At 42.0% G+C, this 57,671-nt stretch carries 50 protein-coding genes and 5 pseudogenes (1 of these 55 only partly in view); 26 read left to right on the top strand and 29 right to left on the bottom strand.

The window, feature by feature from the left end:
- Window positions 1-7 precede the first annotated feature (7 nt).
- The 3 genes from malE to malG all read left to right on the top strand — a co-directional run bounded on the left by malE (window position 8) and on the right by malG (window position 3,927).
- Window positions 8-1,186 carry a maltose/maltodextrin ABC transporter substrate-binding protein MalE gene (gene malE, locus HC723_RS05670; RefSeq protein ID WP_190338472.1) on the top strand — a complete coding sequence of 393 codons (1,179 nt, stop codon included), beginning with the start codon at window positions 8-10 and terminating at the stop codon, window positions 1,184-1,186.
- 218 nt (window positions 1,187-1,404) lie between these two features.
- Window positions 1,405-3,024 (top strand): maltose ABC transporter permease MalF, encoded by a 1,620-nt coding sequence (malF, locus tag HC723_RS05665; RefSeq protein WP_190338471.1) that lies wholly within the window; start codon window positions 1,405-1,407, stop codon window positions 3,022-3,024.
- A gap of 12 nt (window positions 3,025-3,036) precedes the next feature.
- Entirely contained in the window at window positions 3,037-3,927 is an 891-nt protein-coding gene (gene malG / locus HC723_RS05660; RefSeq protein ID WP_153448977.1) for a maltose ABC transporter permease MalG, read from the top strand.
- A gap of 127 nt (window positions 3,928-4,054) precedes the next feature.
- On the opposite strand, the gene HC723_RS05655 is transcribed toward malG, so the two are convergent.
- The 3 genes from HC723_RS05655 to HC723_RS05650 form a co-directional block, all read right to left on the bottom strand.
- The gene (locus HC723_RS05655) at window positions 4,055-5,770 is read right to left on the bottom strand and encodes a GMC oxidoreductase (protein WP_153448976.1); all 1,716 of its coding nucleotides are present in this window, start codon (window positions 5,768-5,770) and stop codon (window positions 4,055-4,057) included.
- Window positions 5,771-5,845: 75 nt separating this feature from the next.
- The gene (locus HC723_RS17685; RefSeq protein ID WP_203218754.1) at window positions 5,846-6,247 is read right to left on the bottom strand and encodes an aldehyde dehydrogenase family protein; all 402 of its coding nucleotides are present in this window, start codon (window positions 6,245-6,247) and stop codon (window positions 5,846-5,848) included.
- 26 nt (window positions 6,248-6,273) lie between these two features.
- Window positions 6,274-7,335, bottom strand: a complete 1,062-nt coding sequence (locus HC723_RS05650; RefSeq protein ID WP_203218753.1) for an aldehyde dehydrogenase family protein — start codon at window positions 7,333-7,335, stop codon at window positions 6,274-6,276.
- Between the two features lie 291 nt (window positions 7,336-7,626).
- On the opposite strand from HC723_RS05650, the gene HC723_RS05645 reads away from it, so the two are divergent.
- A complete protein-coding gene (locus HC723_RS05645; RefSeq protein WP_178306536.1) occupies window positions 7,627-8,622 on the top strand; it encodes an AraC family transcriptional regulator in 996 nt (331 codons plus the stop codon).
- A gap of 97 nt (window positions 8,623-8,719) precedes the next feature.
- On the opposite strand, the gene HC723_RS05640 is transcribed toward HC723_RS05645, so the two are convergent.
- Window positions 8,720-9,805: an alkene reductase gene (locus HC723_RS05640; RefSeq protein ID WP_153448973.1), complete on the bottom strand. Its 1,086-nt coding sequence runs from the start codon at window positions 9,803-9,805 to the stop codon at window positions 8,720-8,722.
- A 146-nt stretch (window positions 9,806-9,951) separates the two neighbouring features.
- Between HC723_RS05640 and HC723_RS05635 the strand changes: the two genes are divergently transcribed.
- Window positions 9,952-10,839 carry a LysR family transcriptional regulator gene (locus HC723_RS05635; RefSeq protein WP_190338470.1) on the top strand — a complete coding sequence of 296 codons (888 nt, stop codon included), beginning with the start codon at window positions 9,952-9,954 and terminating at the stop codon, window positions 10,837-10,839.
- Between the two features lie 97 nt (window positions 10,840-10,936).
- Here HC723_RS05635 and malT read toward each other — a convergent pair whose 3' ends face one another.
- Complete coding sequence (malT, locus tag HC723_RS05630; protein ID WP_153448971.1) at window positions 10,937-13,654, bottom strand: HTH-type transcriptional regulator MalT; 2,718 nt, start codon at window positions 13,652-13,654, stop codon at window positions 10,937-10,939.
- Window positions 13,655-14,083: 429 nt separating this feature from the next.
- Between malT and malQ the strand changes: the two genes are divergently transcribed.
- Entirely contained in the window at window positions 14,084-16,270 is a 2,187-nt protein-coding gene (malQ, locus tag HC723_RS05625) for a 4-alpha-glucanotransferase (protein ID WP_190338469.1), read from the top strand.
- 136 nt (window positions 16,271-16,406) lie between these two features.
- Here malQ and HC723_RS05620 read toward each other — a convergent pair whose 3' ends face one another.
- A complete protein-coding gene (locus HC723_RS05620; RefSeq protein ID WP_190338468.1) occupies window positions 16,407-16,709 on the bottom strand; it encodes a hypothetical protein in 303 nt (100 codons plus the stop codon).
- A gap of 153 nt (window positions 16,710-16,862) precedes the next feature.
- Window positions 16,863-18,257 (bottom strand): annotated as a pseudogene (locus HC723_RS05615) (MATE family efflux transporter).
- Window positions 18,258-18,313: 56 nt separating this feature from the next.
- Here HC723_RS05615 and HC723_RS05610 point away from each other — a divergent pair.
- Complete coding sequence (locus tag HC723_RS05610) at window positions 18,314-19,231, top strand: AraC family transcriptional regulator (RefSeq protein ID WP_153448967.1); 918 nt, start codon at window positions 18,314-18,316, stop codon at window positions 19,229-19,231.
- Window positions 19,232-19,237: 6 nt separating this feature from the next.
- On the opposite strand, the gene HC723_RS05605 is transcribed toward HC723_RS05610, so the two are convergent.
- Window positions 19,238-19,570, bottom strand: coding sequence for a PBPRA1643 family SWIM/SEC-C metal-binding motif protein (locus HC723_RS05605; RefSeq protein WP_153448966.1), 333 nt, complete (start codon window positions 19,568-19,570; stop codon window positions 19,238-19,240).
- 299 nt (window positions 19,571-19,869) lie between these two features.
- On the opposite strand from HC723_RS05605, the gene hflX reads away from it, so the two are divergent.
- Window positions 19,870-21,216: a GTPase HflX gene (hflX, locus tag HC723_RS05600; RefSeq protein WP_190338467.1), complete on the top strand. Its 1,347-nt coding sequence runs from the start codon at window positions 19,870-19,872 to the stop codon at window positions 21,214-21,216.
- Between the two features lie 116 nt (window positions 21,217-21,332).
- Here hflX and HC723_RS05595 read toward each other — a convergent pair whose 3' ends face one another.
- On the bottom strand, window positions 21,333-21,497 hold the full coding sequence (locus HC723_RS05595) for a CCGSCS motif protein (RefSeq protein ID WP_190338466.1): 165 nt from the start codon (window positions 21,495-21,497) through the stop codon (window positions 21,333-21,335).
- Window positions 21,498-21,617: 120 nt separating this feature from the next.
- A complete protein-coding gene (yddG, locus tag HC723_RS05590; protein ID WP_153448963.1) occupies window positions 21,618-22,553 on the bottom strand; it encodes an aromatic amino acid DMT transporter YddG in 936 nt (311 codons plus the stop codon).
- 342 nt (window positions 22,554-22,895) lie between these two features.
- Between yddG and HC723_RS05585 the strand changes: the two genes are divergently transcribed.
- Window positions 22,896-23,495: a MarC family protein gene (locus HC723_RS05585; RefSeq protein WP_153448962.1), complete on the top strand. Its 600-nt coding sequence runs from the start codon at window positions 22,896-22,898 to the stop codon at window positions 23,493-23,495.
- 111 nt (window positions 23,496-23,606) lie between these two features.
- Window positions 23,607-24,167, top strand: a complete 561-nt coding sequence (locus tag HC723_RS05580; protein WP_153448961.1) for a sugar O-acetyltransferase — start codon at window positions 23,607-23,609, stop codon at window positions 24,165-24,167.
- Window positions 24,168-24,170: 3 nt separating this feature from the next.
- On the opposite strand, the gene HC723_RS05575 is transcribed toward HC723_RS05580, so the two are convergent.
- Window positions 24,171-25,874 (bottom strand): RluA family pseudouridine synthase, encoded by a 1,704-nt coding sequence (locus tag HC723_RS05575; protein ID WP_190338465.1) that lies wholly within the window; start codon window positions 25,872-25,874, stop codon window positions 24,171-24,173.
- A 129-nt stretch (window positions 25,875-26,003) separates the two neighbouring features.
- Between HC723_RS05575 and HC723_RS05570 the strand changes: the two genes are divergently transcribed.
- Window positions 26,004-26,573: a hypothetical protein gene (locus HC723_RS05570; protein WP_225874334.1), complete on the top strand. Its 570-nt coding sequence runs from the start codon at window positions 26,004-26,006 to the stop codon at window positions 26,571-26,573.
- A 21-nt stretch (window positions 26,574-26,594) separates the two neighbouring features.
- Here HC723_RS05570 and HC723_RS05565 read toward each other — a convergent pair whose 3' ends face one another.
- Window positions 26,595-27,182 carry a hypothetical protein gene (locus HC723_RS05565; RefSeq protein WP_153448959.1) on the bottom strand — a complete coding sequence of 196 codons (588 nt, stop codon included), beginning with the start codon at window positions 27,180-27,182 and terminating at the stop codon, window positions 26,595-26,597.
- 347 nt (window positions 27,183-27,529) lie between these two features.
- On the opposite strand from HC723_RS05565, the gene yiaY reads away from it, so the two are divergent.
- The 5 genes and pseudogenes from yiaY to urtE all read left to right on the top strand — a co-directional run bounded on the left by yiaY (window position 27,530) and on the right by urtE (window position 31,300).
- Window positions 27,530-28,678, top strand: coding sequence for an L-threonine dehydrogenase (yiaY, locus tag HC723_RS05560; RefSeq protein WP_190338480.1), 1,149 nt, complete (start codon window positions 27,530-27,532; stop codon window positions 28,676-28,678).
- 289 nt (window positions 28,679-28,967) lie between these two features.
- On the top strand, window positions 28,968-29,219 hold the full coding sequence (locus HC723_RS05555; protein ID WP_190338464.1) for a hypothetical protein: 252 nt from the start codon (window positions 28,968-28,970) through the stop codon (window positions 29,217-29,219).
- Window positions 29,156-29,737, top strand: a pseudogene (locus tag HC723_RS05550) (ABC transporter permease subunit); the annotation flags it as partial. The gene HC723_RS05555 and the pseudogene HC723_RS05550, both read left to right, overlap by 64 nt.
- Window positions 29,734-30,605 (top strand): annotated as a pseudogene (gene urtD / locus HC723_RS05545) (urea ABC transporter ATP-binding protein UrtD). The pseudogenes HC723_RS05550 and urtD, both read left to right, overlap by 4 nt.
- A 2-nt stretch (window positions 30,606-30,607) precedes the next feature.
- Window positions 30,608-31,300 carry an urea ABC transporter ATP-binding subunit UrtE gene (gene urtE / locus HC723_RS05540; RefSeq protein ID WP_190338463.1) on the top strand — a complete coding sequence of 231 codons (693 nt, stop codon included), beginning with the start codon at window positions 30,608-30,610 and terminating at the stop codon, window positions 31,298-31,300.
- 55 nt (window positions 31,301-31,355) lie between these two features.
- Here the strand turns inward: urtE and HC723_RS05535 are convergent, their stop codons facing one another.
- Together HC723_RS05535 and hipB are read right to left on the bottom strand one after the other, a co-directional pair.
- Window positions 31,356-32,675 carry a type II toxin-antitoxin system HipA family toxin gene (locus HC723_RS05535; RefSeq protein WP_190338462.1) on the bottom strand — a complete coding sequence of 440 codons (1,320 nt, stop codon included), beginning with the start codon at window positions 32,673-32,675 and terminating at the stop codon, window positions 31,356-31,358.
- The gene (hipB, locus tag HC723_RS05530; protein WP_190338461.1) at window positions 32,675-32,917 is read right to left on the bottom strand and encodes a type II toxin-antitoxin system antitoxin HipB; all 243 of its coding nucleotides are present in this window, start codon (window positions 32,915-32,917) and stop codon (window positions 32,675-32,677) included. The genes HC723_RS05535 and hipB overlap by 1 nt, the downstream gene beginning before the upstream one ends.
- A gap of 215 nt (window positions 32,918-33,132) precedes the next feature.
- Between hipB and HC723_RS05525 the strand changes: the two genes are divergently transcribed.
- Window positions 33,133-33,963, top strand: coding sequence for an SDR family oxidoreductase (locus tag HC723_RS05525; RefSeq protein WP_190338460.1), 831 nt, complete (start codon window positions 33,133-33,135; stop codon window positions 33,961-33,963).
- 90 nt (window positions 33,964-34,053) lie between these two features.
- Here HC723_RS05525 and HC723_RS05520 read toward each other — a convergent pair whose 3' ends face one another.
- Window positions 34,054-34,965, bottom strand: a complete 912-nt coding sequence (locus tag HC723_RS05520; protein ID WP_190338459.1) for a LysR family transcriptional regulator — start codon at window positions 34,963-34,965, stop codon at window positions 34,054-34,056.
- 130 nt (window positions 34,966-35,095) lie between these two features.
- On the opposite strand from HC723_RS05520, the gene HC723_RS05515 reads away from it, so the two are divergent.
- Window positions 35,096-35,851, top strand: coding sequence for an SDR family NAD(P)-dependent oxidoreductase (locus HC723_RS05515; RefSeq protein WP_190338458.1), 756 nt, complete (start codon window positions 35,096-35,098; stop codon window positions 35,849-35,851).
- A gap of 132 nt (window positions 35,852-35,983) precedes the next feature.
- Window positions 35,984-37,161 (top strand): IS3 family transposase gene (locus tag HC723_RS05510; RefSeq protein WP_190338457.1). Its coding sequence is split into 2 segments (ribosomal slippage): window positions 35,984-36,242 and window positions 36,242-37,161, totalling 1,179 coding nucleotides; the frame shifts between segments, so codons are not numbered across the junction.
- An 8-nt stretch (window positions 37,162-37,169) separates the two neighbouring features.
- On the opposite strand, the pseudogene HC723_RS05505 reads toward HC723_RS05510, so the two are convergent.
- Together HC723_RS05505 and HC723_RS05500 are read right to left on the bottom strand one after the other, a co-directional pair.
- Window positions 37,170-37,571 (bottom strand): annotated as a pseudogene (locus HC723_RS05505) (DEAD/DEAH box helicase); the annotation flags it as partial.
- Window positions 37,565-38,095, bottom strand: coding sequence for a hypothetical protein (locus tag HC723_RS05500; protein WP_190338456.1), 531 nt, complete (start codon window positions 38,093-38,095; stop codon window positions 37,565-37,567). The gene HC723_RS05500 and the pseudogene HC723_RS05505, both read right to left, overlap by 7 nt.
- A gap of 103 nt (window positions 38,096-38,198) precedes the next feature.
- Here HC723_RS05500 and HC723_RS05495 point away from each other — a divergent pair, with 103 nt between their 5' ends.
- The 4 genes from HC723_RS05495 (at window position 38,199) to hsdR (ending at window position 43,852) form a co-directional block, all read left to right on the top strand.
- A complete protein-coding gene (locus HC723_RS05495; protein ID WP_190338455.1) occupies window positions 38,199-38,522 on the top strand; it encodes a helix-turn-helix domain-containing protein in 324 nt (107 codons plus the stop codon).
- A gap of 88 nt (window positions 38,523-38,610) precedes the next feature.
- On the top strand, window positions 38,611-40,095 hold the full coding sequence (locus HC723_RS05490) for a class I SAM-dependent DNA methyltransferase (protein ID WP_190338454.1): 1,485 nt from the start codon (window positions 38,611-38,613) through the stop codon (window positions 40,093-40,095).
- Window positions 40,095-41,231: a restriction endonuclease subunit S gene (locus tag HC723_RS05485; protein ID WP_190338453.1), complete on the top strand. Its 1,137-nt coding sequence runs from the start codon at window positions 40,095-40,097 to the stop codon at window positions 41,229-41,231. Before HC723_RS05490 ends, HC723_RS05485 begins: the two co-directional genes overlap by 1 nt.
- A 29-nt stretch (window positions 41,232-41,260) precedes the next feature.
- Window positions 41,261-43,852: an EcoAI/FtnUII family type I restriction enzme subunit R gene (gene hsdR / locus HC723_RS05480; protein ID WP_190338452.1), complete on the top strand. Its 2,592-nt coding sequence runs from the start codon at window positions 41,261-41,263 to the stop codon at window positions 43,850-43,852.
- A 155-nt stretch (window positions 43,853-44,007) separates the two neighbouring features.
- Here the strand turns inward: hsdR and bcp (HC723_RS05475) are convergent, their stop codons facing one another.
- The 7 genes and pseudogenes from bcp (HC723_RS05475) to HC723_RS05445 form a co-directional block, all read right to left on the bottom strand.
- A complete protein-coding gene (gene bcp / locus HC723_RS05475; protein WP_190338451.1) occupies window positions 44,008-44,472 on the bottom strand; it encodes a thioredoxin-dependent thiol peroxidase in 465 nt (154 codons plus the stop codon).
- Between the two features lie 141 nt (window positions 44,473-44,613).
- Entirely contained in the window at window positions 44,614-45,117 is a 504-nt protein-coding gene (locus tag HC723_RS05470) for a bacterioferritin comigratory protein (RefSeq protein ID WP_190338450.1), read from the bottom strand.
- A complete protein-coding gene (locus tag HC723_RS05465; protein ID WP_190338449.1) occupies window positions 45,117-47,312 on the bottom strand; it encodes a tyrosine-type recombinase/integrase in 2,196 nt (731 codons plus the stop codon). Before HC723_RS05465 ends, HC723_RS05470 begins: the two co-directional genes overlap by 1 nt.
- Window positions 47,313-47,326: 14 nt before the next feature.
- A complete protein-coding gene (locus tag HC723_RS05460; RefSeq protein WP_190338448.1) occupies window positions 47,327-49,654 on the bottom strand; it encodes a hypothetical protein in 2,328 nt (775 codons plus the stop codon).
- Window positions 49,654-51,054 carry a tyrosine-type recombinase/integrase gene (locus HC723_RS05455; RefSeq protein ID WP_190338447.1) on the bottom strand — a complete coding sequence of 467 codons (1,401 nt, stop codon included), beginning with the start codon at window positions 51,052-51,054 and terminating at the stop codon, window positions 49,654-49,656. The genes HC723_RS05460 and HC723_RS05455 overlap by 1 nt, the downstream gene beginning before the upstream one ends.
- A 91-nt stretch (window positions 51,055-51,145) precedes the next feature.
- A pseudogene (bcp, locus tag HC723_RS05450) lies at window positions 51,146-51,478 on the bottom strand (thioredoxin-dependent thiol peroxidase); the annotation flags it as partial.
- 19 nt (window positions 51,479-51,497) lie between these two features.
- Window positions 51,498-52,037, bottom strand: a complete 540-nt coding sequence (locus HC723_RS05445; protein ID WP_153447495.1) for a glycine cleavage system protein R — start codon at window positions 52,035-52,037, stop codon at window positions 51,498-51,500.
- A 237-nt stretch (window positions 52,038-52,274) separates the two neighbouring features.
- Here HC723_RS05445 and dapA point away from each other — a divergent pair, with 237 nt between their 5' ends.
- Both dapA and bamC read left to right on the top strand, forming a co-directional pair.
- Window positions 52,275-53,153 carry a 4-hydroxy-tetrahydrodipicolinate synthase gene (gene dapA / locus HC723_RS05440; protein ID WP_153447494.1) on the top strand — a complete coding sequence of 293 codons (879 nt, stop codon included), beginning with the start codon at window positions 52,275-52,277 and terminating at the stop codon, window positions 53,151-53,153.
- Window positions 53,154-53,248: 95 nt separating this feature from the next.
- Window positions 53,249-54,313, top strand: a complete 1,065-nt coding sequence (gene bamC / locus HC723_RS05435; protein WP_190338445.1) for an outer membrane protein assembly factor BamC — start codon at window positions 53,249-53,251, stop codon at window positions 54,311-54,313.
- A 68-nt stretch (window positions 54,314-54,381) separates the two neighbouring features.
- On the opposite strand, the gene HC723_RS05430 is transcribed toward bamC, so the two are convergent.
- Genes HC723_RS05430 through HC723_RS05415 form a run of 4 tightly spaced genes read right to left on the bottom strand, consistent with a single transcriptional unit; the run spans window position 54,382 to window position 56,863 of the window.
- Window positions 54,382-54,615, bottom strand: a complete 234-nt coding sequence (locus HC723_RS05430; RefSeq protein WP_153447492.1) for a DUF2897 domain-containing protein — start codon at window positions 54,613-54,615, stop codon at window positions 54,382-54,384.
- A 15-nt stretch (window positions 54,616-54,630) separates the two neighbouring features.
- On the bottom strand, window positions 54,631-55,323 hold the full coding sequence (locus tag HC723_RS05425; protein WP_153447491.1) for a M15 family metallopeptidase: 693 nt from the start codon (window positions 55,321-55,323) through the stop codon (window positions 54,631-54,633).
- Window positions 55,323-56,462 carry a succinyl-diaminopimelate desuccinylase gene (dapE, locus tag HC723_RS05420; RefSeq protein ID WP_190338444.1) on the bottom strand — a complete coding sequence of 380 codons (1,140 nt, stop codon included), beginning with the start codon at window positions 56,460-56,462 and terminating at the stop codon, window positions 55,323-55,325. The genes HC723_RS05425 and dapE overlap by 1 nt, the downstream gene beginning before the upstream one ends.
- A 56-nt stretch (window positions 56,463-56,518) precedes the next feature.
- The gene (locus HC723_RS05415) at window positions 56,519-56,863 is read right to left on the bottom strand and encodes an ArsC family reductase (protein WP_238925414.1); all 345 of its coding nucleotides are present in this window, start codon (window positions 56,861-56,863) and stop codon (window positions 56,519-56,521) included.
- Between the two features lie 243 nt (window positions 56,864-57,106).
- Between HC723_RS05415 and HC723_RS05410 the strand changes: the two genes are divergently transcribed.
- The gene (locus HC723_RS05410; RefSeq protein WP_153447489.1) at window positions 57,107-57,394 is read left to right on the top strand and encodes a helix-turn-helix domain-containing protein; all 288 of its coding nucleotides are present in this window, start codon (window positions 57,107-57,109) and stop codon (window positions 57,392-57,394) included.
- Between the two features lie 16 nt (window positions 57,395-57,410).
- Here the strand turns inward: HC723_RS05410 and HC723_RS05405 are convergent, their stop codons facing one another.
- A protein-coding gene (locus HC723_RS05405; protein ID WP_407701700.1) for a DUF2956 domain-containing protein crosses the window boundary here: on the bottom strand, window positions 57,411-57,671 show its 3' portion. 30 nt of this gene lie beyond the right edge of the window; 261 of the gene's 291 nt are visible here — the last part of the coding sequence; its start codon lies beyond the right edge, outside the window — the gene reads right to left on this strand; its stop codon occupies window positions 57,411-57,413.

The raw sequence follows: 57,671 nt of genomic DNA, 5'->3' as shown, positions 1-57,671 counted from the left end.
CATGGAAATGAAAAAAGTCCTCAAAACTGCCATTTTATGTAGCTTAGCCTTAAGTGGTGTGAGTGCACATGCTGCCATACAGGAAGGTCAGCTAACAATTTGGATCAACGGCGATAAAGGCTATAACGGCCTAGCTGAAGTGGGTAAGCAATTTGAAGCGGACACTGGCATTAAAGTCACCGTTTCTCACCCTGATAAGTTAGAAGAAAAATTCCCGCAACTGGCGTCAACCGGTGATGGCCCTGATATTGTTCTTTGGGCGCACGACCGTTTCGGCGGTTACGCGAAATCTGGTCTATTGGCGGAAGTAAAACCATCGGCTGAATTCAAATCTAAATTCACTGATTTCACTTGGGATGCGGTTTCTTACGATGGTAAATACATCGGCTATCCTGTGGCGGTTGAATCTTTATCGCTTATTTACAACAAAGACTTAATTAAAACCCCACCTAAAAACTGGGAAGACATTGCTGCGCTAGATAAAAAACTGCAAAAAGACGGCAAGCACGCGATCATGTGGAACCTTTCTGAACCCTTCTTCACATGGCCAATTCTTGCCTCTGATGGCGGTTACGCATTTAAGTTTGCCGATGGTCAATACAATCCGAAAGATGTGGGCGTGAATAATGCCGGTGCGATCAATGCCATGACCTTCCTTAAAGGTCTGATTGACCAAAAAGTGATGTCACCGGATGTGGATTACACCATTGCAGAGTCTGGCTTTAACAAAGGCGAAGTGGCGATGACGATTAATGGTCCTTGGTCTTGGGCTAACATCGATAAAGCGGGCATTAACTACGGCGTAACCACATTGCCGATGTTTAATGGCAAACCATCGAAACCTTTTGTGGGAGTGTTAACAGCGGGTATTAGCTCGGCATCCCCTAACAAAGACTTGGCGGTTGAGTTTATCGAAAACTACATGCTAACCAAAAAAGGCTTGAAAGAGATCAACGATGATACCCCACTAGGCGCGGTAGCATTAACCTCATACCAAGCTGAGCTGGCGAAAGATCCACGTATAGCCGCCACAATGGCAAATGCTCAGAACGGTGAAGTTATGCCAAATATTTCTCAAATGTCAGCATTCTGGTACGCAGAAAAAGCGGCGATTGGCAATGTGGTTAATGGTCGTCAATCGGTAAAAGAAGCGCTTGATACCGTTGCGGCTCGTATGACGAAATAATCGTTCGTCTTCCACCGATTGTATAACCGGTGGCGAGAAGGAAGGGGTAAGTTTATCGCTTCCTTCTCATTTATCTCTTTGCTTTCTTATGTAACGGTAAAGCTTTGATTGAGTTTATCGATGCCTTTGAATGGAGCTTGAAGTGACTTTTCAACCTCTTTGCAGTTTCAAAAGCTGACGTGTTTTCAAAACTTTTGTTTTGATTATGCGATATGGTAATGGAATCTATTATGTCTTCAAATCTTGTGTCATCTCATCCCTCTCATATTTCAGATTCTGCTGCCCAGTCTTGGATCAAGGCGAATTGGGTAAAAACGGCAGCCTTATCGATTGTGACCTTACTTAATGGTTACGCGATCGTTTTAATGTACTCACGCGGTGAATTTGCTTTTGCACTTTTAACCTTAGTTTTAGCGTCTTTGGGTGTCTATGTTTTTGCCCGCAAGCGCACCTATGCCCACCGTTATATTTACCCAGGTGTGGCGGGAATGATCTTATTCATCATTTTCCCTCTGATTTATACCATTGGCTTAGCGTTTACCAACTATAGCGGCGCTAATCAATTAAGTTTTGAGCGCGCGCAAAGCGTGTTAATGGATCAAACCTTTCAAAGTGGCGACAGTTATTCGTTTGAATTGCGTCAACACGACGACCTTTATTCCATTGCTTTAAAACAAGGTGACACTTGGCTGGTTTCTGCGCCGCGCTCATTAACGAAAAAGTCGTTAACTAAGGCCACGGCTAATCAACCGGCTGGACACATTGCATTGTTACCGTCAGATGCATTAACCGGTAAAAAAGCACCGTTAAAAGCCGTCATTAAAAACCGTAATCTATTAAGCGAGCTTGTGGTTGAAACACCAAATGGCACTGAGCTTAAAATGTCGGGTCTGCGTAAATTTGCTCAAGTAAAGCCGCTTTATACCTTAGATAGCGACGGCGAAAGCTTGGTCAACAACAAAACTGAACAGGTATTAAAACCAAATTACGAGATTGGCTACTACCAAACGGTCGATACTGATGGCGCTTTTATTGGCAAGCCAATCACGCCAGGATTCATTGTTAATATCGGTTTTGATAACTTTACCCGCATCTTTAGTGACCCAGGCATTCAAGGACCGTTCTTTAAAATCTTTGTATGGACAGTATTGTTCTCGGCCATCACAGTGGCATTAACCCTTGCTTTTGGTGTGATCTTGGCGCAAATCGTTTCTTGGGAAGCGTTAAAAGGACGCGGCTTATACCGAGTATTATTAATCTTGCCTTATGCGGTGCCAGCCTTTATTTCCATCTTGATTTTTAAAGGCTTATTTAACCAAAGCTTTGGTGAGATCAACCAGTTACTGCAAGGACTATTTGGCTTAAGCCCGGCATGGTTTACCGACCCGACATTGGCTAAAACCATGATCATTATCGTCAATACTTGGCTCGGCTATCCGTACATGATGATCCTAGCTATGGGTATGCTTAAAGCGATCCCCGATGATTTGTATGAAGCCTCAGCAATGGATGGCGCAGGTCCAATTGATAACTTCTTTAAAATCACCTTGCCATTATTAGTAAAACCTATGGTGCCACTATTAATTGCCAGCTTTGCGTTTAACTTTAACAACTTTGTCTTAATCCAATTATTAACCAACGGTGCACCAGACATGATAGGCACCACGGTTCCGGCCGGTCACACCGATTTGCTGGTGAGTTACACCTATCGTATTGCCTTTGAAGGGGCGGGCGGTCAAGACTTTGGTCTCGCAGGCGCAATCGCAACATTGATCTTCGTATTGGTTGGCGGCTTGTCACTGCTGAACATGAAATTCACCAAGCTAGAAACAGAATAGGGAGTACTGACTATGGCTATGGTTCAACCAAAATCATTGAAATATCGTTTGTGGGCAACGCATGTCGGCATGTGGCTTTTCTTGGCGGTGATGATGTTCCCGTTATTAATGGTGATCGCAATATCTTTCCGCGAAGGTAACTACGCCGCAGGGGATTTGATCCCACGCAACCCATCACTCGAGCACTGGAAACTGGCGCTTGGATTTGATGTGGTGCATGCCGATGGCAGCGTAACCAAACCGCCGTTCCCGGTTTTATTATGGCTATGGAACTCGGTTAAAGTGGCGGGTTTAACTGCGATTGGCATCGTGACACTATCAACCACTTGTGCTTATGCTTTTGCCCGTATGAAGTTTAAAGGCAAAACCTTGATCCTTCGCTCAATGTTGATTTTCCAAATGTTCCCAGCTGTTCTTGCGCTGGTGGCTTTATACGCTTTGTTCGACCGTTTAGGCACTTATGTTCCATTCCTAGGCTTGAATACTCACGGTGGTGTGGTGTTTGCTTACATGGGCGGGATCGCACTGCATGTATGGACAATCAAAGGCTATTTTGAATCGATTGATAACTCACTAGAAGAAGCGGCCGCACTCGATGGCGCCACCCCATGGCAAGCCTTCCGCTTAGTGTTGTTGCCATTATCAGTGCCAATTCTTGCGGTGGTGTTTATCTTGTCATTCATTGCTGCCGTTACCGAAGTGCCAGTAGCCTCATTGCTATTACGCGATGTGAACTCCTACACCTTAGCGGTCGGCATGCAGCAATACCTATACCCACAAAACTATCTATGGGGCGACTTTGCCGCCGCCGCTGTGTTATCAGCCTTACCTATTACCATCGTGTTCTTAGCAGCGCAGAAGTTCTTAGTCGGCGGCTTAACCGCGGGCGGGGTGAAAGGGTAGGTTTAATAGCACTCAAAAGACATTAAGCTAAAAATAACAAACGCCACAGATGTTAAGTCTGTGGCGTTTAGGTTTCATTAGGCATTAATTGCAACCTAGTCACTATAAAATCATCTGGTTAGCCATATTATTGCGGCTTTAACATTGCGACCAGATCCCCGTTGCCAGTGAGTTCAGATACTTGTCCCTCTAATGGTTTAGAAAATAGCACTGGCTTGATGCTTGCTGCTTTATCATGATCAAATATGGCTACTTTACTCATCGCGTATTCAGCTAATGCGGTAATGGTTAATGATGGATTAACCCCAAGGTTGCCAGGGATGATTGAACCATCAATCACTCTTAAGTTTGGATAGCCAAAGACTTCACCACTTTCATCGACCACACCTTCGAGGTTATTTTTCCCCATCGAAACCCCGCCCATGATATGAGCCGTCATTGGTGCTCCGGTGATAATTTCAGTTAAAGCAGACCCAGGTTCACCTTCTAACTTCTTAGCAAAGCGTCGGGTGGCTTCCTCTGCTGCAGGAAAAGATACTTTTAGGGGGATATCATCGGCATTTTGCACAGCAGAAATATCCTTTCTAAACAAGCGATACCATTTACGACGCCATTCAAAATGTATAAAGGATTCGGATTTCTGCATCACTAAAAAGACTAATGAACCCGCAGCTTTTCCTTTAGGGCGTAATACTTTTACGGTTTTAATCGGGTGTAATAAAGTATTAAGTACGAATTTACCAATACGCGCTATACCTTCGCCAGTGACCATTGGTACGTAAGGGATAAAAAGCCAAGTACCATCAGATCCTTCACGGAAGCGATTGATCTCCATATTGGTATTTTCATCAACAGAAATAAATGAACTTATGGTGAGGCCGTCACTGACTTTTGCTTTCATATCATTAGCGGTGGTGAGCGTTTCTGAATTGGTACGAACCTGCTGGCCTAAGAGCTTAGAAATGTTTGGTAAAGTTTTAAGTTTATCGCGCATACGAAGTAGTAGTGGAACCGTACCCATCACGCCAGCCGATACCACCACACCTCGAGTGGTAATGGTGTATTCACGCCCATTGATGCTGTCTTTTACGCTAATTCGATAACCATCTTCAGGCTTATTATTATGGATAGTTTCAATTTTCAATACTTCACTATCTGGCCGGATCTCGGCACCATTTCTTTCGGCAAAATAAAGATAATTTTTCATTAAGGTGTTTTTAGCATTATGGCGACAGCCGATGACACAGCTAGCACACATTTGGCAGGTATTTCGATCAGGGCCATCGCCATTAAAGTAAGGGTCGGGTACTGGTTTACCTTGAATCCCATCTTGCTGTGGAAATAACACTCCGGTTGATACTGTCTTATAGGAATCCCCTCGGCCCATGTCTTTAGCAACTTGACGCAAAGTATCATCTGCAATGTTGGTATAAGTATTTTGAGTCGTACCTAACATACGTTGTGCAAGGCCGTAATAAGGCATGATTTGCTCTTTCCAGTCGGGACGAATTCGTGACCAAGCGGGCGACTGAAATACCGCATCTTCAGGAATAAAATGCACATTGGCATATACCTGAGAACCCCCACCTACACCCACACCATGCAATATGGTGACCTTACTGGTATAGGTTACTTGTGTAACACCTCTCCAAGCTAATTTGGGCATCCACATATAATTTTTGGCGTCTAAGTTAGTTTCTGCAAATTCAGAGTCATTGCGGCGTCTTCCTTTTTCGAGGATTAATACGCGATTGCCTTTTTCGGTTAAACGCAGCGCGCTAACAGAGCCACCAAAGCCTGAACCGATAATAATTTGATCAAAATCGTAAGTAAGTGTGCTCATCCTGCTTTCCTTGTCTGGATATATTTATTATTTTTAGACTGAGTATTGCGGTCTCTCTTTCTAGTGAAAAGTATATTAAGACTTAAATTTAGCGATAAAATGCAATGTACGAGTAGCAAATTTTCCGTATGGAGGCATTAATAATTTTAAGCTAGAAAAGCTGGCTTGATAGAAAACAGGACGCATTTTTGAAAAAGTCAGGAAGCCTTCATAACCATGATAATGCCCCATACCACTGCCCCCAATCCCACCAAATGGAAGGTCGTGTTGGCCGACATGGAATAAGGCGTCATTAACAGACACACCACCGGAAAGGACATTACTTAAATAGTGATTAACAAGCTTTTTATTATTACTAAATGGATAAAAAGCCAGTGGGCGATCGCGCTGTACAACGTAATCAATCACTTCCTCTGATTGTTGGTAAGTTTTGACCATCATTATTGGGCCAAAGGTTTCTCGCTGGCTGATGATCATGTCATCACTTGTGTCTAAGATCAGAGTCAATGGGAACTTGCGTGTTCTAGCATCGGCCTCTGTTCACTTAAGTTAATGATGGTTGCGCCACGTTGTTTAGCGTCATTCACTGTGTCCATTAATCGATTGAAGGCCGTGTCATCAATGATTGAGGTGTAATCTTTATTGTGAATATTGGGGCAATGTTTTTTGACCCATTTTTTTGTGGTTTCAAGAAAGGGGGTTAATTGTGATAGATGTACAAAAGTATAATCGACAGTGGTGCAAATTTGTCCGGCATTAAATTGCTTAACAAACATAATGCGTTCAACCGCTTTATCTAAAGGGTATTCAGGATCAATAACCGCAGGGGATTTTCCACCAAGCTCGAGGGTGACAGGCGTCAGGTTGGGCGCACAGGCTGCCATCACTTTTCTACCGGTCACTCCTGAGCCAGTAAACATCAAGTGATCAAAGGGCAGAGTTGAGAATGCCATGCCCACTTTACCGGTTTCGGTAAAAAATTCTAATTTATCTTGGCTAAAATACTTTGGACTGAGCTGTTTTAATAGCTCTGAAAAATGAATCGAATTTTCCGACATTTTCACCATAGCTCTATTACCGGCGGCAAAAGCGGCACACAAACCTGAAAAACTTAAATTAAGTGGGAAATTCCAAGGGATAATAAATCCAACTACGCCAATACCTTGTGGAATGACTCTATTTTGTGCCCCAAAATACAAGCTTTGATCGACACTGCGCTTTTGAACTTTCATCCATTTTTTTAAGTGCTTAATAGTGCTGCTGATATCGCTGACAACGGTAATGACTTCCGCTAATAAGGTTTCATGATAAGATCGATTGCCATAGTCTTTGTTTATGGCCTCAATAATAGTGTCACGATTCTCGGTGAGTAACCGCTTTAGATTTAGTAGGTGCTGCTTGCGTTCCTCATAACTTTCTTGTCCTTGAAGCGTAAAGGCTTGACGCTGGGTTTCCAGAGATAGGAGTAAGGTTTGGGTCGTATCTAAATAGTCATTCCCTTGCGATAAATAATCGCTTGTATCTAGAGTCGTTTGGTTTGTTGCTTGTTCAGTGATAAAGCCCATGATGCTTCCTTCTTAAAGTCGAGAACAAGTAGCATGCCAAAGAGTGGTTATTGATAACTTACCTGCTTGTTAATAATATGTTAATGCGGTATTGGTATTCGGCTTGATGTTTTAGGACATTGGTATGACTTTTTAAGACATTGGATTTTGAGAGGGAGAGCACGATCACGTAATTTCCGTGTTTAAGTTAGAGGCAGTGATAGTCCTCACACTTTGATTTTACCCACCTGTTAGTTTGTGTTTATTTGACTTAATTTGATATTTCAGGACATGTGGTCATCGAGGTTTATTATGAATCATTCTATTAGAGCGGCGAGTTTAGAAGGCTTTAGTGATTTGGTGAGAAGCTATCACGCTAACCCCAATCAGATTTTAAAAGAGGCGGGTATAGTGACAAGCCAGCTTCGTGATCCTGATGCGTTTATCTACTACGAGCATTTTTTAGCTGCACTAGAATTGGCGGCACAGCATTGCCAGTGTGATACTTTTGGCTTGGAATTAAGCACCAAACAAGGCGTGAATACATTAGGGTTAATTGGCGCTTACATGTCTCGCCAAGCGAACATTGTCGATGCACTGACGGTGGCGAGAAAGTATATGTATTTGCATGTTGAAGGGTTGTCTTTAGCCGTTGAAAATTCCAACAGTAAAAGTTGTGAAATACAATTTTTAAACCTTGCTCCAAATGAACTGTCCCCGCAAAAGGCTCAAGTCACTCTCGGTACTTGTTTTTGTATTTTGCGAGATTTGGTCGGTCCAACATGGCGTATAAATAAAGTGAGTTTCAGACAAGACGCACCTAAAAACCAGGAAGTATTTCGAGATTTATTCGGTTGTCAGCCTGAATTTAACAGTGCTACCGATACCATTTATTTCCAAAGCCAGTTTTTAAGCTTGAAGCCGAATATCAATAACCAATTACTGGATAAAATGCTGTTCGAAGAAATTGAATCGACAAAGCCAAATTCACAGCTAGAGCAACTGCAACGAATTGATAATGCGATTAAAACCTTATTGGCTACAGGGGATTGCACCAAAGAAAATATCGCTTTGTGTATGGGGCTTCATCCGAAAAAACTACAGCGTTTCCTAGCCGAACAAAAAACGACTTACCGCGAAATGATTGACCAAGTTCGAAAAAGGGAAGCTTTGATCTTGCTGAAAAATCATCAATTCAATTTAACGACTGTTGCGCTCAAGCTTGGTTATTGTGAACTATCGGTATTTAGTCGGCGATTTAAAATATGGTTTGGCATGTCACCAACCCAGTGGCAATCGCGCATGTAAGGTTTGCTTGATGGTGATATATGAAGAAAAGAAAGAAAAACAACAAACGCCATAGATGTTAAGTCTGTGGCGTTTGATTATTCAAGCTTTGGGGCTATTACTGATAAGTCGCATAATCTGTTAAGCCTTTTTCATCACCGCCAAACAACGTCTCTGGGTTATGAGCGGTTAATGGATACTGATGTTTGATACGACTGACGAGATCTGGGTTTGATATAAAAGGTCGACCAAAGGCCACCATATCAGCATAACCTTGCTCTAATGCAAGTTGTGCTTTTTCTGGGTTATATTTTCCAGCTAAAATGATCGTTTGATCGAAAGCTTTACGTAAGTTTTTCTTAAAGGACTCTGGAGTATCTGGTGCATCATCCCAATCGACTTCAGCAATATGAATATAAGCAATACCTTTACTGTTGAGTAATTTTGCCGCTTCAATATAAGTGGTATCAGGATCTGAATCTATGGTGCCATTTAAGCAAGTAAATGGAGCAAGGCGAACGCCAACACGATCTTTACCTACTACTGCTACTAGTTGATCAACCACTTCGCCTAAGAAGCGTAAACGATTTTCTGTGCTACCGCCGTATTCATCATCACGAAGATTGGCTTCTGAATCGATAAATTGATTGACTAAATATCCATTGGCAGCATGTAATTCAACACCATCAAAACCCGCTTCTAATGCATTTAATGCAGCTTGGTGAAATTCTGCTTTAACGTGTTCAATATCATCTTGTGTCATGGCTCGTGGTAGCACTGTATCGACAAAGTTTGGTTGATTGGCTTCATCAATAAAGACAGTCACATTTTTTGCGGCTTGTTCGCTGGATGATATTGGTTGAATACCACCAGTGTTACTTGGGTGAGTGACTCGGCCAACATGCCAAAGTTGAGCAAAAATCTTACCGCCTTTTGCATGTACGGCGTCAGTCACTAATTTCCAACCTTGTATTTGATCGGGGGTATAGATCCCAGGTGTCCATGCGTAGCCTTGGCCAAGTTGAGAAATTTGCGTACCTTCTGAAATGATAAGGCCAGCTTCAGCACGTTGAGCGTAATATTCGGCCATCATTGCATTCGCGCAACCATTTTTAGCGCGAGATCGTGTCATCGGTGGCATGACAATACGGTTATTTAAGGTTAAATCGCCCAGTTGAATGGGGCTAAAAAGATCGTTTTTCATGGGAATCCTATTTTATCTCGTGATGCGAATGACAAGTATGGTATCAGAGGTCTATATTTTCATTAATAGCAAAAGAGACAAATTACTTTTGATTAATATGCAAAAGTTATATTCTTTTATGACGGTATTTAGATGAGCATCCTTGAATGATTAAAACGGAAGATTTATTGGCTTTTTTGGCTATAGCAGAAAGTGAAAGCTTTTCGAAAGCCTCGGTGAAAGAAGGCGTGCAGATAGCGACATTATCGAGAGCGATTTCAAGGCTGGAAAAGCAATTAGATACGACTTTATTTAATCGTACAACGAGAAAACTTGTGATAACTGAAGAGGGGACGGCATTTAAAGGCTATGCGCAACAAGCTATGAATACGATTGAACAGGGGAGGCAACATTTACGTTCTCATCAAACGGAGCCGGTTGGTAAGTTAAGAATCGATGCTGCATTTGCATTTATTAGCCATCAATTGGTCGCGCTCTTACCCGAATTTAGGAAGATGTATCCAAAAGTCGAATTAGAACTCACGACCAATGATAGAGTGGTCGATTTATTAGAGAATAAAGTTGATGTCGCCATTCGTATTGGCGATTTGCAAGATTCCACCTTGCACGCCCGAGTGTTAGGTCAAAGCCCATTAATGGTGGTGGCAAGCCCTGATTATTTGCAAGCTAATGGTACACCAATGAACATTAAGCAATTATCAACACATACTCTCCTCGGCTTTTCTCAGGCATCTCACCTTAATAACTGGCATTTCAAACATGCGCATAATCCTTTAACATTTGAGCTTCATGCGAGCAGCGGTGAAATAATTAAGCAGTTGTGCGTCAATGGGATGGGAGTGACCGCGCTGTCTTATTACATGATCCACAAAGAACTTGAGGTAGGGACTTTAGTTGAAATACTACCCAACGCGATTCAACATCCCAACCGAAGAGAATCAATACAAGCGGTGTACTATAAACAAAGCGCCTTAGCGTCGAGGATTTCACTGTTCTTGGACTTTATTCAAGATAAGTTGACATTAGCGCCTTGATTTTAATTAAGAATGTAGATTATAAACAACAAACGCCACAGATTTAGATCTGTGGCGTTTTTTTGATAATCTAAGCCGTCATTATTACGCCAAAAAATTACGCCGCAAACCCCATCAAATGAATCAAATGCTCGGCGGTGCGAATCGCGTGCTGGCGGTTTTCTAATCCCATTTTTTGATACAAATTGCGAATGTGAGTTTTGATGGTGGTCGGGGCGACATCAAACTCGGATGCAATTTGATCATTACTAAAGCCAACATAAATTAAGCCTAATACTTGCCATTCTCGTTGAGTCAGCGGACTGGTACGGATCAGCTCTGGAATATCTGGATGATTAAGCAGTTTTTCGACAAACGCTTCATCAAAATGCACGGCGCGAGTGTGCTCTTTACTCGACATTAACTGAATTAAACTATGTGCTCGGTGCTGCTCAAGTTCAGCCAGTTGCTTATCTTGGCTTAAGGTTTTTAAAAGAGGCAGTACGTATTGGCGGCTACATAAAAAGTCGCCAATCATACCGGTGCTATTGGTCAGTGTTAGCGCTTCTTTTATATGCTGCATGGCTTGTGCTTTATCATCCTTTAATGTCGCTAATGCGGCTTCAAGCACTAAATTTCGGTTGCGATCGGACACTAATTTATGGGCTTGAGCTGCATGTTGTAGCTTAGATAAAACCGCGTCTGCTCGGGTTAAATCTCCGGTTGCCATACAGGCTCTGGCAATATTACGCCATTGTAACTGCTGAAAATGATTCTCCGCCTCGGTCGGCTCTTCACTGTTTTTTAACCACTGTGTAATGGCTTCATTATCTTGAGTGGCATCCCAATAGAGTAAGTTACTGTAGTCTGCATTGGCGCGCCAATCGATATGATATTGATTACTGGTTTTGAGTTGGGTACAGGTGTCTAAATAACGAGCAGCCTTGTCTAACTCACCGCGAGAAATAGCAATGCGCGCTAGCATTGAATAAGACTGTAGCGACTTGTCAATTTCGTATGGGGCGAGTACATCTAAGCTAGCATGTGCGCATTGTTCTGCTTCATCTAAGCGATTCCAGCACCATAAAATTTGCGCTTTGATTCTCAGCATAAACTCATGCAAAGGCAGTTGATGCAATTGCTGTTCTTTAATTAATAGCTCAGCTCGAGTGAGAAGTTCAAATGCCGCTTGACCGTAGCCTCGCGCCAATTGTATTTCACTTTGCTGCAGAATTGCCCACAAGGTTTGCGGGTAGACTTTTGCTTCTCGCGCCATGATCTCGGTTTGTTGCATCATTTCAAGTGCACGATCTAATTGACCAATACAGTGGTAAACTTCACCAATTACCGAGGTCGCGACAATGCAACTGAGGATGCTGGTTTTAGGTAATTGCAGCAAAGCAAATTCGGCGGTTTCTAGAGCAAATTCAGGGCGATTTTGATTGATCGCAACTTGTGCGGTCAGTGCTTTAAACTCCCCAACTTGAGCATCGGTTAATTCGATGCTTCGTGCGGCGAGCTTCTCTTCAGCTTCTAATATTAAATCGGCAACTTGGTTGTACCTATGTTGGCTCTGCGCCAACCATGCGCGAAGTAAACACAATCTCGGAGAGCTAAATAAAGCATCATCGCTTAAGGTTTGGATTGCCTTTTCAAGCGTACTCAATTCACCATGGTTAAACATCTGCCAACCATACTGATTTAATATGTCACACAATAAATCATCATTGGCCACTTTTTGCGCGTGCATTAAGGCGCTTTGTGGTTGGTTTTGTTTTAACCACGCTTTGGCGGCATTGGTGTGTAACTGATTACGTTGTTCGGGCATTTGGGAATAACGACGGTGGCGTAAAAAATCGGCGAAGAGGTGGTGGAATCGATACCAATTGTCGGCCCCTTTTAGTGGTTGGACAAATAAACCGTAACGATTAAGTGAGTCGAGCATGGCTAATGAATCGGCTCGACCGGTTAACTCTGTGACCAGTTCGGCATTGAATATATCTAATACCGAGCATTGTAATAAGAACGTTTGTAGCTCGGAGCTGAGTTGATCAAATACCTCTTCCGCTAAGTAATCCCAAATATGCTCTTGATTGAAATTGGCAATTGATACCGCTGAGTTTTCTAATGCGCCAGGGAATTGCTGTACGTGTAGCGCGATTAACTGCAGCGCCGATGCCCAACCTTCTACCTGAGTGCGCAGCGATTCTAATACTTGCGATTCATATTGATTATCGGCAATGCGTTTTTGGAAGAAGCGGGTGGTTTCTTCTTGATCAAAGGCCAGCAATGAATGGTCCACTTCAATCAGCTGATCACGCACGCGTAAATTGGCAATATTTAAGGGCGGATGAGTGCGACTGGTGACCACAATGGTAATGTTATCGGGCATGTGCTTGAGTAAAAAACGCATGCCTTCATGAATTTCATCGTTGGTGATCAAATGATAGTCATCGAGCACCACATAGCTTTGAGTGTCATTAAAACCAAACTCGGCAAATAATTCGCTAAATAAACTGGTCAAATTAGCAAATTGACGACGTTCAGCAATCGCTTGAGTGTTAGGGCAAGCTTGGTCGGTGGCTTTATTGAATGCTTGCAGAAAGTAGTTAGCAAAGCGGAAAATGTCATTATCACTGTCATCGATATTAAACCAACCCAGATTAGGGTGATTGTTCAACCATTGGGCAGCCATTGTGGTTTTGCCATAGCCTGCCGGAGAGCGAAATAATACTAATTTATAATAAGGCGCATGCGTCAGTGCTTCGAGTAAGCGTGAGCGCAAAATAGCATTGTGTAAACGGGCAGGGCGATTGAGTTTGGAAGGTATCCACATGGTAGTTTTTATTCTCTTTGGTCAGCAGCGAAAAATAGTACATTGTTTTTAGGTCGCTATTCTGTGATAGCTGATTTCACTTTAAGTGTGTGTGAGTAGCCTAGCATGTTCTGGTTAGTATTAATTTGTAATACAGCTCAAGTTTTGGTGTTTTTATTGATGAATCTACCGAGTCAGTTTCATATCAAATTATCATGTAAGTCGCGTTGTTATGTGACCTTGTTTGAATTTTGATGGTGTTTTTTGCTCTAGATCTCACTTTGTTCAGTGCTCTCCTTCTCTACGCCCCAACACTCCTCCCTTTGGCATGATTTTAAGGAGGATGTGAGTGCTCAAATTTATCGGCAAACTGGTTCTAAATGGAAAATATGATGATTGATTCGGATCTGAGTCTTTCTCGAATTCGAAATATTGCCGATGGAGCACTCAATGCAAAATTCAAACACACCGTCTCAAACGGTCTTAAAACAAGTGGCGGCGCAAGAAGGGATTGTGGATCGCTACATTAGTGCATGGGGCGATGAGGCCTATGTGTGTGACACTACAATTGATGAATTATTACAAGCATTAGGCTATAACACCGATGATGAAACACTATTATTAGCTCAGGCAGAGCAACGTAGTAAAGTGGATGTACTGCCGAGTGTGCAAGTGGTTCATCAAGGCAAAGATGTTCATATCAAATTGTATATTGCCGCGTCTGCACGAGTGAGTGAATTTTCATGGCAAGTTACTACCGAACAAGGTCAAGTCTTTGATGGGTATTTAGAATCTCAAGTAGTCGAAGATCACCGTCAACAAGAAGGGTATTTGATTTTTTCACTCTCGAATACCCTACCGCTTGGTTATCATCAATTGACATTAACGCGTAAACGACGCAACAAGCCGTTTGAAATGACATTGATCATCACACCGGCCGCGTGTTTTAAGCAACCTGAATTGGTTGAAGGTCAACGCTTATGGGGACCAAGTATTCAGCTTTATTCTGTGACTTCGGAAACTAACTGGGGAATTGGCGACTTTACCGATCTTAAATACTTAGTGGGTAACATTGCAGATGGAGGTGGCGATTTTGTTGGTTTAAATCCGATCCACTCCCTTTTTCCTGCCAACCCAGAAGGAGCAAGCCCGTATAGCCCTTCTTCTCGCCGCTGGTTGAATGTGATGTACATTGATGTTGAAGCGGTACCTGAGTTTTCTCACAGTGAGGTAGCGAATACGATGGTTGCCACGGCTGAATTCCAGCAACGCTTACAAGTCAACCGTGATAAAAAATGGGTCGATTACACTGAAGTTTCAGCCTTGAAAATGGCGGTGTTACCTGAGTTATACCGCACTTTTGTCACCCAGGAGCTGGAGCTAGATACGGAACGCGCGCAGCAATTTTTAGCCTTTATAGAGCAAGGCGGCGACAGTTTAGTGCATCAAGCGGCATTTGATGCGTTGCATGATGAGTTAAAAGCGCAGGATGATTCTGTTTGGGGATGGCCGGTTTTTGAAGAAAAATATCAACACTTTGATCATGCTGATGTACAAACGTTTATCGCAAAAAATAAAGATAAGGTGCAACTCTTTATGTACCTGCAATGGCTAGCAGATGAGCAGCTAAATCAGGTACAAACACTGGCACAAGACAAAAAAATGGTGATGGGCTTATACCGCGATTTGGCGGTGGGGGTATGTGATTCTGGCGCAGAAACCTGGGCGGATCATGAGGCGCTTTGCCAAGATGTTAGCATTGGTGCGCCGCCCGATATTTTTGGTCCACTGGGGCAAAACTGGGGCTTACCACCGTTTAACCCGTATCAACTGAAAGCTAAAGCGTACCAACCGTTTATTGATTTATTGCAAGCTAATATGCGTCACTGTGGCGCGTTGCGAATAGATCATGTGCTAGGTTTATTGCGCCTGTGGTGGATCCCAAAGGGCAAAACCGCCAAAGATGGGGCGTATATGTACTATCCCGTTGATGACCTTATGTCGATATTAGCGCTAGAAAGTCACCGTAACCAATGTACCGTTATCGGCGAAGATCTTGGCACCGTGCCGGAAGAAATTGTTGAAAAACTTAATGATGCTGGTATTCACTCATACAAGGTTTTTTTCTTTGAAACCGAAGAAAGTGGTGAGTATATCGCGCCTAATCAATACAAGTCGCAATCGATGACTGCATTGTGTACTCATGATATGCCGACCTTGCGCGGTTTTTGGAACAGTGCGGATTTAACTCTGGGTGAAGAGATTGGCTTGTATCCCGATCCTAAACAATTACAAGTACTTTTTGATGATCGAAAGACCCGTCGTAGTCATATTATTGACACATTAATTACCCATGATCGTTTGCCTGAAGTGGCGCGAGATGAGGATGGTAATGTGATGATTAATCGAGAGTTAAGCGAAGCAATGCAAATTCATATGGCCAGCGGTTCGAGCGCGTTATTGAGTTTACAGTTAGAAGACTGGCTTGAAATGGATACGCCGGTCAATATTCCTGGCACCATGGACGAATATCCAAACTGGCGCCGTAAATTGACCTCTACTCTGCATACGTTATTTGAGCGTGAAGATATTCAAACACTGGAGCGAAACTTAACCGCCGCGCGCGAAACCCATTAAATGCGCCAAGGTTTACTTTTTAAAATAAAAAAAGTAGGCATAGCAACACCGATTGTCAGGTAGAGATATTTTACCTAACCGAGTTATCTTTCCGGCCAGAAAGAGACTCGGTTTTTTTATGTGGTGTGGACGGCTATCACTCAAAATATTTACCACAAGGTGTACCATCAGGATCTAGGGCGATTTTTTGATTGGGGCAATGTTGATAAAAATAGGCCGCTTCTGCTTGAGTGGTCATTTCGGTACACAACTGTCGATTATCGCACTCGAAAATGCCGTGGGGGTTGGTATGAGAACGCCTATTAGATGAATGAGTATCCATATCAAAAAAACTGGCAATAGTGGGTTTAGCTTTGGAGATCTCAGGCTCTATGCTGGGATTATAAAATTGCCATACAGCCAAAGCGACCAGTGCGATAAATATCAGTTTTTTCAACATAACTATCTCAGAAAAAATTTGCCTGAGGAAATTATGAACATAACCTGACTCGGAATACACCTCTGTTACGGATGAAAGGGCAATCCACATTAATTATGCGACTGAACTCTCATCAGGATGTATTGGATGAATTTATGTATCAAATTTAGATTTTCATGCCGTCTGTAGAGTTAAGTTATTCATCCATTTTTTCTTCAAATAGCGGCTAAAGCATAAGCCAAATTTAACCACTTCTTCGGTGATCATCAGTAAATAGACCCATGCAAAGCTAAGGTCTGCCACGAACGCGCCATAAGCGGTAAGTGGAATACCCACTAACCACATCGCAATAAAATCCATGCGCAGACAAAAATGATTATCACCACCAGCGCGTAAAATGCCGTTAATGATCAACATATTGGTCATGCGGATAATAATTGCAAAACTCATCACAATAAAAGCGGGTTGGGCTATATCAAATAGAGCTGGTTTATCGAGTTCTAAGAAGCGCATCACACTATCGCGATTAAAAAATAATACCCCACACGCGATAATGCCAGTGATGAAAATAAAACGAATAAAATATTTCGCCATTGCTTGTGCTTGTATGTGTTCATCACGTCCTAAGGCTTGACCCAGTAACACTGAGCAAGCAACGGAAATGCCCATAAAAACGGCGTAGCATAGACCTTCAAACGGTCCGATTAAGCTGTACACTGCCAGTTCAGTAGTGCCCATGTGACCAAAAATGGTTTGGTAAGTGAGCGTTCCAAATGCTCATAATACGGCATTGTAAGTGGTTGGAATGGCTAAGCGCTTATACGACTGCCATAAACGCGGATGGCGCTTTTGATAATCGCTGATGATCAACCAATGATTTTGCCACTTTAACACTGAGTAGATCAGTAGAACTTGAACCACGCGTGCAATGGTGGTGGATAATGCCGCGCCCGCAACACCTAACGCTGGTACGCCCAACCCGCCATGAATTAACCACATATTTAAGCCAATATTAAGTGCAATCGTGATGGCGGCTAAAATCAGTGGCAGCATAGCATTACCACTAGAACGTAAACTGGCTTCGGCTGTGATCACCCAATGAGTCAGCATTAATAACGGCAGACTATAAAGTAAATAATCGGCCCCTTGGTTGATCACTTGCATATCATCTGTTTGCAAACGCATAATTTGTGAAGAAAAACCCACCAATAATAAGGTTACTGGGATCATAATGATCGAGCCCAACTTCAAAGACATTACGGTAACGGTTTTGGCGGTATTTTTGTCGTCTTTACCCCAGTATTGCGCCACTAGCGATCCGGTCGCAATAGCCAATGCCGCCATGATCATGATCGCCACAAAATGCCAGCGAGATGCGATCCCAACCGCTGCTGTCGCGCTTTGACCAAAGTCGCTCACCATTAATACGTCAGCTAATCCTAAGATCGCCACTAATGCACTCTGCAATGCGACAGGCAGCGCCAATTTTGCCATTTTTGAGAATAGATTCGGGGGCAAATGTGATCCCTTGGCATTGGTTTGATGATAAGACTGTGGTTGAATGGACATACGCAATTTTCCTCATGCTGAGGTTGCAAATATAAAAGAGCTTTGAGTAAATCAACATGTTTGAAATCAGAGAAAACCTGTGCAAATCTGTCATTGGGCAAAATCTAGCCGTTCGAGATTGGCAAGATCAGATCTACCTCGCAGATAGTTGCAAAGAACGTTTTGTGGTTCAATCGGAGATCGCTGAATTGGGCGCTGAAGGGATCACGATGGCTGGGTTGGCCGATCTTTCTGATGGCTACATTGTTGAACGAAAGCTACCAGAAATTCATACCTTATTGTTTACCCAAGCAGGAGGGGGACGATTACTAACCAAACAAGGTATTCAGCAAGTCGAAGCGAACACCGTGACCATTTTACCCGAAGGCATCCCGTTTCGTTTTGAACTCGGTGATAACAATTATTGGCAAGTGGCATGGATATTACTGCCGAAAACCCATAAGTGGCAACAACTCGATAATAGCGCGCAAAGAGTCGAACCGACTCATATGTGCGAATCAGTTTGGTCTATTTTGAATTTATTACATCAAGAAGGGCAAGATAGGGGGCTCCAAGGTCGTTCGACGTTTCGGCAATTATTGCTTAGTGAGTTGACTCGAATTCTGCTTGGTTCAACCGATAGCCAACCTTCGAATGCTTCGCTCCGAGTGCAGAGTGTGTTTAATCAAGTGGAAGCGCAATTGCATTTACCTTGGACGGTCAAAGAGATCGCCAAACGCAGCTTTTTGAGTGAAGAGCAGTTAAATCGAATTTCAAAGCAGTTGTATCAACAGACGCCGAGCCAGCAATTAATACGTTTTAGAATGGAAAAAGCGGCCGATTTGTTGCGTCACCGAGACTGGACGATCGCGATGATCGCCCATCGGTTGGGTTACCCCGATCCTTTTAACTTTACTCATCGCTTCCGTAAATATCATGGGCTGTCACCCCGAGATTTTCGTAAACAATATCTGAGCGCTATAAAAGGCTGTTAATAAAAATTAAGCACAGCATTTCTTGTATTTTTTACCACTGCCGCAAGTACATGGATCATTACGGTTCGGTGTTTTTTCAAAGGTGGTCGGTTGTGGCTTATTGAGCACCGTATCTAATTCAACAATATTTTCTTGTTGAGTCGCATCCAGCGTGATAGTTGCCACTAACTGATGTTGCTCTAAAATCGCTTCAATTTCAGTTTGGCGCGCTTCACTGGTGACGATAAGGTTTAATGGCGCTTCTTCGCTTCCTGCTTTGATTTCACGGTTAACGTTGTAGCCAGATTTAACATGGTTTTGACGAGTTTCAATACGGCCTTTGAAGAATTGCTTTGACATGATGCTTTCCAAATATAATTGAGCGATTTGCTAGCCGGCGAGTATACGCACTTTTTGTCCTAGCGGCTAAAGTTTCGATGATGAGGTAGACTTCTTTATCAGGAATCGCGGAATGTTAATCGTTATTGTGAGCATGAGATTGATTTTATCGTTTGGTTCTCACTTTTAATATCAATGGTTTAATCGCCTATAAATAAATAGTCACGCCTTGCTGTATCAAGCTTAGCCATAACAGCGTAGGATCACATTACTTTCGATAACACTAGGTTTGCACTGTTAGGTGCACGAATATCAAAATTATGAAGTTAACGGCAAAACCATCACTGAATCATGCATTACTTATTTCTATCTGCACACCGCAATTTAAAGGTGAAGAAGCAGCGGAATCGTTGGCAGAACTGGGCCGCTTAGTCACGACTTTGGGCTTTAAAGTGGTTGGTACGCAGTCACAAATGCAACGTTCAAATCAAAGACAAAATGTATTAGGTGAGGGAAAACTGGCTGAAATTGCTCATCTCACGGGTAATAAAGGTGAGATGGAAGACGATGAAGATGAATTTGGCGAAGTACTGCTGGATGAATCGTCTTGGGATGAGCTCCCGAGTGAAGATCTGCCTTTTGCGTGCGCTGATGTGGTGGTGTTTGACTGTGATTTAAGCCCATCACAACTGCGTAATGTTGAGAATCAGCTCGGGGTTGAAGTGTATGATCGTACTGGCATTATTATTGAAATCTTCAGCCGTCATGCTCGGACTCGAACCGCGCGACTACAAGTTGAAATTGCACGCCTTAACTATGTTGCCCCTCGCTTGCGAGAATCGACCATTGGCAATAAAGAACGCCAAATGGGTAAAGGCGCGGGTGAAACCACGCTTGAGCTGGACCGCCGTAAAGTACGCGATCAATTAGCCGAACTTAGACGCGAGTTAGTCAGCGTTCAAGCCGAACTAAAAGGGCGTCGTCGTCAACGTTCAGAATTATTTTGTGTCGCGTTAGTGGGTTACACCAATGCCGGTAAATCTTCGATGATGCGAGCGCTTACTGGCAGTGAAGTGTTAGTCGAAAATAAATTGTTCGCCACTTTAGACACCACAGTGCGAGCCTTGTCTCCAGAAACCCAACCGCGCATATTAGTGTCAGATACGGTGGGTTTTATTAAGAAACTGCCGCATGATCTTGTGGCATCATTTCACTCAACCTTGGCCGAAGCGCATGATGCGTCATTATTGCTGTATGTGGTGGATGCGTCAGATGCTACATTCCGCCTGCAACTTGATGTGGTGCATGAAGTACTAGCCGAAGTAGGTGTGGACGATATCAAGAAATTATTGGTCTTGAATAAATCTGATCAATTGAACTTTGAGCAACAACAAGCATTAATGGAAGAATTCCCTGATGCGATGATGACTTCAACGCGCGATCCGCTGGATGTGGCGAAACTGCATCAATATATTGTGGATGTAGCGGAACACGAAATGATTGAAGAAGAAGTTATCGTGCCCTATACCGCGAAAGGCATTATGGGTGAAATTCGCTCGAGCATGAGTGTTACTAAAGAAGAATATGAATATGACCATATTAAGCTGACGGTGCGCTCTAATCCGATTGAACTGGCGCGATTGAAAAAGCGAATGTTGAAGTTATAGCGATATAGATGAATACCTAAAAAGCCCAGAAGTTTAAGGGATCACTTCACACATTGCTGAGCGGGCTTTTATGTATTTGGGGTTGCTCTAATCAGTCGGGCTTAGCAGAGAAGATCTTACGAGCAAGAACCGCAACAAACACCAGGTTCGCCATGTTTCTTGGCTTTCTTTTCAGTGCTTTCAGCAGACTGATCTTCATTTGCTGTTGGTTGCTGTACTAATTTCGCATCTTCTGCTTTCGCGTCGTCTTTTTTGAAAATTTTAGTAAATGAAAGTGCCATGTTGATTCCTGTTTATAAGTTGCATTTGAGATGTATCTTATAGGGCGTTTTTATTATCGTCAATACTAAGTTGGGTGTTTTTTAGTCAGCTTGGCTTGAGGCTTTGTTTTTAATCGATATTTATTCTGAGGGTTTGACGGCGGTGTGCTTATTTTCTGGTTGTGGCGTTTTCGAGCGCGTTACGATAAAGCAAATAAGAGATCCTAACGTTACCAGGAATACGCCTTGCCAAAATGAGCCACCCAGAGAAATCGATAAGTAAAACGAAGCAAACAAAGTAGAGAAGACTGGTGTGAAATAGGACAGTGTTCCCAAAAGAATAATATTGCCGCCGATCATCGCCTGATTCCACAAAGCATAACCCGTTCCGATCACAATGCCTGAAAGAAGTAATATCAGCGTAGAGTGTGGAGTGAAGTGAAAACTGGGCTCATGACTAAAAGCATATTTTACCCATAATGTTATCGCGGTGGCGGCAAAAAACAGGGCAATTGCATTTTTACCATTGCTGATCCTAGTGGTGATCACACAATAAAAAGCCCAAATGATGGCGGCAGAAAATGCCATAAGATAAGTAATAGGGTTATCAGCAATATTATGCATTAAAGTTTCAAGTGAAAGCCCTTGGTCACCGGATATGCACCAAGCCACGCCAGAAAAGGCTAATAAGATGCTCGGATAAACTAAGATATTGACCTTATTTTTGCTCAATATTACCGAAAATAGAATGGTTAACGCTGGCCATAAGTAATTGATAATCGCCATTTCCATCGCTTGATGGCGGCTATTAGCCAAACCAAGCGACAATGCCAAGCAGACTTCATAGGCGACAAACAAGGTACCTCCAATGATTAAATAGCGCTTCGGATAATGTTTGATTTTTGGTATGCCCATCACCAACATCAAAAAAATCGCACTCACGCTATACATCAAAGCCGCGCCACCCGTTGGGCCAAACAACTCAGATAAATCACGAATAAAAGCGGTAACGCAGCTCCACAGTAAAATGGCGGCAATCCCAAAAAAGGTGTACTTGTTGTTGGTGAGAAAAGTCATAAATAACCTGTTAGCATGATTGTCATTAACCGATCTTTGACTCTATCGTTAATGAGCAAGGATGCAATACTTTAGGTCTGCCATTTTTACCTCAAAAGATCCTAGGCTGCACTGAGATTGCATTATTGGTTGGACAAAGTGATACACAAATCTCGCGGTATGATACGACTGCTATTCATGCGATAGCCGGTGTGGGGTGGGCGTTGTGAGATGATTAATTGAATGCTAACAGATTAAAATACCATCATTTTTTATTAGAACTCAATCTGGTTAAGGCTTAGAATTAAATAAGATAAATCCAATAAGCATGGCAAATAACACCATAGGTATAACAACGACTCGATGAAAGAATTTATTCAAGCAACCCTGACTATCCTTGCGCTGGTCAACCCTGCCATTTGTGCGCAGATGTTTAATGAATGCACCAGTAATCTCAACAAAGAGCAAAAATTTAAAGAGGCGTTTAAAACCGTTGTAACTATCGGTATTGTCTTACTACTGGCAGCCTTTGGTGGCACTTCATTACTGCATGTGTTTGGTATTTCATTACAAGCATTTTCTTGTGCGGGTGGTGGTATTTTAGTGTGGATCGGCGCGGGTATGATTAAATCGGCGCAATCTAAAAATCAAGATCTAGAAGAACATCCAAGCGCAGGTTCAGTTGCACCACTCATTTTATTTGCGGCTAGCCCTGGCACGATTACTGGGGTTATTACCGTCGCGGCCAGTCATTCTTCGTTAGGTATTCCATTAACAGCAATGATTGGTGTTGGCGCGACTTTGCTGGTGTTGGCGCTAGTTTTCGTACTTTCTATCCAGTCTTCTGGTGACAATAAAGAACCGACCACCGCTCGAAAAATGATCACTAGTTATATGGGGGTGATTGTGATTGCGATGGGGGTGCAATTTATTCTGTCAGGCGTGAAAACCTTTATGTTTTAAGAGCGAATATGTTTTAAGAGTGAATAGGTTTTAAGAACAAATCGGTTTTAAATACCTATCTGCTTTAAGTGCCAATCTGTTTTATGTAAAAGAATTGCAATGGAAGTACGGATGACTGAATTTGAAAAAATGCTGGCAGGACAAGACTTTGATGGCTTAGATGCCAGCATTGCTGATGTCCGAGAGAAGACCTCAAAATTAAAGCTAAGGCTTAATCAATCTATCACTATGCAAGATCAGCATGATATTTTAAAAGAGATGCTAGGTAGCATTGGTGAGCAAAGTATTATCTCTCCCCCTTTTTGCTGTGAATTTGGTAAAAGCATATTTGTTGGTGAAAATACGTTTATTAATATGAATGTCGTGATGTTGGATAATGCCTCGATCACCATTGGTGATCATGTGTTAATCGCTCCTAGCGTGCAGTTTTATACTGCCAGTCACTCTATGGATTATCGCAGCCGACATCGTTGGGAGACGTTCAGTAAACCGATTGTGGTGGAAGATGATGTCTGGATTGGTGGCAATACGGTGATCAATCAAGGCGTCACCATTGGTGCTCGCTCAGTGATAGCCGCCAATTCGGTAGTGAATCAAGATGTACCACCAGATTGTTTGTATGGTGGCACACCCGCGAGATTGATCCGCAAACTTGATGGGGTTGAGGATTAATATTTAAAACTCAGCTTCAACCTCAAATACCATTCTTTGTTTGGTATAAGGATGATCAAAAGCCAATTGCTGTGCGTGTAAGTGTAGTCGATTGGCTTTTTTGCCATATAAGTCATCACCTAAAATTGGCAGGTTTAAACCATCAATATGGGCGCAATGCACTCGCAATTGATGAGTACGTCCAGTTTTAGGGTAGAGGTACACCTTGCTGCGAACTTGGTTATCGCTCGAGTTACTCACTTGATGCTCTATTAATTCCCAATGGGTATCTGCCGCTTTACCATGTTCATGACACACCATTTGTCTTGGCCTATCGTCTAAATCGCCACGCAGTGGAAGGGTGATATTGCCACTTGTTTGCGAAACTTTTCCTTCGAGTAATGCCACGTAACGCTTTTCTACCCCACGAGTAATAAACTGTTTTTGTAAGCTTTTATTAGCGCGACGGCTGAGAGCAAACACCAATAAACCCGAGGTCGACATATCCAAACGATGCAATACAAACAAACCTTCAGCGTCGCTAAATTGTTGTTGCAGTCGCGTCGATACCGAGTCTTTGACATTAACCCCTGGCACCGATAAAAAATCAGCCGGTTTATTGACCACCACTATCGCTTCATCTTGATAAACAATCTCAATATCTTTGCCTTCTGCATGATTTTTAAGAAGTGGATTATCATCTAATTCAATCCCTTTTAACATGTGTGCTAAAATTGGCTGGCACTTACTTTGGCATGATGGATAGAACTTTTTATGCTGACGAATTTCTGATTTTGGCGATACTCCCCACCAAAATTCCGCCATCGAAATTGGAGTGTAATGATGCTCAAAGGCGTAGTGTAACAGTTTGGGCGCAGCGCATTCCCCAGAACCCGCGGGTGGCGTGATATCTCCAAAAATATCCAATAACGATTTAGATTGTTGAGCTTGATTTAAAAATCGATATTGCTCAAAAAGGGTATTTTGCAGTGTGGAAGACAGCGTTTTGCGTTGCTGTTTTAACGCCTTGATTTGCGCAGTGTATTGATTGAAGTGCTGTTCACTCTCAGCTATTTGGTGTGCCCAATGTTGTTTTAACTGCTTTTGTTGCGCTTTTTCTGCCACGCTTTGTTTGCCAAGATCGAGCAATATGGCTTCGAATTCAAGTGCTTCTAAATGGCTATCGTTCAAATCGCTTGTTTTTAAATTATGGTGCGCTTGTGCTCGTATGAGTTTTCGTTGTTTTCTGCTCTTGATTATATCTAAGCGCAGCGTTTCTAATTCATTTTGCGCTTGTTGCTGAATATCACTTAACTGTTGTTTCAACTCCGCCAATTTGGGTGCATGTTCTAAGGTTTTAATCTCGGTGTTAATAGCATTGATTGGTGCCGTGCCTTGCAGAAAAAATCCATCATCTTTTAACATATCGAATACCGGAGGCACAAAATGAGGCAGATGATTTTGATCCGCCAGTTTGCCTGAAAACGCGGATAGAAAACCGAGTTCACCTTGTTGATTTTTCACCACCAACACCCCAAACATCTTACCGTCTGATTGAAAATCATATTGCCATTGAGTTTGGGTTAATAAGCGCTGTTGCAACTGTTGCGCCGCGAGTTCTGATAACGGATCGACGTCATAACAAAATGGAAAGGTGAATTTTTCTGGTAAGGTCAAACCATCGCAATGCGGTTGCAAAGAGGTGAAATTTGGATCGATGGTTAGCATGATGGACTCGAATTGATAATAATTGAGCAGGGATTTTACGCGTTTAGATTAAAAATATCACTAAGGATGAGTGATTCGATTTTTAGGTGTACAATCCCACTATATTCCACATATTTGGCAGAGATAAACGTGACTATTTGGCAGAAAAGAGCATTTATACTTTTATGTGCATTATTTACCTGTGTGGTCGCAAGCACCATTTATTTATGGTACGACTCTCAGCGGGCATTAACCTTTATGGATGGTGGGGTGAAATGGCAATGGGTCGATTATCAACCGCTGCATCATGGCATCCAACAAGCTCGAACGCCGCACTCACACCAACTGGTATATAGGCAGGTTGATATTGATCAGCAATTTTCGGCGTTTGTGAATACCACCAATAATAACTTTATGTTGTTTACTTTTATTAAGCTGATGCCTTGTGATACTCAAATGACTTATCACGCCAAGCTGTCGGTTAACAAGGCGGCGGCAAAAGATGTCACGCTGCATTGTGAAGATAATCAACAGCTTGTATTTAGAATTGCACCGCGTAATTTGCATTACCTTAATCTAACCAATAAAGACTTTGCTTTTAAGTTGGATCATCAAGCGTGGCAGATAGAATTATTGCGTAAAGATGATTTTATGCAGCATAACTATCAGTTTTTCCAAAAACACAGTGATGAAAAAGTCTATCCGTGGTCGCGTGATTAGAGTGTTGCTAGGAGCTAGGGTTTAATCCGTTAGCTTCATCGCTTTTACTTGTTCGCTTAATTTTAGCAGATGGTTGATTGCTTCTAAATGCTGCGGATAGCCACTGAATTCCTGCTGAGTTTGTGGTGTGACTTGATACAAATCATCAGAAATTTTCCAATATAAAATAGAGGTGTACAGCATAGCCGTCAGCGGTTTGTACACTTGCATTTCATAAGCCATCGCAAGGTGTTCTAGCACCTGTTGTTGCTCTGAGTGAGTTATGCTTGCTTTGGCCATAATTGCAATTGCATCATTATAATCTTGGTTTTGGGTCAAACTCACCATTAATGGAACGTTTTGTTCAACAAGTGTAATAAGCGCCGAACGAATTAATGCGAGCCAGTTTTCTTGGCTCAGATCGTGCTCAGCGATATTTTCAAAATCATTTGTTATTTTTTTCTCGACGACTTTCTGTGATTTTTTCAATACCGGTTTGACGGTGTGAAAAGGCAGTTGAAACTCACGGGCTAACTCAACAATTAATGCATGAAAACCGCCATTGGGAAGATGTAGATTGCTCTTAAAAGTGGCAAGGGCGTTTTCTTGTGGTGTCATTAATTCAGTCATGGATTGGTTCTTTTTAGTTGAGCTTTAAGTGGCGCTATTATGACATGCTCGGCTTCGATTTTTATCCTTATCTCGTAAATAACAAGGATAAAGCAGAGATTAAATCAAGGGATCATTAGAAATACTGGTGACGTTACCGTTTGTGATCACATCTCCAGCTTCCGCTTTGTCTATCTTTAGGAAGGCAATCGATAACCTATCTACCACCTAATGGTTACCTGTTTTAGATCAATTTAATCTCTCCGATTTGGGCGCATAGTGATCTTAACTTTTTAATACCCATTTTTTATAATCATTGACGTGACGTATAGGTACCAGAAGGTAACTCACTCACACATTGGGAGAAAATTATGAGCGCATTTTTTATTCCTGCAGTAAACCTTATGGGTGCAGATTGTATTGTTGAAGCCGCAGACGCAGTCGTGGGTTACGGTTTTAAAAAAGGATTGATCGTAACGGATAAAGTTCTCAACAAAATTGGTATGGTTGATCAAGTGGTTCAATTGCTTTCAGAACGCAATATTGAAACCGTTGTTTTCGATGGTACTCAACCAAACCCAACCATTAAAAACGTTGAAGCGGGCTTAGAACTGCTGCAAGCCAACCAATGTGACTTCGTTATTTCTCTTGGTGGTGGCTCGCCACATGATTGCGCTAAAGGTATTGCATTAGTGGCAACCAATGGCGGAAAAATTGCTGATTATGAAGGTTTGGATGTATCTAAAAAGCCACAACTACCGATCATTGCAATTAATACCACTGCGGGTACGGCCTCTGAAATGACGCGTTTTTGTATCATTACGGATGAAGAAACCCATATCAAAATGGCGATCGTGGATAAAAATACCACTCCAATTATGTCGGTTAACGATCCTAAATTGATGCTTGCTATGCCTGCATCTTTAACTGCGGCAACCGGTATGGATGCATTAACTCACGCGGTTGAAGCTTATGTTTCTATTGCAGCAACACCGGTTACTGATGCGGTAGCGATTAAAGCGATGGAGCTTATCCAAGCGAACTTACGCGAAGTGGTTGCCAACGGTGAAAACCTAGAAGCACGTGAGCAAATGGCGTATGCACAATTTATGGCGGGTATGGCGTTTAATAATGCGTCACTTGGTTATGTTCATGCTATGGCGCACCAGTTAGGTGGTTTCTACGACCTACCACACGGCGTGTGTAATGCGGTTTTATTACCTCATGTACAACGTTATAATGCTCAAGTATGCCCAGAGCGTCTACGTGATGTAGCAAAAGCACTTGGCGCCGATGTAGAGCAATTAACACCAGAGCAAGGCGCAGAAAAAGCCATTGAGTTGATCATGCAATTATCTCAAGATGTAAATATCCCAGCAGGTTTAGAGCAATTAGGCGCAAAAGAGCAAGATCTACCAACACTTGCCACCAATGCGCTAAAAGATGCCTGTGGTTTTACTAACCCAAAACAAGGTTCTCATGCCGACATCGTAGAGATCTTTACTCAAGCGATGTAATAATGTGATCGATTGATCGTTTAAATTGAAACCGCCGCAAGTGCAAGCTTGCGGCGGTTTTTTTGTCTTCGTATTTTCTACCCCGCACTCAAACAGTGCGCCGATAGTACCGATTACATCCATCCCGTAATATTTTCGAGTGATATCACTATTTTGGTGATTTAAATGAAATTTATGCACTATTAATGAGCAAATATTAATTACTTTATTTACTGTTTAATGCACAAAACCGTTCTATATATACCCGTCGCACTAGAATCAGCCGCTTTGTTGACTACGTGCACTTTTATTGTTCACCTTTGCTCAGGGTGTGTTCGCCACTGCCTCTATTGCTAATGACAGCAAGATTGATAGTCAAAATATTCAATCTTTAGAACAAATAAACACGGCTTTGCTGTCTAAAAAAAGCAGCATTAGAAAAGATGCAATTGAATGGTTAGCGCAATCAAATGATCCAGAGCAAGCAAAATCGATCCTACGCCCATTAAAGATGTTGTTGGTTTTAGCTTGCAACAAGATGGTACAAAAGTCGGTTTACTAGTGGTGACGATTGGCGCGTTGATCATCGGTTATATGATTTGTCGTTTAGTCATTTCAAGCCGCTTAGGTCGAGTCTCTATGGCGATCCGAGATGCTGAATTACGTACACGTTTTACCGGTTACGATGTTGACAGCATTAAATTGTGGATATTCGTGCTATCGGCGGTGCTTGCTGGCATTGCAGGGGCGTTGTATGTCACCCAAGCCGGCAGTACTAGCGCCGCGCAATTTGCTCCGATTAACTCAATCGAGATCGTGGTGTGGGTAGCGTTAGGCGGTCGAGCAACCTTATTTGGTGCTATCGTCGGTGCATTGTTGATCAACTACGCTAAGAGTTGGTTCACAGTGGAATTTCCCGAAATATGGTTATTCGCATTAGGCGGCATTTTCGTGCTTTCTACTATGTATCTACCTAAAGGGGTAATGGGCGCATTGTCGGAACGTTGGGCCAGTAAATCGACATCCAATTCAGAACCAAAACAACAAGCTAAAACAGAGAATAGCGAGGTGGCATCATGAGCGCATTAGGATCGGTATCTAGCCCGTTAAAGCGTGTTGGTGAAGGGTTTGGTAATTTTACTCGTCGAGATCAAGTGTTTGATTTTTTAAAACCCGTTGAACACCCAATGATCGACACTCGTCATAATATCATGCTGTATATGGAAGGCGTGTCGGTGTCTTTTGATGGATTTAAAGCGATTAATGATTTGAATATGTACATCAAAGAAGGCGAACTGCGTTGTATCATCGGCCCAAATGGCGCAGGGAAAACCACTATGATGGACATCATCACAGGTAAAACTCGCCCCGATCAAGGCCAGGTATGGTTAGGTTCGAAAACCAATTTACTGACCATGAATGAAGCGCAAATTGCCAACGCGGGTATTGGACGAAAATTCCAAAAGCCCACTGTTTTTGAAAGCCTGACCGTATGGAATAATTTGGAACTTGCAATGACAGGTGCGCGCACAGCGTGGTCGACTTTTCGCGCTAAATTAAATGGTGAGCAAAGTGATGAAATTGATGGCGTGTTATCGCTTATTGGTTTAGAAAACTGCCGAAACTTATTAGCGGGTGCCTTATCTCATGGTCAAAAGCAATGGTTAGAAATTGGCATGTTATTAATGCAAAAACCTAAGCTATTGCTGGTGGATGAGCCGGTTGCTGGTATGACTCACCAAGAAATGGATCGTACTGCTGAACTGCTGAACTGCTTAAATCGCTATCGGGGAAACATTCGGTGGTGGTGGTGGAGCATGATATGGAGTTTGTACGTTCTATTGCCGACCAAGTTACGGTACTGCACCAAGGGCATGTATTAGCGGAAGGGAATATGGATCAGATCCAAGCGCATCCGGAAGTGAAAAAAGTCTACTTAGGAGAATAGGAATGTTGCAAGTACAAGGCGTAAACCAATTTTACGGCGAAAGCCACATCCTCTGGGATCTCGATGTAGACATCGAAAAAGGAAAATGCACCGTATTAATGGGGCGTAATGGGGTCGGGAAAACCACCTTACTGCAATGCATTATGGGGTTAAACCCAATTAAGAGTGGTGACATCATTTTTAATGGCAACAGCATAGTGAAGCAATCGACCGAGAAACGTCCACACATCGGCATTGGTTATGTTCCACAAGGTCGTCAAATTTTCCCGATGCTCACTGTACAAGAAAATCTCGAAATTGGTTTGCCTATCCGTAAGCGTGGTGATCGTAAAATCCCTGAATTTATCTTCGAGATCTTCCCTGTGTTAAAAGAGATGCTCCATCGTCGAGGCGGAGATTTATCTGGTGGTCAACAACAACTCGCCATCGGCAGAGCTTTGGTTGTCGAACCCGATCTATTGATCTTAGATGAACCAACCGAAGGGATTCAGCCTAATATAGTTCAAGAAATTGGCGACATTATTCGTATGCTCAATGACAAACATGGCTTAACGGTATTGCTAGTGGAACAAAAGCTCCCATTCGCCCGTCGAGTTGGTCATAACTTTTGTCTACTCGACCGAGTAAAAGCCGTCGCCAAGGGAGAAATGGGCGATTTAAATGAACAACTGATAAAAGAGCATTTGACGGTTTAAGCAGGCCAACTAGCTTCAATTTGGGAGGGCTGTTGCTTTATTCTTGCATTTAGTTTTATTTAATATTTCTTAAATTGAGCTTTTCGAGCATTTTTAAAGAATTTACAACGATTGCATCGGTAATATGTGTTGGAAATCCTTGCGGTAATGCTTGTACGACATGCTCTATGGCTTTTGGGTATGCTGTCATCATTTCATCTAAAATAGCCTGCATGCGGTGTGGATCAAAGCCAACCTCTTTTGCGGTATCTAAAAAATGACGAGGGTAAATTTTATTTAATGGATATTTTTTACCTTTGGTCGCTTTAAGTCCCATCGCCAATTTTAATGCGCGAATGTTTAGCCCTGCTCCATTAAGTACTGGGTAGGCCGATAATATGTCGTAAAATGGAGTTAAGTGATAAGTCCCTTTGGTGTTGATGAAGATTGAGAAATTTTTCGCATGGCCATCGGTTGCTCCTATGATCCATTGGAAAACTTGGAAGCGCATAAAGGTGTCGCGATCTTGTAGAGAGTGGCTAGAGCCCATTAATAATTGCATGATGGCTGTGATCCCAGGACCACCATCCGATTCATACTTTATGGCTGAAGGTAGGCCGAATGCTTGACACATATCTTCTTGAGGAAGTCTTAATAACCATGTTTTATCTTTAGACCAACGACGATCAAATCGTTCTACTGCAAGGGCTTTTATATCCTCAACTTGAAGGATTTCAACTGTGGGTACTTGGAACCCGAGAGCTTGAGCCAGTTGTATGCACAGATATTCATTTTCCACGCTATCTGTCATATCAAGTACCGCATTGGGTTGCTGTATTTTTCCAATCGGTAATTTAATGATATGTGTGGTGGGTGTCGCCGCTTTAGGGATGCACCATTGGTCGTTTATTTTTAACAGTGCCGTTTTTTCTTGTGCACCTGCCACTGAAATTCGAAAATCCGCTTGATCTTCTAACATACCTAGTGGGATGTTGGATTGATAGGCGCTTAATACTTGCTTTAATCTTGTTTGGCTGAGTACTTCATAATTGAGTTGTTTGGTGTGCGGTGTTTCATTATTGGTTAATAAGGATATTGCACCAACACTGTCTTTGCCGACTTCTTTTAATAGATCAAAGGTTTGTAATGACTTTGCTTGGTAGCGAGCGACAATTCGAGCGCGGATCTCTGGTAAATCCGGCAACAAATTATCAAAGAAATTGATCACGCAGTCGGTAGTTATTTTGGGGTATTGCAGTGGAAGAGATAAGGATAATGGCCGGCCTAATGAACTCTCAATCCAAGTTTTATCATATTGAAATTGATGAGCACCATTAGTGAGTTTAATCAATTCACCAACCCGTTCTCCATTCATATAAGCGATTAAGGATGCCATTACCATTCCTCATCGGTAACTGCTACTGTAGATAGCTGTTTCTTATGAAGTTCAAAGTCGACTTCTAACGCTTGAATGATCTTAAATACTGTTTGGAGTTGGGTAGTTTCAGGGTGAGTTTCAAAACTCGATAGCGTTGATTGCTTGATACCTACTTTTTTAGCCAGGTCATTCTGAGTAAGATCTCGTTGGGTTCTGATCAGTTTCAACTGGTTGGCTAATTGTTTTGGATTATAGATCATGACGTCACCCTATGATGTGAGAAACAAAAATTTTGACGATGAGTTTTTACGAGAAACTTTAAGTATATTAATTCAGTCTATATCCCCTAGGTGGGATAATCAAGGCTTTATCCCCTATCGCGATATTGGCGTCTTTATCCTCAATAGGGGATATGGTTTCGACGCAATCAAGCTTAGGGGCTGTTGAGTCTATTTGATAAAAGGAACCTAAATCCGTGACAACAACGTCCATTCTTATTACAGGTTGCAGCACCGGTATTGGCCGCTATTGCGCCGAGCAACTGCACCAAGCGGGTTATTTGGTGATCGCGAGCTGTCGCAAACAACAAGATGTTAACGAACTTAAAGCGTTAGGGCTCGAGTGTGTGCAGCTAGATGTGACCGATGCAGACTCGGTGCAGGCGGGATTAGCGCAAACATTGCAGCTCACCGGTGGCAGGCTCGATGTGTTGTTTAATAATGCCGGTTACGGACAAGGCGGGGCGGTAGAAGACTTAGCAACCGATGCCTTGCGGGCGCAATTTGAAACCAACTTATTCGGCTTGCATGAACTGACGCGGGCGGTGATCCCAGTCATGTTAAAGCAGGGGCATGGCAAAATTGTACAAAACAGCTCGGTATTGGGATTGGTAGCCATGAAATATCGCGGCGCTTATGTTGCCAGTAAATTTGCTTTGGAAGGTTACAGTGATGCACTTCGCTTAGAGTTAATGGATACCAATATTGCAGTAAGTTTAATTGAACCCGGCCCGATAGTGAGCAAATTTAGGGCGAACTCGTTACAAGCGGTGCAAGCCAATATTGATATTGAAGGGTCACGTCATCATCAAGGTTATCAAAAAACGGTGGCTCGTTTAGCCAGCGCGGAGGCTCCGACGGGCTTTACCTTAGGGCCAGAAGCGGTATTAAAGCCATTGCAGAAAATTTTAGCGAGTGAGCGTCCTAAAGCGAGATATTATGTTACCAAGCCGAGCTATATCTTCCGTTATTTGCGTCGTATTTTATCCGCTAAAATGTTGGATAAAATTGTCGCAAGAGGGAATTAACTTACGATAAATGATACTAATAATAATGCTTGCTTAATGACGAGTTTGGACCATGTGAGCGGATAATTTCAGATTTAAGTGGTCTCTAAATTAAATCACATTATCAATCTGAAGTTTGTCTAATAACGCTTGTAGCCATTGAGTAAACACTTGCAAACGTTTCGATTTTTGTTTGCGTGATAAATACACTAAAGATACGGGCATGGGAGCAGCCTCATGCTCAGGGAGAATTCGAATTAGCTTTCCTTGCTCAATATAAGATTGAATACCCAAAGCGGGAATTTGAGCGATCCCTAAACCAGATAAACAGGCGCTTAGGTAAGCTTCGGTGCCGTTAACCGCAATATTGCTGTTCATGGGTTTTTGTCTTATCTGACCTTTTTCACAATATTCAAATTCAGCTTGGCTATCGCCTAATAGATGAGAATATTCAATGATTTTATGCTGTGATAGCGCCTCTAATGACTGAGGAATACCATATTGCTGGGCATAGTCTTGGCTGATGCAATTCCAACTGTGAAATTGCAGTAATGGTTTGGCAATCAGTCCACTTTCTTCAAGCTCGCCCACTCTTATCACGCAATCAATACTTTCTTTAATTAAATCGACTCTTTGATCGGAACTACTGACTTTAATGATTAAATTAGGGTATTGAGATAAGAGAGAATCAAGATGCGGCAGCACCACACTGGACGCAAACCGACTCGGCATATCGATCCTCAATACGCCATTGACTTCAGTGGGAGAACGTTGAAATTGAGAAACCAAACTGTCCATATCATCGAGTAGCGACTGGCACTGAGGCAAAAAACGCGCACCATCTTGAGTTAAAGTCACTCGGCGGGTACTGCGGTGAAATAAGCGGGTGCCAAGTTCGGCTTCTAATGTTTGGATTGCGTTAGAAATACTTGATTTTGGTAAGTCTCGAAGTTCCGCCGCTTTGGTAAAGCTTCCGGTTTGCGCGACCAAAAGAAAGCGTTGCATCGCTTCAAATTTATCCATTGTCGTTTGCTCATATTCTTATTGTTCATTTATTTAGAACGATGTTATCACTATTGGTGTGTTTATTCATCGCAATAAAATGCTTATTCTCTATCTCGTTAACCCAATCCAAATTCAATAGGAAGCCCAAATGAATAAGATCGCAATCGTAACCGGTGGAAGTCGTGGCCTAGGTCAAAGTGGTGTATTCGCGTTGGCGGAAAAAGGCGTCGATATTATCTTTACTTATCACTCGAATAAACAAGCAGCCGAGCAAGTGGTTGAGCAACTTCAGCTGATGGGACGTAAAGCCTACGCATTGCAATTAGATACTCGTGATCTTGATGCTTTTCCTGCTTTTGTGAATGAGGTAACGATGTTGTTGAATAACGAGTTCAAGCGTAATGACTTTGATTATCTTGTGAATAATGCAGGTGTTGGCTTGAGTCAATCGGTGTTAGAAACCACGGCTAGCGATCTGCAAGATATGTTCTCTATCCATGTGATGGGGCCATTTATGTTGACCCAGTCTTTGTTTCCGTTCATTAAAGAGCAAGGGCATATTTTGAATATCTCATCCGGTTTAGCGCGTTTTACGCTGCCCGGTCATGCCGCTTATGCGATGGCGAAAGGAGCCGTAGAGGTCATGACTCGTTACATGGCGAAAGAATTTGCTGCGAAACAGGTTCGGGTTAACACTTTAGCTCCAGGAGCGATCGCAACGGATTTTGGCGGCGGCGCAGTGCGAGATAACCAAGACATTAACAGCGGTATAGCATCGGTTACCGCATTAGGTCGAGTTGGCGAGGCGCAAGATATTGGTCAAGCGGTTCGATTATTATTAAGTGAGGATGCAGGTTGGATCACAGGACAACGTATTGAAGCCTCAGGTGGCATGTTTTTATAGCTCTTTAAATAGTAGCCATCTAAATTATAGCCAAAAGCCTTAATGAGTTTGGCTATAACTGTAGTGGTACGGTGAATTTGGCCACCTAATTAGAGGTGATATCATCACCTCATATATCAATAGGTGCCAATTATGACAAAACGAACAAGACCAACATTTAGCCCTGAATTTCGACTTGAATCTGCATTGTTAGTAACCGAACAAGGTTACACCGTTCAAGAAGCCGCTAGCGCCATGGGCGTTGGCAAATCGACAATGGATAAATGGGTACGCCAATTACGTCAAGAGCACAATGGGATAAAGCCTAAAGCAACGCCAATAACACCTGAGCAACTTAAAATTCGCGAATTAGAGAAAAAAGTTGCTCGTCTGGAAGAACATAATGAAATTTTAAAAAAGGCTACAGCTCTGGTGATGTCCGACTCACTGAACAATTTTCGATAATCGAAAAACTCAAGCAGAGCTATAGCGTTACTACATTATGCAAAGTGTTCAGTGTAAATCGAAGCAGTTATAAGTACTGGAAAGCACGCTCAAAAATGCCGAATGTTGAATTGATTAAGCTTAAAAGCTTAATCAAAGAAGTTCATATTGCGAGTAATGGTTCAGCAGGAGCGAGAAGCATAGCGGATATGCTAATAGCTAAAAATGTACCTATGAGTCGTTATCGTGCTTCTAAGTTAATGAAATCACTTGGCTTAGTTAGTTGCCAAATGTCCAAGCATAAATACAAACGAGCGCCACAAGAGCATATTGAAATACCTAATCATCTTGATCGACAATTTGCAGTAACTGAACCAAATCGAGTTTGGGTAGGAGATGTGACTTACATTTGGGCTGGAAATCGTTGGATGTATTTAGCTGTTGTCATTGATTTATTCGCACGTAAACCAATTGGCTGGGCAATGTCGTTATCACCAGATAGCAAATTAACAGGAAAAGCACTAACAATGGCTTTTGAGTCTCGTGGGAAACCGAAAGGCGTTATGTTCCACAGCGATCAAGGAAGCCATTATACGAGTCGCTATTATCGTCAATTACTATGGCGTTACCAACTAAAACAAAGTTTGTCACGTCGTGGTAATTGCTGGGATAACGCTCCGATGGAGCGTTTCTTTCGAAGCTTTAAAACAGAATGGATGCCCATTACGGGCTATCGTAGCTTTTCGGAAGCTAGGTTAGACATCATTAAATATATAACAGGTTATTACAGCCGACTCAGACCGCATCAATATAATGGAGGGTTAACACCTAATAGATCGGAACAATTATATTGGGAAAACTCTAAAACTGTGGCCAATTTTCATTGACCACTACACTGACCCCATACATTGGCATTCTCAATATCAGAACCGGAGCAATGGTGAATTTCGTCAAAAACAACAAATACACGGTAGTGACTTAATGTTTTCCAGAAGTCATCGTTAAGAAACTGGATAGATTGATAAGTTAATGACTGCCCAATAGCCCCTAATCCACCATTGAATGCACAGCTCAGAGCAAGTGAAAAAGTTTTTTTAATTCCATTCGAAACCGTTAATGACGGCGAAAAGCACAATACCAGATCGACCATATCACTTTGTAGTAACCTTGATGCGACTTCAGCCGCAAGCACTGTTTTACCTGCTCCCGGAGTGGCTTGGCAAAAGAAATGGTTGTGATTATCATTATATTTTTCGAGGGCTTTTTGGGAACATTTTGTTTGCCATACCCTTAACATGACGTTTCTCCCTCAGAAAGTACGTTGAGTACATGGGTAAAAGCATTCACCTTTCCTAGCAGCGATACCGAACGCTCTTTTGACTCTTGTAGAAATGGCATCACTCTTTTTTCTAAATCAGGAAAACGAGAAATAAGGGAGCGGTACGCATTAATTTCATTCAGTGTGATTTCTAGCTCAGCCGAATGTTCATTACGCTCACTTACTAATATCGAATAATCTGAAATATTTGATCGTTGTTCAGTGTCGAGTTTTTTGGGACTAACTTGAAGAGGGTACTGCTGTTTAAATACTTCACTTCGAAAATATTTTTTATTTCGGCCCGCCCCCTCACTAAAAAGCAATCCATTCTTCTCGAACCGTAGGATCAAGCGATAGACTTGTTTCCGCGCTTCGATAAGATCGTTGCTTGTTTCTTCAAGCTCAACAAAGGCATTCCGAGCCTCTGTGATCGAAAATCCATCCATCTCATTTTCAATCAATAACTTGCGTACCAACTCGCCGACTTTTATAGTTTTTTTCATTTGTTCACACATACCCACCAAATACTAAGAATTGCTTAGTATACAGAAATGATCAAAACTAAGAAAATCTTAGTTAACCTTGGCTCAGAGATATGAATTATAAGTGGCGTTCAATAATCCAATTCCAGTGCGACTTAAAGAAGCACGCAAAAAAGCGAATCTCTCCCAAAAAGCGTTGGGGGTTCATATAGGCATGGATGAAAGTTCAGCAAGCCCTAGAATGAATCAATATGAGAAAGGCAAGCATACTCCAGACATTCAAACCCTGAAGTTGCTTGCAGATGAACTAGGCGTACCTTTAAGCTACTTTTTTTGTGAGGATGAAAGTGCAGCCAAATTAGCCTGCCTTACTGCCGAAATGAGTATAGAAGAAAGAGAAGCTCTGATTTGCTCGCTAGAAGCTAAAAAATCCAATCAGAAAATTTAATGGGTGGTACGCTGTACTTAATGCCTTAGAAAATAAATCTCACTGAAAAGCATCATCAAATAAGAGCGAATGCTCACTAGGAAAAATAATGTTTGAACAAGTATTCAAAAACATCGACGATATCTTCCATAAAGACGCAGGATGCTCTTCCGAGCTAGATTACACCGAACAATCATCGTGGATGTTATTTTTAAAGTACCTTGATGATTTAGAGTTTACCAAGTTACAAGAAGCCGAAATGATGATGGAAACTTATGAATACATCATCGACGAGCCTTACCGATGGAGTGCATGGGCAGCGCCAAAAGATGCCGATGGTAAGTTTGACCACAACAACGCCTTAACGGGTGACGATTTAATGAACTTTGTTGACGGTCAATTATTCCCGTACCTAAAAGGCTTTAAACAACGAGCCGACAACGCCAATACCATTGAATACAAAATTGGTGAGATTTTTAGCGAAATAAAAAACAAAATTCAAAGCGGTTACTCATTGCGTGATGCCCTAGAAAAAGTAGACCAACTACGTTTTCGCTCGCAAGATGAAAAGCACGAACTTAGCCATTTATACGAAGCTAAAATTAAAAACATGGGTAATGCGGGTCGTAACGGTGGCGAATACTATACGCCTCGCCCATTGATCCGCGCGATGATTGACGTAATACAGCCCAAAATTGGCGAAACTATATATGATGGAGCCGCGGGATCTGCTGGCTTTTTATGTGAAGCCTTTGATTACCTTCGCCAAGGTGGTCGCGAGAAAGTAAAACTAAGTACGACTGATTTAGCAACCCTACAAAACGATACCTTTTACGCCAAAGAGAAAAAGTCTCTCGCTTACGTTATCGCCATCATGAACATGATTCTGCACGGCATTGAAGCGCCTAACGTATTACACACCAATACCTTAAGTGAAAACCTGCAAGACATTCAGCCAAGTAACCAACACAGCATCATACTGGCAAACCCACCCTTTGGCGGCAAAGAGCGTAAAGAAGTACAAGAAAACTTTCCCATTCAAACCGGTGAAACCGCCTTCTTGTTTTTACAGCACTTTATTAAAATGCTTAAACCCGGTGGTAGAGCCGCTGTGGTTATTAAAAACACCTTTTTAAGTAACACCGACAACGCCGCCATCAAACTGCGTAAAGAACTACTCGAAAACTGTAATTTACATACCGTGCTTGATTGCCCCGGCGGAACATTTTTAGGCGCTGGAGTTAAAACCGTGGTGTTGTTCTTCACCAAAGGAGAACCAACACTTAATACATGGTTTTACGAGCTGAACGTTGGCAGAAACATGGGTAAAACCAACCCATTAAACGACAAAGATTTAGCCGAGTTTGTTACTCTGCAAAAAACGGCCATGAGTGACTTAAAGGCAGGTGAAACCGATAAATCATGGTCTTTAGCCATTAGCGATATTGACCAAACGACATATGACTTATCGGTTAAAAACCCTAACGTTGAAGAAGCAGCGCCACTGCGTGAGCCTAAAGTGATTATTGATGACATTATTGCATTAGATAAAGAATCAGAGGCAATTTTAGCTAAGATTCAGGAGTTGTTGTAATGACTCAAAAAGTTAAGTTAAGTGATTTATTTAAAATAGGTTCAAGTAAGAGAGTTCTAAAGGCACAGTGGCAAACATCAGGCGTTCCTTTTTACCGTGGCCGTGAAATAACAAAGCTGTCGCAAAATGGCTATGTAGATAATGATCTTTTTATTACAGAAGAACTTTATGCAGAATATTCTGAAAAGTATGGAGTCCCAAGTGCAGGAGATATAGTAATAACTGCTATTGGTACTATTGGTAATTCTTATATTGTTCGAGATGAAGATCGCTTCTATTTTAAAGATGCAAGTGTCCTTTGGTTAAAGAGAACTTCAGATGTTGAAAGCAGATATATCAATTTGTGGCTTAAATCTTCATTGATGAAAGAACAATTAGATGAAGGAAATGGTGCAACTGTTGATACTTTGACTATTAAAAAGCTTCAAGGATTAACTGTCGATTTACCCTCAACCTCAGAACAAAAACGCATTGTGGCATTGCTCGACACCGTGTTTGCCGACTTAGAACAAACCCGCGCTAAAACCGAACAAAACCTAAAAAATGCCCGCGAGTTATTTGACAGCTACCTGCAACAAGTCTTTAGCCAAAAAGGTGAAGGTTGGGTTGAGAAAAAACTGATTGAAGTATGTGTTTTGCAAAGGGGATTTGACCTTCCTAAGCGACTTCGTTCTAAAGGAAAATATCCTTTAGTCAGCTCTAGCGGCATCACTGATACTCATGTTGAAGCTAAAGTAACTGGTCCGGGAGTTGTGACTGGTCGCTCTGGAAGCATAGGTAATGTCTATTATATAAAAGAAGATTTTTGGCCGCTTAATACAGCCTTGTACATCAAAGAATTTCATGGAAATAATGAAAAATTCATTTCATGGTTACTTAGGTACTTTGATTTATCTAGATTCACAAGTGGCGCTGGTGTTCCAACACTAAATAGAAATTTTGTTCATAATGAATTAGTTAATATCCCTGTTAGTGTCGATGAGCAATTTCGTTTAGTTGCAGAGATAGAGAATCTTCAATATGAGGTTGATAAAGTAATAGCTATTTATAAGAAAAAGTTAGTAGCGATAGATGAACTTAAAAAATCCATCTTACAAAAAGCCTTTAGTGGTGAATTAACCGCAACGACCGACTAATAACAAAAGCAATAACACAGGTAAGTGTCATGAATAGGAATGAATCTGAAACACGCGCAGAACTAATCTCGCCTAAGCTGACACAAGATGGCTGGGGTAAGGCTGACCACAGCTTTATTCGCCGTGAGGTGGGCATTACGGATGGGCGTATTTTAGGTGGCGGTAAACGTGGCTCAAAACTCAGTGCAGATTATGTTTTAGAGTTTCAAGGTCGTAAACTTGCCGCTGTTGAAGCCAAACGTGAAAGCCTAAGTTATACCGAAGGTGTGCGCCAAGCGAAAGACTACGCTCAACGTTTACAATGTCGTTTTGCTTATGCCACTAACGGTCATGACATTTACCAAATTGATATGCTCACGGGTGATGAGCAGTTAGTTAACCGTTATTTAAACCCCGAAGAAATGTGGGCGATTGCCTTTAATGGCGATGATGGTAAAGCTGAACCAGAGTTCACAAGCACTTGGCGTGAAAACTTCGCCAAAATCCCCTTTGAATGCAAAGGCGACTGGCAGCCTCGTTATTATCAAGAAAATGCCATTAACCAAGCGTTAGAGGCAATAGCAAAAGGCAAAGACCGTATTCTACTTACGCTTGCTACAGGTACGGGTAAAACCTGTATTGCCTTTCAATTATCATGGAAGTTGTTCAACAGTCGTTGGAGTTTACAAGCAGCCAAGAACCCAAGTAACGCTAAAAAACGTCCTCGTATTCTATTCTTAGCTGACCGTAATGTATTAACTAAACAAGCCTTTAACGACTTTGGCGCATTTGGTGATGATGCGGTAGTGCGTATTACCCCAAGCGAAATTAAAAAAGCCAAAGGTGTGCCTAAAAACGCCAGTATCTTTATGGCCATTTTCCAAACGTTAATGACTGACTCTGCGCAGAACGCTGCTAAGCTAAATAGCGCAGACATGGAAGAGGCTGAAGACGAAGACTTTGAACAAGCGGTTATCGGCGATACGAGTGATTGTAATTTCAGACAATACCCAGAAGACTTCTTTGATTTTATCATTATTGATGAATGTCACCGTGGTGGTGCGAATGATGAAAGCTCGTGGCGTGAGATTCTTAATTACTTTTCTCCTGCAGTTCAATTAGGCTTAACCGCTACGCCAAAACGCACTGACAATGCCGACAGTTATAAATATTTTGGCGACCCTGTTTACAGCTACACCTTAAAACAAGGCATTAGCGATGGTTTCTTGACGCCATTTAAGGTGTATCCCATTGTCGGTACGATGGATGAGTACGTGTATACCCCGGGCGATGCCGTCACCTTTAAAGGCGAACCTGAAGCAGGTAAGGTTTATAAAGAAAGCGACTTTAATCGCATTATCACCATGCCTCAGCGTGAGCAAAAACGCGTGCAATACTGGATGGATCATATCAACCCATCTGAGAAAACCATTGTGTTTTGTGCTACTCAAGAGCACGCAGGCATGGTGCGCGATTTTATTAATCAATACGCCGTAAAGCAAGGCTGGACAACCAACCCCAGCTATTGTGTGCGTATTACCGCCAACGATGGTGCAGCAGGTGAAAATGACCTGCGCACATTCTGTGATAATGAAAAAACCATTCCAACCATATTAACGACCTCACGTAAGTTATCGACAGGCGTAGATGCCCGTAACGTGCGAAACATTGTGCTCATGCGTGAATGTAAAAACATGATTGAGTTTAAGCAGATCATTGGCCGTGGCACACGCATGTTTGATGGTAAATCATTTTTCACTGTGTATGACTTTGTAAAAGCGCATTATAACTTTGCCGATCCTGAATGGGATGGTGAGCCACTACCGCCCAAAGAAACACCAGTCGAAGATCCTTGTGATGTTTGTAATGAAGTACCGTGTACTTGCATATGTGAGACTTGTGGGTTTAATCCGTGTAACTGCGAAGATGGGCCATCAAACGAGCCTTGTGATGAATGCAATCAAAATCCCTGCCAATGTGGCGACATAGGCATAGATCCTTGCGACAACTGCGGAAATGCGCCTTGTAGCTGTGATATTGATGATATTCCACCGGAACAACGACCTGAAAAAATATTTATCACGCTCAATGATGGCAAAGTTCGTCAAATACAGCACATGAAAAGCGTCCTGTTTATGGGAGCTGATGGAGATATGCTTACAGCAAAACAATTTGTTGAGCAGCTATTCGGTGATTTGCCTCGGTTCTTTGGAAACGAAGATGAACTACGTGAGGTATGGAGTAACCCAAGTACCCGTGAAAAATTACTAACTGATCTACACGAAGCGGGTTACGACGATGAAAAGCTCGATAGCATGAAAGAGATCATCGATGCTAAAGATAGCGATGTGTATGACTTATTATCTTATGTTGCCTATGCAAGAGAAACGCATACAAGAACAGAGCGAGTCGCGACGGCTAAACCGGGTATCAGTAGTGAGTTTTCTTATAAGCAAATTGAGTTTATTGAATTCATCTTGGATAAATACATCGAAGATGGTGAACAAGAGTTATCACCAAGGAAAATGCGCAGTTTGGTGGAGCTAAAATACAATACCATTAACGATGCAGCAGCTGAATTTGGGTCGCCTTTGGCAATACGAGATACCTTTATCGGGTTTCAGCGGTACTTGTATGAGTAAGTTGGCTGAGGGAGATGGCTCCCCACTTAGTAATAACCAAGTGGGGCTTTGATGAGTATGACTTAATCGTCTCGTGTTGATGTCCACTATCGGCTTTACGTGAGTCAGAAACTCTTATATACCCAATTATGGTCTACCTCCACTACAGTTCGAGATCATTTGTTATTTAGGAAGTCTAAAACAACCTCATGGTGGTTTTTGGTTTTGAACTTATTAAATACGTGTTCAACATTACCTTCTTCATCAATAAGAAAGCTTGTACGAACAACCCCCATATTTTCTCGACCCATGAATTTTTTGAGTTGCCAGACAAGGTACTTTTCGCAGACAGCATGATCTTCATCAGCTAGTAACGTGAAGTTAAGTTCTTTTTTATTGATGAAGTTTGTCAGTTTTGTCGGTGTATCAGGACTCACACCGAGAATAGTAACATTTAATTTATCTAGCTCTTCTTTTGAATCTCGAAGTCCCTCAGCTTGAGTTGTACAACCGGGGGTGCTCGCACGAGGATAAAAGTACAGCAGCACTTTTTTCCCTTTAAAACCAGAAAGCGTCACGAGGTTGCTGTCTTGATCTAAGAGCGTGAAATCTGGTGCGATTTGTCCAACTTCAATTGTCATGTATATTTCCTTAAATGTTGTTGTAATTGTCCTGTCTAGTGCATCAATCCATCGCTAAACTATACAATGATGGAGTAGCTCAATTATTCTGTCTAGTGATCACACTAAACAGGACGATATTTTTAGTTGTAGTGATAAACGCTACTTTAGTTTTCTAAATTGGGGTGTAATAACATTGTCTGGACGAGACGAGACGATTTTATCCATAGCTTTTTCTCGTTGACTTTCATGCAACATATCCATTAGTTCTTGAACTATCTTTACATGAGTGGCTGCTTGGTTAGCTAACGCATCCTTATGACATTGTGCTTCGTCGTAATACTCTTTTTTCTTCTTATTCGCTTGCGCTCTTTCACCTTTGAGTGCCTTTATTTCTTTTTGAAGCACAGCAATAGGGGAGTTAGTAGTCTCATCTTGAGCAACTTGGACCTCTAATGACTTATTTTTTATCATCAGAACAACGTCATCGTGCCTTCTGAGTGCGCCAGTTGAGAGGCCCGCTTCTTTTTCAACATTGCTATTGTTGATTTTGAGCTTACCCTTTCGTGCTTTGTTACGCAGCTCTTTCGATGTCATCTTCGCTGCATCACCATCTAATAATCTTTCCAATGCTTTGATTAGCTTGTTTTTGGTTACCTGTGACATTATGAAACCACTCCGTAAGGGATCAGTAAATTCTTAATTTCATCAGGAAAAACGACAGGCTCATAGTCGATACCTAAATCATCCATAATACGCTCAGCAGCTTGAACTTTAATATAAGATTCAGAGGCGGTTTGAGGAGTGAGTTCGTTATTTTCAATATCATAAAGCATGTGAATTTCGGCTTCTTTACGCTTTGATTCAGCAAATACGGCATCTACGATGTAATCATTCTTGCAGTCTACACACTCCATTAGGTTAACGAGCGTTCTTAAACCGCAGGTAGTAGAAGTACAATATACCCCCGGTGCAACAGCATGAATGTGGCGATTTTGAGTTCGAATTTGCTTTTTCCAATAATTAAGAGAAAGCATGTCATTATCCACCTTGTCTCTGAATAAGTTACGGTTAGTTTTGGTCATGCTTTTAGCAAACTCTTTACCTTTACCGCCTGCAACTCTTTCTTTGTTTGCCAATTTCTCATATATGCTTAAGTAGACATGGGCTTTTTGGTCGATTCGTTCTTCATCAATTTCATTCGCTAGTGTCTTTTTCTTTTGTCTGATTTTTTGAAATTTACTGGCATTTTTAGCGTAGTGTCGCGTCATTGCCATAGACACATGACTAAATTGCTGTTTGAGTTGCGGGAAGTTACAAAGCTCGTAACCAATTAAGTAGTAAGCAAAAGAGCGGCGAAGTTGGTGTGGCGTAAACTCGTAATTCCTACCCAATTCAAACGATAAATTGGGGTCAGATACTTTTAGGTCAATTAGGTCTTCATTGGTTAGCGTAAGCTCTTCACTCATTGCATGTTTAAACCAAGCTTGAGAGTGCTTTCCTATTGCTGCTTTGCCTACTTCACTAAAATCCTCTTTTATTTTATGGAAGAAGGATTGTGAGCTAGGGTGCCTTTTTCTAAGTGGTGTGTGCAGCGCTTGAAGAACTTCATAAGCTTTCATACCAATCTCGGTGGTAACAAACTCATCTTGTATTGATTGAGAGCCTTTGGTGGTTTTTGATAAGTCGGCATGGATAACATATATATTCTGGCGTTCGATTATTTCTTCGGTACAGCCCTGAGCGGTGTTCAGGTTATACATTTCATCGCCTCTCATCCCTGTTCGAGCCATTAATCCCCATAAGCAACCACCGTTAAGTGTCTTAAAAAGCGCAAGAGCCCCTCTTATGTTGGTGATTGTCCATCGCCCAATCGTTAGCTCTCGTTCGGTGTGGAAGTTATCAATGTATTTGTTCTTTATCTCTGGTTTATGGTGGTGAAGAAGCGTCAATATTTCATCTTCATTTGGAGAATGCAGGGCGGTGAAGGCTTGTTGAAAAGCAATGGTGCGCTTCTTATTTTCTTTACCTGTCTTACCTAAATACCAGTTGATACTGCCGTTTTTTCTTCTAGTGTCACCACTGACCAGATACTTAGCATAACCTACATAGGCTTTGTTAGAGTAGGTGGTAATATAATCTGCTAGTTGCCCTAGTTCATTACGAAGAGCGTAAGCTTTATTAATCACATCTTCCGACTTTTGAAGCCCCATATAGTAGAGCCTTTGTGGAACGACGGTATATTGTTTAGCCTCTTTAAGCGTTAAACCAAAATCTGAGGCGTTAAGTTTTTTATTTAGGTTAACCTTAAATGGCAAGCCTTTGGCCTCTAGATAAAGGCGGTTTAACCCGTTGTAAGTTGACTGTCTTTCAAAATCGATATCGGTAAAGCCTGTTAGCGACCAAGTTTCGAGTCGGTCAAAGTTCAGCGCAGACAGCGTGTTAAGTCCCTCATTTAAGAGTGGGTTGATGACTTTTTTTAGATTTTTTAGCGTGTCATAAAGACTACCAAAGGAATGGTCATGAGGCGAAAACCACATCATTTTAAGAAGGAGAGCTTTAAGCTCATTTTTTAGATTGCGCTCAATTACTCTACCATCGTTCGTAAAGTTTAGTGCTTGGTTGTTCTTTGTTTGCGGGTCAATATAAGGCTGTAGGTTTCTCCAAGCCTCATCATCGCCAATTTTACCTAGCGATTCACCTGTTACTGTAAAGCCTATCTCAAGGGCTTCGAGTTCATCCCAATCGCCGCGCTCAATCGCTGGCTTTAATACATCTATTAAGTAATTGGCATGAACGCCAACGTTTTGTTGCGCTTTAATAAGCTTGTTTTGGTGCTCTAGGTCAAAGGGTTTTATCATGTGAGCTCCCGTAACTATAGGGATAGAATCGCATGGTCGATGGACACTCGTGGGTGACGACCTTGGGTATTAAATTTGCTCATAGCTTCATCGAATACATCGTCACTTGTCCCATCTAGCGTAAACTCAAACTGCTCGATTTTTTCTAGGGCCTCTCCTTTCGAATCGGGGAACATATCAAGCCCCTCCTTTAAAACATCGATGTATGAAATAAGCTTATAAATAGCGTCAACCTCATCTACCGCTTTGGCAGATTGGCACTTGTGACACATATCAAACTCGGCACAAGGCAAGTCTACGCCTAGCGCATAGTTCGTTTCACGTTGTGTATTCTTATCATCGATAATGACTTGCTTACCACTGCAGGCGATTCCATTGGGGTTAGTTTTACGCTTTTTCTCACCTTCCTCGCATGTCAGCATAGGAATACCACGTCTTTTAGCCACAGCGTCTTTTGCTTGCTCTAAGTTATTGTCAAAGAGATTTTCGATGACCTCTATACCCTGAGAGAGAATGACTTTATTGAGGGGTGGAAGCCCGTTGATGTAACTTCTCTCTATTGTTTCTTGCTTGTTTTGCAGCAAGCTTTGAACGGTTTGAATTCCTCCTTCGGCATAAGCTTGGTTGCTGTTCATTTCTCGCCAGCGGCTTGATTGAAGGGATAAATAGTAATGGTTGGTTTCAGCAGACCACCTGCTTATTAGGTTTGATGAAATAGGGCTGATGCCTTCCCAATCTGAAGGAATATTTTGGGAAGTTTTTGCTAAAAGCAGCCGTTCGTATTTCTTAGGCTGTTTGTCTGCTTTTTCTGTCGCACATCGCTCAATCGCTTTAATTAGCGCTAAATCAGAAGCAGGGACTTTGAAGCATTCATGTTCGCCATTTCTATAGTAAAAAGAAACGGTAACGTTGCCATCACTATCTTTTTCTGAGTAGGTGAGTGGAAGTAAAATTCCTTTGAGCGGTAAGTCTGTGTAACAAGATAAAATGCAGTAGGCACTGTTGCTCGCCCCGGCTACTGCATTACTTTTGCTAGATGCCTGCACTTCCTTATGAACTACATTGCGACCTAAGTGATTCACGATCTTCTTTAATGTGATGCACTGTTGGTTTCGATAGGCGTAAAACAACGCTTTAAACCAAGGTAGGCTATCAGCCCTATATGGAGATAGCAGGTGTAGTTGGTTAACGAGCCTTTTATTTATCTCTGCCAAATTAAAGGTATGATTCACATCAGCGTGATTATTGAGGGTGAATATTAACTCTGAGCCATCTTCACTATTGCTATATAGCTTGGATAGTCGTTCGAGTAATCGAATAAACTTCACACCATCACGCTTATCAACGTCAAATTGCTCACCTACCAACAGAGCATCGACTTCACTGTTGGCGCGAGGTTTATAGCTTGAGACTTTGACTACTTGCAGGCTCTTATCTCGCTCTTCTGTATGAACGTGAATTGGGTGGGCAATGTTTCGAATGTTGCTGTCGTTCAGTGATGTGAAAAAGCACATTAAATGATAAGCAGCGCCCATCATAAGGTTAAAGGCAGAGCCAGTATTAACTGTGGTACCACTTTTGCTTCGATTTCCCCGTCGAGATTCCAACGATGTCGGGATGTGAACTGTTTCTTCATGCAAACCAAGTCTAATGATAAGAGGCAGTGTTTCTGGTAAAGGGGTATAGCTTTCTTTAGCTGCAATGAGCTGTGGCGCTAGAGTGAAAAATAATGTCTCTAATCGTGTAACCAGAAGCTTTTCTTCTTCATCTGAGTACCTCTTAAACGGCGTTTTTTCTCCAGTAAACCTTCGGTGGTTTCTCGCCCAACCGGAAATAGGCAAGCCGCACCATTCAAGGGCAGTACGAAGATATGAAAGTATTGCTGAAGCGGAAGATTCTTTAATCCCTAACTCATCACCGTGATTGTATTCCCATAGGCGTTTTGAAGGGGTAAGCATCTTGATACGATGCCTTAACTCGCCATCGTTGCCAGCAAGCTTCAAATAGCCGTTTTCGGTGAATGGGTTAACATTTATTGCATCACAAAAAGCAAGGTAAGCGTGTAAGTTATTGTAGTTTTCTGTGACGGTACGTGCTGAATTACCATTGCTGACATATTGATTAGCTTTTTTGCAAAAAGACCTGATAAATACGGCTCGACTGTTTATCTTTTCGTTTTCTTTGCTCCCCCCTAAATGCAATAGGTGAGAAACATCGAACTGCTTTACTTGAGTCGAATTCGTATCTTTATAAGGGATCGTCAAATTCAAAGGAGTGACATTTTGATTATTGCGCACATGATTAATGGCCTCGGACTGTTTTGCGATTTTACTTTTCGCCATTACGACCAACCTCCGTTTATTTTACGGTTTTTGGCCTTAGCCATGTTGATTTGGTCGTCCAGTTTATTCATGTACTTAATGTACTTTTCAGTGGTTGATGTGCTAGCGTGCCCCATTAATTGAGCCAATTCATCCATAAGGTAGTCATAGTCTACATCACGCTCTTTTGACTCTCTCCAAAGCCAATGAGTGGCAAAGGTAGAACGTAAATCATGAATACGGTAATACCAAGAAGAGTCCACTTCGCGAATCTGCTTTCTAAGGTTTGAAAAGTGCGTTTCTAATGTATTGGCTGAGTAAGGCACGCCTTTGTTTGAGAGGAACAGGTACTTAACGTTATCTATTTCGCTGCCTGCCTGAACAAGTTCATTGCGCTTACTTAGGTTTTTAAGTTGAGTGTGACTTTCTTTGTGTACCTCCAACTCGCCATACAGCTCGATGGGGATTGCAACGGTACGCTCCTTGCTGCCTTTAGTGTGAGTAATTTTGACAGGTACAGTTTCTAAATCACTGTAGTCAGCGTTTCCGATATCGTGAGCGGGGAAGTGAATGGCTTCATCTATTCTAAGTCCAGCTTCTACACATAGCTGAAATATGAGTTTTGTCGTCTTTGGGAGTGACGTTATATGCTCATTAAATAAAGCTTTGTGCTCGGGGTGCATGGGCTTGAGTTTTTTATGGGCAGGTGTGTTTTCTTTTTTAGGAAACATCTTCATGATATTGGAGGTTTCATAAGTACGTTCAGAGCCTGATTTTGTGTGAGCCAACATATCGTGTTGGTTTAACTCATGATGCACAGCTCCAGTTGTGTAGTGGGTAACAACATTCCGATCGTTATTTTTGATGTAGCCGTATTTTTGCATCCATTTATAGAATCCAATCACGGCACTCATATAACTTCTAGCGGTAGATAAACTAAAAGCTTCATTGCCATTAGCTCCTTCAATATTATTGCAGTTCGCAAGTAGAAACTCAGCAAATCGCCAAGGTGCCCCTTCTTCTTCGTACTTCGATAGGCTTTTATACGTTAGGTAATCACATGGTATTTCATGACCATCATCAAATTGAGGGTAGTGAGTCGAATCCAAATAACGAGTGAAAGCCAGCAAACCTTTTGCTATTGAACCAGTGTCTTTTACCGCTGCTTCACCACGCAATTTAGATACTAGGTAAAGAGACTGCGGATAAACCACTCTACCGTCAGGGGCAACGATGATATCGGTTTTCTTTATGCGTGATTCTAGATTGGAAGGAGAGAGGTCGGGAGAGTATGTCACTTCCCCTGATTCAGTATCGGTATTTGTAGAGAATTTCAGTTTTGCTAATGTATCGACTTCGACAGAAAGAAGTCGGTAGTCATCATAAACATCAGAACATTTTTCTTTGTACGTTTCTATCACAAAACAATCCTCGATATGTTACCCACATATCAAAGATAGATTTGTCATAAAAATATGTCAAAGTTTTTTGTCATTCTTTTTTTCTAAGGGTAAAACGCTTTTCGCCCCACACACCAAATTGCTCTGCCACCGCGTGATCTTCATCGGATAATAGCGTGAAGTTTAACTGGTCACGCTCAATGAATTTCCCTAAACGTTTGACTGCATCAATGCTGACACCAAGTACCGCAATATTTAATCCATCAAGTTCGCTTTTAATATCACGTAAACCTTGTGCCTGAACGGTACAGCCAGGTGTCATCGCTTTAGGGTAAAAATAAAACAGAATTTTACGACCTTTAAAACCGCTTAGAGAAACGGTGTTGTCGTCTTGATCTTGTAAGGCAAAATTTGGCGCAGGGACGCCAGCAGTTAAGGTTTGCATGCTATATCCTTATATTATTTTATTCGTGATAACTAATTTTAATTGTGCCAGTGACTGCAAGTGATTGGCATAATTGGTTAAAGTCGGCTTGTAACCCATCAGGGACTGGCGCGTCTTTACTAAGGCCTGTCATGCTGATTGAAAAGTGTTTTTGATGAGCCTGGGGATCGGTCTCTTTAGTAAGGGTTTTGGCACTTAACTTGGAAATACTCAACTCTCTTTGAGAAAAGAAATGAGTGAAAGCATCGATGAGACCCACTTTATCTTCGGCTTCTATTTTTATATCGATTTTATAAATATAGCTTGGCGTTTGATGGGTGGCGGTGCGTTTCATCACAACCATTAAATCTTGAGCGGAACCCATAACAGGCAAAAGGGTCTCAATACGAGTAATGGCCGATGCTTCTCCAGAAACTAGCATGATTAAGGTAAATTCGCTGCCGAAAATGGCGATGCGACTATCAATTATATTGCCGCTGGCTTGCGAGATGATATTAGTAATTCGATTACAAATTCCGGGCCTATCGGTGCCGATTGCGGTAATAACTAAGTGATGCATGCGAGTTCCATCGTCCTTATGAAAGAGGCCATCATGTTAGCACACATTACTCGCTCCGTGATCAGCGTATAAGATCAATAATTTTCATCACCATATTTGTTATTTATGAGTGGTTTGTGGCTGTAAAGAGGATAGATGACATTATTTAGTGGTAAATGTCGAGAAAGGTAGGGAGAGTGCTTGTCTTTATTGATGGGGTTAAAGTAACATGCCAATAGAATTTATAAGGAGAAAACCATGTTCTCAGGAAGCATCGTTGCACTAGTTACGCCTTTTAATCATAGCGATGAAGTTGACTATGATAGTCTCAAACAACTAGTGGAATATCACATTAAGTCTGGAACGAGTGCGATTGTGGCGGTCGGTACCACCGGCGAGTCAGCCACTTTAACCGTTGAAGAGCATGTTAAAGTTGTGAATAAAGTGGTTGAATTTTCAGCCGGACGTATTCCAGTGATTGCAGGAATGGGCGCTAATGCCACTCATGAAGCAGTCACTTTTAGTCGCTTACTCAATAACTCAGGTGTTGCTGGTTGCCTAAGTGTGACGCCATATTACAATAAGCCAACTCAAGAAGGCTTATATCAGCATTACAAAGCGATTGCTGAAGTGAGCGAAGTGCCGGTGATTTTATATAATGTACCTGGTCGCACTGGGGTCGATATGCTACCAGAAACCATTGGGCGCTTATCTAAATTAGATAAAATTGTTGGTGTAAAAGATGCTACCGGTGATACCTCGCGCGTGAAACAGTTTCGCGAATTCTGTGGCGACGATTTTGTTTTATTAAGTGGTGATGATGCGACTGGTTTAGAGTTTGTTAAGCTGGGTGGTGATGGCGTTATTTCAGTGACCAATAATATTGCAGCAGCAGAAATGGCGACTATGTTCTCTCTGGCAGCGCAAGGTAAATACGACCAAGCTGAGATAATCAATCAACAATTAATGCCACTTCATACGCATCTTTTTGTCGAGTCGAGCCCTATTCCTGTTAAATGGGCGGCACATAAATTAGGCTTGATTGCTCAAGGCGATTTACGTTTACCACTAACTGAATTAAGTGCATCAGCACAACCTATTGTAGAGAAAGCATTAAAAGACGCTGGTATTCAATAACAGTGTGGGGCGATAACCGATAACGGTGATGGCTTTCATCGAAGGTGACCTTTAGCAGATATTGACCAAAATGTATTTCAGGAGTTTCAAACCATATGAAGTTTTCCCATCAACTTGTGCTTAGCTCGCTTGCTGTTTTGGTGTTGTCTGCTTGTTCAGGCGACCCTGCTTCACGCCGTCAAGCCAAAGATGATTTTAAATATTTAGATACTAAGCTTGACCAACAATGGGTACTGCAAGCTGATGCTCAGCCGCAGTTTTACCCGCAATACAATATTCCTCAAGGGGATTTTAAAGGCGCTACTGGTCGTGATGTTGATATCCGCCCTCCACAAGAAGTGTTAGAACTCATTCCTGGTGCGCGAGTTGAACGCAGTGATAACAGTGTGATCTTATGGTTAGTCAGCAAAGATGAGTTGGATAAAGTATGGGGTATGATCCATACCACCATTAGCGATAAAAAGATTAAATTACGCCAAGATACGCCGACCTCGATTGAAACCGATTGGGTCGATTTAAGCGCGCAAGATGAATCTTTCCCAATCGCAGCACGTTATAAAATTGACCGCATTGAACAGAATAATCGTTATGCATTCCAAGTGATATTGGTGCAATTTCGTGAAAACACTAAAGAGCTCGATCTCACCCCAGAAATCGAAGACCGTTATTCCAGTAATATGGTGAATAACATCACCAATCAATATGATAAACAAGTGACCGAAGAAGCCCGTATTCGAGCACTTGAGTTATTGAATAAAATTCCGGTTACCATGGGTAAAGACCGAAGCGGTTTACCTGTGATCATTGCTCGTGCTCCGTATGATGTGATGTGGTCTAAGTTTGCGGGCGTATTACCATTAATGGGCTTTACGGTTGATGATAAAAACCAATCGCAAGGCACGGTGGAAACGAAATATGAAGCGCTGGATGATGAGGTTTGGAGTGAAATCAATATCAGACCACTCTCCATTAAAGATGGTAAATATACTTTCTTGGTTGGCGATTTAGATAACCGAACCTCAATCAATGTGACCGACAGTAAAGGTAAACCGATCCCTGAAAGTGATATGGAATCCTTTATCCCTGCATTGCAGGCTTACTTAGATAATAATTCGAAAGCCAGTCAAGTGGCTGAGCAGGAAAAGAAAGATAACGAGTAATATTTAGCGCTATTACTTTATACAAAAAAACCGCCAGCTTTGAGTTGGCGGTTTTTTATTGATTGGTATTAATCATCTGATTTTTGAGATGGGTTTTCTTTATTTGGCTGTGATGTTGAGGTCTTTTGCTCTTGTGCATCTTTTTCTTTATAAATGGCGATCAGCTTTTCAAGTTCGGTCTTTTTGTTGGGGTTTTTGCGCGCCAAATGCGTTTGACCTAAATGCTTCATTGAGGCTAAGTTGCCGATAATAAAGACCACGATGATCAGGCTTATCACCCAAGGGTTAGTAATGTACTCCATACTGCAGATCCTGTGTTATGGCGCTTGGTAAGGCGTCACATTGATGATGTATTGATTATAGAGCGTCTGCTGATTTTTCAATACAGTTTCTAGCCCCAAAAATGGATATTGCTGCCAAACTTGTTGTAGATCATCAGGAGTGAGTTGATCTTGCATCATTTGACTGGTTTCACCATGGCTGATATGCCAAGGTTCAATGGCGACCCCACCTAATTCTTGTTGATAGGGGAGATAAAAACCGTATTGTGGTAACGCTTGTTGTAGCCAATCGGAGAACTCTGCTTGATGACCGGTTTGATACTCCCAAGGCTCAAGTTGTAACTTGGTGTTCTCGGGTAGGCAGTTATGTGCATAGATATCTAACTCGCATCCCCAATGATGACGACTGGCACCGGGTAGCGCCGACCATCGCATAATGGCATGGATCTTCTCTAATGCGCTTAATAATGAGCTGTCTAATGGTTGGCTTTGATTATCTAAAATCGGACGTTGACCACTAAATTTATTATTCCAAATAACGGCTTGTTGTTGATAATCGCGAAAGCTGCTGGCAATCGAAAAATCAAAACCATGGCCTTGAGCAGACGCAATTAAGCCTTGTAACGCTAATTTTATTTCTTTATGAATAAGAAATTGACGTTGACCGACCGTGATGGACTCAAGATGACTTTGGCTCAATCCGGTTAACTGCTCAAGGGAGTATTTCATTAGACTAAACAATTCTCCAAGGTTTTTTGATACATATCGGTTAGCTTTTCTAAATCAGCAATGTTGACGCACTCATTGACTTTATGAATGGTGGCATTAACGGGACCCAATTCAACCACTTGGCTGCCCATGCGAGCAATGAATCGCCCATCGGATGTACCGCCGGTAGTTAATAACTGTGCCGGTTGATGATTGACCGCTTTTACTGCTTTGACTACGGCATCAATGAGTGGCCCTTCCGAGGTTAGGAATGGGTTACCGTTCAATGTCCACTTGATATCATAATCTAACCCATGGCTATCTAAAATGGCATGCGCGCGGCGTTTAATATCCGTATCGGTGAGTTCGGTACTAAAACGTAAGTTAAATTGCACCTGTAACTCACCAGGCACCACGTTTGATGCGCCGGTGCCTGCGGCAATATTGGGGATCTGAAAACTTGTGGGTGGGAAGAAATCATTACCGTTATCCCAAACCGTAGCGGCTAATTCCGATAACGCCGGCATTGCCTGATGAATAGGATTTTTAGCTAAGTGTGGATACGCGACATGACCTTGCACACCTTTAATCACTAAATCGCCAGTGATAGAGCCACGACGACCATTTTTGATTACATCACCAACATGATCGGTACTTGATGGTTCACCCACAATACACATATCAATGATTTCATCGCGCGCCATCAAAGTATCAATCACGCGAGTGGTGCCATTAATAAATGGACCTTCTTCGTCAGAGGTAATTAAAAAAGCAATCGAACCTGTGTGCTCAGGGTGATCAGCAATAAAACGTTCTACCGCGACCACCATACAGGCTAATGAGCCTTTCATATCCGCAGCGCCACGAGCATGCAGATAGCCATCAATGATGGTTGGTTCAAAAGGAGGGGTGTGCCATTGTTCAATTGGTCCAGAAGGCACAACATCGGTATGACCGGCAAACGTGAAGAGTGGCGCTTGGTTGCCACGTCGTGCCCAAAAATTGGTGGTGTCATCAAAGACCATGATTTCGATTTCAAAACCTAATGCTTTTAGGCGTTCAATCATCACTTGTTGGCAACCGGCATCTTCAGGGGTGACTGATTGACGTTGCAGTAAATCCTTGGCCAGTGCGAGTACTGGGCTATCTGTGTTCGACATCCGAGTGTTCCCTTATTTTGAAAGTATTGAAACTAAAAACTATTGAGAAATATAAATTATTTAAAAAAGTCTGCGTATTGTTCAGCTTTAAAACCAATCATGCCTGAAGTCGCTGAAATGACGATCGGGCGTTTTATCATGGCTGGATATTCAATTAACAGCGAGATTGCGCTGCTTTCATCTAAATCGTCTTTTTGTTGCTGCGTTAATTGACGATAAGTGGTACCGCGTTTATTGAGTACTTGCTGCCAACCAAAACGTTGACAAAAATCTTGCATTAATGCTTGGTCGATACCTTGTTTACGATAATCGTGAAACTGGAATTCAATACCGGTTTGCTCAAGCCATTTTTTGGCTTTTTTGATAGTGTCGCAATTTGGAATGCCATACATGGTGATCATTTGATTTTCCCTTTGATTATCTTACCTCTATGACTAAGAATCCTACACAATTCGCGAGCGGAGATAAATGAACAATGATTAAAAAAGCTATTTGCTTGGAAAATTCACATATTGCTTTGGAAATACACATAATAGTGGCATGTTTTGATCCTACTCAAAATGGTGAACTCGTAATATCGCATAATGGGTCGCGTAAATAAGTGAATAAGGAATGTCACTTAATGAATTTTTGAGGAATCTGTAATGGAATTAAGCCCTGTTTTTGCCAAGCGACTGTATTTAGCGCTATTAGTCGCAGATATTGAAAGACCCAACGTGCCAAAATTAATTGAATTAACCGGATGGCCACGTCGAACCATACAAGATGTACTAAAAGCCTTACCTGCGATAGGTATCCATTTGGAATTTGTCCAAGATGGTTGTCGCTATAATGACGGCTATTATTCAGTAAACGATTGGGGCCCTTTCGATTGCCAGAAATTACATGGTTGGAAAAACGACATTGCCCACGATTTAGGTTTTAACCATTAAGACGCTGCTCTCTCGATCACGCCAATGAAATATACGCGATAAAACCTACCCAACTGATCACAAGCAATATCCAAGCGATGTTGTTTGTGGTTTGCTTATTTGATGTTAAATCGATGGATTCATCATGGGGCGTAGTAGGCGTATTGCTCTCGGTTTTATGCTGCTTTTTACGTAACTTATCGGCTTCACGTTGTTTTTCTTTCTGCTGCTTTTTGTATAAAGTAATGCCTTTCTCGATCCCCTGTGCTATCAACTTAGTTTGATCTTTCGTTTGGTT

This window comes from Vibrio sp. S11_S32, from assembly GCF_014694465.1.
In the GTDB taxonomy this organism is placed as follows: domain Bacteria; phylum Pseudomonadota; class Gammaproteobacteria; order Enterobacterales; family Vibrionaceae; genus Vibrio; species Vibrio algicola.
The sequence above is the reverse complement of the archived record's forward strand: the minus strand, read 5'-3'. Positions and strand labels throughout refer to the sequence as shown.

Coding starts and splice junctions, on each gene's coding strand:
- bamC (WP_190338445.1), top strand. CDS start 53,249: ATGAAGTTTTCCCATCAACTTGTGCTTAGCTCGCTTGCTGTTTTGGTG.
- HC723_RS05470 (WP_190338450.1), bottom strand. CDS start 45,117: ATGTCACAGGTAACCAAAAACAAGCTAATCAAAGCATTGGAAAGATTA.
- HC723_RS05655 (WP_153448976.1), bottom strand. CDS start 5,770: ATGAGCACACTTACTTACGATTTTGATCAAATTATTATCGGTTCAGGC.
- HC723_RS05410 (WP_153447489.1), top strand. CDS start 57,107: ATGGAATTAAGCCCTGTTTTTGCCAAGCGACTGTATTTAGCGCTATTA.
- hipB (WP_190338461.1), bottom strand. CDS start 32,917: ATGATCTATAATCCAAAACAATTAGCCAACCAGTTGAAACTGATCAGA.
- HC723_RS05635 (WP_190338470.1), top strand. CDS start 9,952: ATGATTAAAACGGAAGATTTATTGGCTTTTTTGGCTATAGCAGAAAGT.
- HC723_RS05585 (WP_153448962.1), top strand. CDS start 22,896: ATGAAAGAATTTATTCAAGCAACCCTGACTATCCTTGCGCTGGTCAAC.
- yddG (WP_153448963.1), bottom strand. CDS start 22,553: ATGACTTTTCTCACCAACAACAAGTACACCTTTTTTGGGATTGCCGCC.
- HC723_RS05430 (WP_153447492.1), bottom strand. CDS start 54,615: ATGGAGTACATTACTAACCCTTGGGTGATAAGCCTGATCATCGTGGTC.
- hflX (WP_190338467.1), top strand. CDS start 19,870: ATGAAGTTAACGGCAAAACCATCACTGAATCATGCATTACTTATTTCT.
- HC723_RS05460 (WP_190338448.1), bottom strand. CDS start 49,654: ATGGCGAAAAGTAAAATCGCAAAACAGTCCGAGGCCATTAATCATGTG.
- HC723_RS05650 (WP_203218753.1), bottom strand. CDS start 7,335: ATGGGCTTTATCACTGAACAAGCAACAAACCAAACGACTCTAGATACA.
- malT (WP_153448971.1), bottom strand. CDS start 13,654: ATGTGGATACCTTCCAAACTCAATCGCCCTGCCCGTTTACACAATGCT.
- urtE (WP_190338463.1), top strand. CDS start 30,608: ATGTTGCAAGTACAAGGCGTAAACCAATTTTACGGCGAAAGCCACATC.
- HC723_RS05465 (WP_190338449.1), bottom strand. CDS start 47,312: ATGATAAAACCCTTTGACCTAGAGCACCAAAACAAGCTTATTAAAGCG.
- HC723_RS05610 (WP_153448967.1), top strand. CDS start 18,314: ATGTTTGAAATCAGAGAAAACCTGTGCAAATCTGTCATTGGGCAAAAT.
- HC723_RS05500 (WP_190338456.1), bottom strand. CDS start 38,095: ATGAAAAAAACTATAAAAGTCGGCGAGTTGGTACGCAAGTTATTGATT.
- HC723_RS05595 (WP_190338466.1), bottom strand. CDS start 21,497: ATGGCACTTTCATTTACTAAAATTTTCAAAAAAGACGACGCGAAAGCA.
- dapE (WP_190338444.1), bottom strand. CDS start 56,462: ATGTCGAACACAGATAGCCCAGTACTCGCACTGGCCAAGGATTTACTG.
- HC723_RS05490 (WP_190338454.1), top strand. CDS start 38,611: ATGTTTGAACAAGTATTCAAAAACATCGACGATATCTTCCATAAAGAC.
- malG (WP_153448977.1), top strand. CDS start 3,037: ATGGCTATGGTTCAACCAAAATCATTGAAATATCGTTTGTGGGCAACG.
- dapA (WP_153447494.1), top strand. CDS start 52,275: ATGTTCTCAGGAAGCATCGTTGCACTAGTTACGCCTTTTAATCATAGC.
- HC723_RS05575 (WP_190338465.1), bottom strand. CDS start 25,874: ATGCTAACCATCGATCCAAATTTCACCTCTTTGCAACCGCATTGCGAT.
- HC723_RS05645 (WP_178306536.1), top strand. CDS start 7,627: ATGAATCATTCTATTAGAGCGGCGAGTTTAGAAGGCTTTAGTGATTTG.
- HC723_RS05620 (WP_190338468.1), bottom strand. CDS start 16,709: ATGTTGAAAAAACTGATATTTATCGCACTGGTCGCTTTGGCTGTATGG.
- HC723_RS05425 (WP_153447491.1), bottom strand. CDS start 55,323: ATGAAATACTCCCTTGAGCAGTTAACCGGATTGAGCCAAAGTCATCTT.
- malF (WP_190338471.1), top strand. CDS start 1,405: ATGGAATCTATTATGTCTTCAAATCTTGTGTCATCTCATCCCTCTCAT.
- hsdR (WP_190338452.1), top strand. CDS start 41,261: ATGAATAGGAATGAATCTGAAACACGCGCAGAACTAATCTCGCCTAAG.
- HC723_RS05580 (WP_153448961.1), top strand. CDS start 23,607: ATGACTGAATTTGAAAAAATGCTGGCAGGACAAGACTTTGATGGCTTA.
- HC723_RS05445 (WP_153447495.1), bottom strand. CDS start 52,037: ATGCATCACTTAGTTATTACCGCAATCGGCACCGATAGGCCCGGAATT.
- HC723_RS05415 (WP_238925414.1), bottom strand. CDS start 56,863: ATGATCACCATGTATGGCATTCCAAATTGCGACACTATCAAAAAAGCC.
- HC723_RS17685 (WP_203218754.1), bottom strand. CDS start 6,247: ATGATCATCAGCCAGCGAGAAACCTTTGGCCCAATAATGATGGTCAAA.
- malQ (WP_190338469.1), top strand. CDS start 14,084: ATGCAAAATTCAAACACACCGTCTCAAACGGTCTTAAAACAAGTGGCG.
- HC723_RS05520 (WP_190338459.1), bottom strand. CDS start 34,965: ATGGATAAATTTGAAGCGATGCAACGCTTTCTTTTGGTCGCGCAAACC.
- malE (WP_190338472.1), top strand. CDS start 8: ATGAAAAAAGTCCTCAAAACTGCCATTTTATGTAGCTTAGCCTTAAGT.
- HC723_RS05515 (WP_190338458.1), top strand. CDS start 35,096: ATGAATAAGATCGCAATCGTAACCGGTGGAAGTCGTGGCCTAGGTCAA.
- HC723_RS05485 (WP_190338453.1), top strand. CDS start 40,095: ATGACTCAAAAAGTTAAGTTAAGTGATTTATTTAAAATAGGTTCAAGT.
- HC723_RS05535 (WP_190338462.1), bottom strand. CDS start 32,675: ATGGCATCCTTAATCGCTTATATGAATGGAGAACGGGTTGGTGAATTG.
- HC723_RS05605 (WP_153448966.1), bottom strand. CDS start 19,570: ATGTCAAAGCAATTCTTCAAAGGCCGTATTGAAACTCGTCAAAACCAT.
- HC723_RS05565 (WP_153448959.1), bottom strand. CDS start 27,182: ATGACTGAATTAATGACACCACAAGAAAACGCCCTTGCCACTTTTAAG.
- HC723_RS05640 (WP_153448973.1), bottom strand. CDS start 9,805: ATGAAAAACGATCTTTTTAGCCCCATTCAACTGGGCGATTTAACCTTA.
- bcp (WP_190338451.1), bottom strand. CDS start 44,472: ATGACAATTGAAGTTGGACAAATCGCACCAGATTTCACGCTCTTAGAT.